This is a genomic window from Myxosarcina sp. GI1(2024) (assembly GCF_053543375.1).
Genome location: NZ_JBKGTY010000003.1, coordinates 547,158 through 604,828, shown reverse-complemented (window position 1 = coordinate 604,828; position 57,671 = coordinate 547,158). Strand labels below are relative to the sequence as shown.

The window sequence follows — 57,671 nt, the reverse complement described above, 5'->3', positions numbered from 1 at the left end:
TAAAAGCAAATAACGCCAGCGTACCGATAAAAGCAATTGCTACTTGAATGGCATCGGTGTAAGCAACGGCAAATAGTCCTCCACTAGCAGTATAAATAAAGACCACGATCGCCAAAAGCATTATACCTGCCGTATAAGTAGTACCGAGAAAAGCCTCGAATAAATATCCCCCCGCCACCAAGTTACCAGCTAAGAGAAAAGAAAAACTTAACACCATCAGAAATGATGCGACTACTTCGGTGGGGCGATTGTATTTAACCCGATAGAAATCTGGCAGGGTAATTAAACCCATGCGATTCATCGGTTTGGCAAAAAATAGTGCGGTTAAGAATAAACACAGCGCTAAGCCAATGGGTAAAGAGGCACCAGCCCAAAATCCAAATTCAGCGGTCAAATCGGTGTTGCCCAAAGTGGCGTTAGAATCTACCGACTGTGCCATCAAAGTTGCTGCTGCTAGAGGTAAAACCAAACCCCGTCCGGCAACTAAATAGTTTTCACTATCCCCTTTAACTTGTTTTGCCGCCCAGATTCCAATTCCCACAGTGGCGAACAAAAATATTAAAATACCCCAGAATAAAAGTTTTTCTGTCATCACATCTCCCAAGAAAAATTAAGTTTAAATCGTTTACTTTTTATGAAAAAGAGGCACAGTTCGTCTCTAATAGTTAAAATCTTGTTGTTAAACGCTTATTTCGGTCGAATGCGCCCCATATCGATTTTGTCTAATGCGATCGCTTACCCAATCAAACCATCGTTCTAGACCTTTGCCTGTCTTAGCTGATACAGAAATAATGGTTACATCGGGATTTATTTGTCGTACGTTACTAGCAATGCGCTCTAAATCGATATCTAAATAGGGTGCTAGATCGGTTTTAGTAATCAACAAGCAGTCTGCTTCTTGGAACATCACGGGGTATTTCAGGGGTTTATCTTCTCCTTCGGTAACGCTGAGTAAAGCAACCTTGGCGTGTTCTCCCACTTCAAATTCCGCTGGACATACCAAGTTACCTACGTTTTCCACCAACACCAAGTCAAAGTCTGTCGGATTGTAATCCCGTTCTAAAGTATGAATCCCTCCTGCAACCATGCGAGAATCTAAATGGCAGGAACGTCCAGTATTGATGGCAATTACGGGAACGTCATACTTACGCAGGCGCTCGGCATCCAGTTCTGTGGTCATATCTCCTTCAATAACCGCAATTGTGAACTTATCTCTGAATGCAGCTAGAGTTCGTTCCAAAAGGACCGTCTTTCCCGCCCCAGGACTGCTCATAATATTGAGACAGGTAATGCCCCAGCGATCGAAATGTTGGCGGTTGTGGTCTGCCCCTTCTTGATTGGCATGGAGTAAATTGATTTCTAGAGCAGCGTCAAATGTTTGGTGCATATATTATTCCTTGATGGTCGATTGTTGATGGTTAATTGCCGAATATTCCAGGCGATCAATTTTTAATTCACGCCCAGAACGAATATCTTCCATAGGTGAATTGCAATCGGGACAACTGTATTGCAGTCCAATTTCTGGTCGATATTCTCGTTGGCAAGCATGACAAAAAGCAATTAGAAAAGTTTCGGCAATCGCCAGCTCGACTCCTGCTAAAAAGGTATTGCGAATCTGCACTTCAAAAGCAAACTGTAAACTAACGGGTTCGACACAGGTAAATTGACCGACGATTAAATGAATTTTTTCAATTTGGAGTGGTTCTGGTTGGGAATGGTACCAATCTTTAATCGTCAAGATTAAAGCCTTGGTCATGTCTGTTTCATGCATAATTAGTCATTGGTTTAGGAGGATGAAGCGATCGCTAGTTGTCAAATATCGGTCGAAATTAAATTCTTCTCAGTTGTTTGAATCAATTCCAAGGTTCGTCGACCACTTGTGCCCGTTCATTGATATATGACGGTTTTGCGCTGCGGGGTAGCTGCCCCGAAATAACTAAATGAGCCATAGTGTCACAAATGACGCGAGTAGCCATTAATGCCGTCATATCGCTAACGTCATAGGGTGGAGATACCTCTACAACTTCAAGACCGCAAACCGTAGTGTTTTGGACAATTTTTTTGAGTAAATATAGAACTTCACGGGGCAATAGACCACCGGGTTCTGGCCAGCCAGTACCTGGTACGAATCCCGCATCGATGCAGTCAATATCAAAACTAATCCAAACGCAATCCGTACCGTCAGTAGCTCTCTGTATAGCAAAGTCTGCCGCCGCATTCAAACCCATTTCGGTAATATCGGTTACGGTTAAAATATTCGTCGCTCTCTCACGACAGACTTTTACTCCTTGTCGTGGTACTTGCCAACCTCCAATGCCCATTTGCACTAGATTCTTGGCAGGGGCATTTGCCATATTAGTGGCATGAAACCAAGGACAGGTATGCATTCTTTCGTCTAGATCGGTTTCTTGAGTATCGGCATGGCGATCGAAATGAATAATCCCAATTTTCTTATCTCCCAGATGGCGACAAACACCTCTAACGGTAGGAAAACCGATGGAATGATCGCCGCCTAAAATAATTGGAAACGCACCCGAACTGAAAACATGAGCTATGCCTTTAGAAATTTGATCGAAAGACTTTTCATTATTAGCCGGAATGGTAAAAATATCCCCCACATCACAGAGAGTAATCTGTTCTCGTAAATCTACTCCTAATTCAAAGTTATATGGCGTATAGAGGGCAGAAATTTTGCGAATACCTTGAGGTCCGAACCGCGTACCGGGACGGTAAGTCGTTCCAGAATCATGGGGAACGCCGATAATCGCTACGTCGTAATTGCTTACTTGTTTGACATTCTCTAAATATGGTGCCTTGAGGAAAGTATTAATTCCTGCATAGTGGGGTAACTCTCCCCGTGAAAAAGTGGAAATAGTCCGGTCTTTGATGCTTTCTGCTGCTTCTAAACCTGATTCTAAGCCCTGGTCTACTTCTTGTTGCCAACCTGTAAGAGGTAGCTGTCGTTCACGTTCTAATGCTCGTCTTGCTTCGCTACCATATCCATTGTCATTGTTATCTGGGGATTGAAATGGCGCTCGTTCGTTCATTAAAAATCGTTCCTCCGCAATCAATTTTCAATTAAAAAACCCAGGAAGTTTGACGCTTCAAACTGAGTAAGCATCAAATCCTCCCGGGCTTTTTTCCCGCCGTGTAACTACCTATTTATATGATTAGAATTTACTGGAAATATCAAAACTTTAGGTAGCTTGCTTCTCTCGGACCAGGCATTCAAGAGCTTAGCTATAAATCGGAACCCTAGAAGCTCTATTAATTTCTTTTCGACTGTCAGAATATCTGCTCGGTGTAGCAAAAAAAGTATATTTTGTTACTTAAATCTGAAATAAATGTTTTAGTTTACCGATTTAGAGCGACTCAAACTATCATTGGTTGCAGCAAATAGCGATTTCTTAGAACTAGTTTTCTCTATCGAGCCAAACTGCGATCACTACTCAGTAGGCTATCCCTTCCTACTTAGTCGGTTATAACCACCTTGGCTATTGGGAACAACTCGAGCTACTATAAAATCATAGATAAAATGTATATTTTGCTACAGAAAACTGAAAATATGTTTACTAATAATTGCAACTGGACTAAGCAAAAACTTATAGATTTTAGCCATAACTTGAGTCAAGCATACTGCCCGGGATTAGTTAATACTAAGTCTAATCAGAAAATCGATTTTTGGACTACGGAAAAATTGATTAACCTAAGTAAAAGTCTAAGTTCTGCCTATGGAGTAGATTTCTAGTTAAAACTGAGCAAGTAAATTAGCTACATAAAAGCGGAATCTCAGTTATGACCATTACCCATTACTTTCTTTTCTACTTTTATTTAACCGCGTGAGTATTGGTAGCGATCGATTGACTGGTAGATGCAAATGCTTTACGTTTGGCAATAACTTTAGCAGGAACTCCTGCAGCGATTGAATAGGGAGGGATATCTTTCATCACTACAGCACCGGAAGAAACGATGCTGCCCTTACCGATAGTTACGCCGTCTACTACCTGTACGGCACTACCAAGCCAGCAGTCATCCTCAATAGTAATTCCCTGTACGGTAAATCCTTGTTCTCTGATGGTTCGCATTGGGTCGCTAAAGGCATGGTTGTGAGCGGTAATTGCCACGTTAGAGGCAATTAAACAGTCTTTGCCGATAGCAATCTTGCCATAGCCAGAAATGCAGCTATAAGGACCGATAAAAGTGCGATCGCCGATTTCCATTTGTCCGCTTTGATGTACTTTGAGATCGACACCGCGATCTAAGCTAGCTAACTCTCCCAGGCAAATCCTACCACCTTCACCCGTACAGGCAATACGCACTTCTCGCTCTATCCGAACACGATCGCCGAGGATAATTTGATTGGCTCTACCTGGATCGAGGCAAGCTCTAACTCCAATGACCACGCCAAAGCCGATCTCGATTAATTTACCGTCAGTTATTTCAGTACCGGGATAGATTTTGACCGATTTTCCCATCTTGTGAAAAATAACAGGGTATAGAAGATATCTCAAACCCAAACCTACAATTGAAGGAACCCAGCCTAAAGCCAGCGTTATGACTTCGGTTTTCAGACGAGACCAAGGAGAGGTTACTTGATTTTTGGCTTGCATTGAGATTAAAACTTATTGAAGTAGTGGTTAAAGATTATCTCTATTGTCAGCTCACCGAGAAATGACAATTCAAGTTAAGCTGAGATATGAACGAATAATTCAGACAAAAGTATTATTTTCCTATCATGCGATCGCGTTTTTTGACAGTATTGTTAATTTCAGGTTTGTTGTGGCTAGCAAGTTGGGTTACTAGTCCCTCAGCAACAGCTTTAACCTCAATTGAACTCTCAGATCTTTCTTACGAACCCTGTACCGGAGCTATGGCAGAGGGGAATGTCAGTAGTGGCGATATGCGACCCGTTAACTGTTTTATGGTAAAGGGAAAAGCTAAAAATACCTCTGGTAAAACTGTAGTCGATGCAGACGTGTTTGGACGCATATATGACGCAAACGACAACCCAGTGATGGAAAATCGGGGTCGGGTCGGTACCATCGAAGAAGTTCCACCGGGAACCAGCGATTTTAGCATCAGAATCGATGTTGCTGCCAATCAACCCACCCCTTTAAAACTCAAGCAATTTAAAGCCTCTGGTTTTGCTGGCAGAGTCCGTCCCTACTATTACGACGATTTTGAATACTAGAAATATAATCCTGCAGTTCGGGTTAGGGGTTCTAAAGAGCTTTGGATAAACTGCAAAACTATCAATGCTAAAATCGCCGAAATATCAATTCCACCGATAGGCGGAATAATCGAGCGAAATATATTGAGATAGGGATCGGTTATCGGACTCAAAAAAGACATGATCTGATTTGCCCAAGACGCGGTTTGAAACCAAGAAAGTAGGATTCTGACGATTAGTAACACCCAGTAAATTTGTAGAAACTGAATTAGACTAGCGACTATTAGTTCCATAAATTAAAAATTCTCCACTATATAAAAACAATTGCAGTTGGTATGAGTGATTGTTTCAACCTTACATATTCTAAAGTATAAGTTATTAGTAGCGAGCAGTGAACGACAAGCAGAGATTAGATTTTTGAGCTCGATTCCGCTTCGTCGTTCTGGTAGCTCGATATTATGCTAAGATTACGCTTTCTGCAGGAAAAGTGACCGAGGAATATGAGGAATATGAGGAATAGAGTATTGACAGAATTTTTCCTACTAGCTAGCCAAAGCAGCAATCATATCTTCAGATTCCCTCTAAATGCGCTTTTCGTCAACCTAGATACAGCGGTGTGCAAACTAGTTAAGTACAGTAGCAGCAATGAGCAAACCAATTACGGACATCTTTTAACATAAGCTGTATTTCTAGACTTGGTTAAAGACAAACTTACCCTCAATCCTCGTTAAAAGGAACGGGATCGTAGCCACCAGGATAGAAAGGATTGCATCTTAAAATTCGTTTGAATGCTAACCAGCAACCTCTTACCAAACCAAACCGGTCGATTGCTTCTAAAGTATATTGAGAACAGCTAGGCTGAAAACGGCAACTCGGAGGAAATAGCGGCGAAATAAAGCGACGATAGCCAATAATCAATCTAATCAGTAAAATTTTCATTTAAATAAATTGGCAATCAAAATTAACTTTAAGTAATAGAACTAGTAGTTTTAAAAAATTGCTTTGAAAATAATGATGGTTAAGGCAATATATTCTATTCTAAATGAAGGAGCTTACTGGCAAACACAACCGTTATCTAAGCGACTAATTTCCCAGACTAAATCTGTAGTTTTGTAGGTTCAGAAGTTACAGTACACTTGGTATGAGTTAGATTTATTTTAAGCTCGGGCGCTCGCCAGCTTCGAAATCAGATAACAAAGCTTATTAAAACTTAATAACGCGCTTAGAGACACCTCTCTCTGATAGACTTTTGACTTGAGTAGGCATAGCTTTGCCAGCAAAAAATATGCAATTATAGAGGAAATAAAGCGTGGAAAACACTCTAGGTTTAGAAATAATTGAAGTAGTAGAACAAGCAGCGATCGCCTCAGCCAAATGGATGGGTAAAGGAGAAAAAGATACTGCCGACCAGGTGGCAGTAGAAGCCATGCGCGAGCGAATGAACAAGATATACATGCGTGGTAAAATCGTCATTGGGGAAGGAGAAAGAGACGATGCACCGATGCTCTATATAGGTGAGGAAGTAGGTATTTGTACTCGTGAGGATGCCAAATCCTTTTGTAACCCCGATGAATTAATTGAAATTGATATCGCTGTCGACCCTTGCGAAGGAACCAACTTAGTAGCCTACGGACAAAATGGTTCGATGGCAGTCTTGGCAATTTCTGAAAAAGGTGGTTTGTTTGCTGCCCCAGATTTTTATATGAGAAAACTTGCCGCCCCTGCTGTAGCCAGAGGACATGTAGATATCACTAAGTCAGCAACAGAAAATCTCAAAATCCTCTCGGAATGTATGAATCGTTCCGTCGAAGAATTAGTAGTAGTCGTTATGGATCGCTCTCGCCACAAAGACTTGATTCAAGAAATTCGTGAAGCTGGAGCTAGAGTGAGGTTAATCAGTGATGGTGATGTCTCTGCAGCTATATCCTGTGCTTTTGCCGGCACCAATATTCATGCTCTTATGGGAATCGGTGCTGCACCAGAAGGAGTAATTTCGGCAGCAGCAATGCGCTGTTTGGGTGGTCACTTTCAAGGACAATTAATTTACGATCCAGAAATAGTTAAAACAGGTTTAATTGGCGAAAGCAAAGAGAGTAATATTGCTAGATTAAAAGAAATGGGCATAGACGATCCCGATAAAGTCTATAATGCTGAAGAATTAGCAGGTGGTGAAACAGTTTTATTTGCTGCTTGTGGTATCACTCCAGGAACCTTGATGGAAGGAGTACGCTTTTTTAAAGGTGGTGCTAGAACTCAAAGCTTGGTTATTTCTTCTCAATCAAAAACCGCCCGTTTTGTAGATACCGTACATATGTTCGAGCAACCAAGAAGTTTGCAATTACGTTAGTAGTATTTTAAAAAGTGCTACCGTAAATTGTCATCTTTCTGGTGCTTGACACGAGCACGAGTTGCAGTTGTTGGTTTAATAATCTAAAAAGCTGGAAATCCTGGTTTTTAGATTCCTAATTGACCAAAGGTCACAGATTACTCCGTTGACTGAAGGCAGAGCGATCTGTGACCGTAATAAATAAATTTTTAATCTACTTTTAAGTTCTGATATTTAAAGCAAAATTCAACAAGAACACATGAATATTATTGTTGTTGGTTTAAGTCACAAAACTGCTTCTGTAGAAGTTCGCGAAAAATTAAGTATTCCTGAAGCACAAATTGAAGAGGCGATTGCTCGATTACAAAGCTATCCTCACATTGAAGAGGTAGCTATCATTAGTACCTGTAATCGTCTGGAAATTTATGCCGTAGCCAAAGGAACCGAACAAGGCGTTACAGAAATTTGTCAGTTCCTCGCTGAAAAAGCCCAAATTCCCCTTTGCAAACTGAGAAAAAATTTATTTACTCTACTAAGAGAGGACGCCCTACGCCATTTGATGCGTGTAGCGGCTGGTTTGGAAAGCTTAGTTTTGGGAGAAGGACAAATTCTAGCCCAGGTAAAAACCACTCATAAACTAGCGCAAAAATATCAAGGATTGGGACGATTGTTAGATCGCCTGTTCAAACAAGCGATTTCAGTAGGAAAAAGAGTTCGCAGCGAAACCAGTATCGGTACCGGAGCAGTTTCCATTAGTTCTGCAGCTGTAGAATTAGCTCAAACTCAAGTTGATAACTTGGGAGTTTACCGTATTACAGTTATAGGCGCGGGAAAAATGGCCTGCCTGTTAGTTCAGCACCTATTAGCTAAGGGAGCGACTAAAATTTCAATTGTTAATCGCTCTCATCGGCGAGCACAAGAATTGGTCAATAAATTTTCCCATGTCGAAATGGAAATTTATCCCATTGCGGAAATGATGAGCACGATTGTCAACAGCGATCTGATTTTTACCAGTACTGGTGCAACCGAACCGATACTCGATCGAGCCAAACTAGAAAGTTATCTGTTGCCCGAACGCTCTTTGATGCTGATTGATATTTCGGTTCCACGAAACATCGCCGCTAATGTCAGCGAACTGGAATCTGTCAGTTGTTTTAATGTAGACGATCTCAAAGCCGTAGTTGCTGCCAATCAAGAAAGTCGTCGTAGAATAGCTCGTGAAGCCGAGGAAATTATCGAACAGGAAGTAGCCAATTATGTTTTATGGTGGCGCTCCTTAGAGACTGTTCCCACCATTAGCTGTCTGCGGAGTAAAGTAGAAGACATTCGCGAACAAGAATTAGAAAAAGCTTTATCTCGTCTGGGTTCGGAATTCGCTGAGAAACACCAGGAGGTAATTGAAGCTCTCTCTAGAGGTATTGTCAATAAAATTCTTCATGAACCGATGGTACAGTTAAGGGCACAGCAAGATATTGAAGCTCGCCGCCATTGTCTTCAATCTCTGCAAATGTTATTTAATTTGGATACTGAAGAAAAGTATAGTTAGGCAATTTATTTATAGTTAGGCAATAAAAAATCGAGCAAAGAACTAAGTATTCTTTGCTCGATTTTTCTTTACATCTTGCCAAAAAGAGGGGTCTGAAGTATACCTGTTTATTGACACTAGCACGATGATTGCCAACGATGATAGCTAGAAAGTTTGAGTTTAAGAAATTTGGTTAATTAAAATACTTGACGAAATGCTTGCGATCGAATAGAACCTTGATGGAAATTAAGATTGATTCATTTCTAACCTTCATCATTATTGTATTGTCAATGATGCTCTAAGACTTGAATTACATCTGTTTTTTCTCTTACTCTATACTTTCTCGATGTATGAAATCAGTTCGCTCTTGTTTTAAGATTTTGGCAATGACGATCGCAGCTACTGCAACTCAGATCTGCACTGTCGCTACTGTTAATGCCAATACTGCTATTCGTTTAGATCGTCAACTCGATTCGATTGACATTTATGTTCCACCACCAGAACGAGATACTCCCGGAATATGCGCTGCTTATATCGAACCCATTGTCGATCGCATTATCGAACAACCTACTTTAGCTGGCGGCAAGTGGGCAATTTTGGTTCAATCTTCTGACGGCAGTACTCTTTACAGTCACAATCCCGACTCGTATATGATTCCGGCATCAAATATGAAATTGTTGGTTACTGCAGCAGCGTTGCAAAAGCTAGATATCAGTGGATATATACGTTCCAAATCGATTCGGGAATGGATTATGGTTACCAATCTTAGGAGTAACAACGCTTATGCCGATATTTTGTTGCGCTATCTAGGCGGTTCCCAATCTGTAGTAGATGCCTTATCTTCTCTAGGTATCGATACTAATGGTTATCGTCTTCGAGATGGCTCTGGTTTGTCTCGTAACAACTTGATTACTCCTAGAACTTTAGTTTCTACTTTAAGAGCTATGTCTGATGCTAGAGGGAAAGAAGTTTTTTTTGCTTCGCTGCCAGTAGCAGGAGTAAGTGGAACTCTCAAAAATCGTCTACGTGGTTCTACTGCTGAGGGAAGCGTCCACGCCAAAACCGGAACTTTGAGGGGTGTTAGAGCTTTATCTGGCTATATAGACCATCCAGAATATGGCAATCTCGTTTTTAGTATTATTACCAATCAGCCCCAAAATCAGTCTGGAGCTACTGTAGTAGCAGCTATCGATGAAATTGTTTTACGTTTGAGCACTATGAGTAGCTGTTCCTAAAACAGCTATTGTATGAAGTAATGTAACAATAATGCCGTCATAACGGCTTGCCATCTTGACAGAAATAAATTGAGCCGATAAATTGATTTACATACCCGGGTAATTATTAAATTTAGTGGTATGCAAAATAAGCAGAAAGTAACCTTATATATACCTCCAGAACTGCATAGAAAGCTTAAAATCAAAGCTGCTATAGATATAGAATCTATGTCGGCTTTAGTTGAAAAAGCAATCGCCTTTTATCTGCATCATCCAGAAAAGGTAGAGGAGATAGAATCAAGTTACGGTAAAACTCATCAAATACATTTCTGTCCCGAATGCGATAGTGCCTTGGTGATGCGCGATGGAGAAATTGCCTCCGTTAGCGACCGTAAAGGAGTAATTTCCGAAGAAATTTCCTTAGAGGTAAGAAGTGAAGTAAATACTTCTAGTGAAAGTGAGTCTAGATCGGATCGCTCCGATCGCTCCCATGGGGAAACATTAGTATCCTGTATTTAAGGAGCTAACCTCCCTCAGCAAAACAAGGGTCAACTGCAAAGTAACAAAGTAACGATCGAGGTCGGTATGTTATGAAAGAAGAGCTTAATATTTTAGTACAGGCTCAATACCCTTTAATTTATCTCGTCACACCAGAGGAAGAGAGGGCAGAGCAAGCAATATCCAAAATAGCCAAAAATAATACCGAACATCGGCGAGTCTTTGTCTGGACAGTAACCCACGGCATTGTTGAGTACGGGCAATCCCGTCAAATGACCCAACACAACACGGTTTCACCGGAGGCAGCGATAGAATGGGTTATTCGCCAAAAAGAACCTGCTATCTATATATTTAAAGATTTACATCCGTTTATAGATGGACCGGTAATTACCAGATGGTTGCGAGATGCGATTTCGAGTTTTAAGGGAACCGAAAAAGTAATTATTCTCATGTCTCCCTTACAACAGATACCAATCGAGCTAGAAAAAGAAGCAGTAGTTCTAGATTATCCCCTACCAAATTTATCAGAACTCGACCGAGTTCTTTCTGAAAGGTTGCAGAAAGGAAAAAATAGCCGATTGAATACGGAAACCAGAGAAAAGTTGCTTAAGGCAGCTTTGGGTTTGACTAAAGATGAAGCGGAAAAAGTATATCGTAAGGCTCAGGTTAAAGCAGGTCGCCTGACAGAAAATGAAGTAGAAATAGTTCTTTCTGAAAAGAAGCAATTAATTCGTCGCAACGGTATATTAGAATACATTGAAGAAGATGAAACTCTCAATTCCGTGGGTGGGTTAGAAGAATTAAAACGTTGGCTGAGGCAAAGGTCTAACGCCTTTACAGAAAGAGCGAGAGAATACGGACTGCCTCAACCCAAAGGAATGTTAATTTTGGGTGTACCGGGATGCGGCAAGTCCCTAATTGCTAAGACCACTTCTCGTCTTTGGGGGTTACCACTACTCCGCCTCGATATGGGTAGAGTCTATGACGGTTCTACTGTCGGTCGTTCAGAAGCTAATCTCCGCAATGCTCTCAAAACAGCCGAATCTATATCTCCAGCAATTTTGTTTATCGACGAGTTGGATAAAGCTTTCGCCGGTGGTAGTGGTTCTGGAGACTCTGACGGCGGTACCTCCAGTCGAATTTTTGGTTCGTTTCTTACCTGGATGCAGGAAAAAAAATCACCCGTATTTGTAATGGCTACGGCTAACCGCATTGAGAGATTGCCTGGAGAATTTCTCAGAAAAGGTAGGTTTGATGAAATTTTCTTTGTTGATTTGCCCAACACCGAAGAAAGACAGGATATTTATCGAATTCACCTTAGTAAAAGACGTTCTGATATTAGCCGCTTCGATTTAGAACAGCTAACCAAAATTTCAGAAGGTTATTCTGGCGCAGAGATCGAGCAAGCAATTATCGCTGCAATGTATGATGCTTTCGCTCAAGACAGGGAGTTTACCCAGCTAGATATAATAGCTGCGATCAAAGCAACCCTACCTCTGTCGCGTACGATGACCGAGCAGGTAGCTGCCCTCAGAGATTGGGCGAGGCAAAGAGCCAGACCTGCATCAGCCTCAGTTGCTGAATATCAGCGACTGGAGTTTTAACAGGCTTTCTTCTGTAACTTGTTTGCAGGAGCAAAGGCTAGCAAACGCTAGCAGTTAAATAAAATCCGTCCTTAAAGACGGTAATCGAGTTAAATGTTGTTGTTTACTTCTCTTTTCTACCGGAGGAAATCTTATGTCTCATTTTAGCACTCTACGCACCAAAATCAGCGACGCCGAAATCTTAACCAACTCTCTTAAAGATCTAGGTATTAACGTAAAAACCAATGCCGATGTTCGCGGCTACAACGGTCAAAGACTACGTGCTGATATCGTTGCAGTTCTCGATGGCGAATACGATCTTGGCTGGTCTGAAAATAGCGATGGTACTTTCGACCTAATCGCTGACCTTTGGGGTGTAGCTAAAAAGCATAACCAAACTGAATTGATCAATTCTATCAACCAAAAATATGCCGTTAATAAGACTTTATCCGAAGTCAAGCAACGCGGTTTACAAAACGCCAACGTCAAATTAGTTCTTCAGTAAGAGAATTTGATTTAAAACGCGTTCCCAAACAAAAGGGTTGACTTTCAGATAGTCAACCCTTTTTTACTTTTTTGGCTGCGAGAGCAACTATTTCGCTTTAGTAGTGATTGCCGACTTTACGATGATGGACTGCAGTTAAACCATCGAGGTCAGCAACTCGACCAGTGGTTACTTTGCTGTAGACGATCCAGTGATCGCTACATTCCATGCGGCTAACTACTTCGCATTCTAAATAAGCCAAAGCTTCGGTGATAATCGGCGAACCATTGCTAGCGGTTTGAGTTTTAACTCCGGCAAAACGATCTGCGCCTGGTTTGAAACGTCTGAGGAACTGTTTCATCAAACCTTGATACTTCCCCTCTTGAAGGACATTTAAAACGAAGCGATCGCCTACCTGCATTAAAGATTCGATCGCCCGATCTTTTGCCACTGCGATCGTCAAACCAGGAGGATTAAAGCTAGCTTGAGATACCCAAGATGCCAGCATCGCACTGCTAATATCACCTTTAGTAGCAGTAATAATATACAGTCCACCACTCAAACGTCCCATTGCCTTATCGAGGTCGCTATCGAGAGACTTCATCTGCTTGACTAGTTTATCCCGGGTTAATAGCTGTCCTAGATCGGTTCCCGACTCTTCACATAGCTGATATATGGCTTCATTGGGAGTATCTTTGACGCGAATTGAAGGAAAGGCTTGTTTTAAGCCAACATCGCGAAACTTAGTCAGCAAGGGATCGATCGGTTCGTCATCATCTCCATAGGATTCAAACATACCAATTGCCTGCTTTTCTTTGGCAGCCGCTAAAACCGTTCCTAAATTAGCAGTAATTTCTCGTTGGCTGTTGCTAGCCAGAGGAGGCATACCCAAAACTAGACCGGTGGCACGGGATACTAATTCGTGAACTTCATTGTTCTCTGCCGAGCGTAAATCGACCATTTCCACTGCCACGCCAGTTTTAGTGATTCCTCTAGCTATAGCTTGAGACAGGCGATCGCTATAACCATAATCGGAGACATAGAATACTGCCACCATTTTTTCAGCTTTGGTTTGAGCTTTACTCCAATTGCGATAGCGGTCTAATAGTTCTTGAAGATGATAAGAGAGCAGGGGACCGTGACCGTTAGCAACCAGCTCGATTGTTCCCAGTTTATCCATACGCTTCATCGCCGAGAGCACCGAACGAGCATTAGGAGCCATCAAACAGTCATAATAGAAGCGATAATCTGCTTCAATTGCCTCTAAATCTTCATCGAATACCGCATCGGAACAGTAGTGCATCCCAAAAGCATCGCAGGTAAACAAAATATTAGTAGCGCGATCGTAACTAAAAATCGTATCGGGCCAGTGTAAATTGGGTGCATTGACAAATTCAATAACGTGACCGCGACCCAAGTCGATCGTATCGCCGTTTTTAACTATTTGTTTGGTAAAAGGTCGATGGACTAAATCTTCTAAAAATTTAATCGCTACTTTAGCACCTACTACTGTCGCTTGGGGTGCTAACTCCAACAAGTCTTTGACCAAACCACTATGATCGGGTTCGGTATGACTGATAATTAGATAGTCAATTTGTTGGGGATCGATGAGACCTCTGAGAGTATCAAAATATAGCTGGCGAAACTTGGCGTGAGAAGTATCGACTAAAGCAATTTTATCGGCTCTAATTAAATAAGAATTGTAGGTCGTACCGTTTTGTAAACCAAATTCAATATCAAAGCGATCGCGATCCCAATCGAGCGAACGGATAGCTGTGGTATCTGGAGTTATCTCTGCGGTTTGCATAGTCAACCGCTTCTGGGTTTTTGTTGGTGTTGCTACCATCTCCCCTCTCCTATAATTTTATTAAAATTTCTTCATTCTTCATTCATTGTGACATGCCTCGTACGAGAGGACGTTAGCAATTACTGATGCCAGGTAGAAAGAAAATAAATTATTAAAAGTAGCAAACAGTGGCAGAGAAAGCTAACTTTTTAGCATCAACGGTTATTTGTCCCCTAGAAATTAATAGAAAATTACGGGTCAATAATCAAGCTGATGCAAAAAGCACAGCTATCACTCGGAAATCGCTAATTTAGGAAAAATGGTAGCAGAAGTAGCTTTAGAGGTAAAAATACTTGCGTTCATATGATTTTGTTGTTCCTGGCGAGCAATTACAGGTAACGCTCCCCGTACTTTAGTAGCAACTTCTACTGTTTTTAAATCGTAAGTGTTGGTTGCTAATTTGGGATACAAACCAATACCGATTATTGGAATTAACAGACAAACGGTAATAAATATTTCGCGAGGTTGCGCGTCTGCTTGCCAATCAAGCTGGAAACTGGGATTGGTTTCTCCGTAAAAGACTTGACGCAGCATTGATAGGAGATAAATTGGAGTCAAGATTAATCCAACGGCAGTTAGGAAAGTTACGACAACTTTAAAAGTCATACTATAGACATCACTGGTAGCAATCCCTAAGAAGACGGTTAGTTCACCTACAAACCCACTCATTCCAGGTAAAGCAAGGGAAGCCATCGCACCTGAAGTAAACAAGGCGAAAGTTTTAGGCATTGCTTTTGCCATACCGCCCATTTCGTCCATCATTAAAGTATGGGTGCGGTCGTAGGTAGCACCAGAGAGGAAAAACAAAGCGGCTGCAATTAAACCATGAGAAATCATTTGAAGAACTGCGCCATTTAAACCCAAGCTGGTAAAGGAACCAATACCAATTAAGACAAAACCCATATGGGAAATAGAAGAAGCTGCCAGACGGCGTTTGAGGTTGGTTTGTCCGAAAGCGACAAATGCACCGTAGACTATGTTGACTACGCCTAGAATGACTAACAAAGGAGCAAATTTGATATGAGCGTGAGGTAAAACCTCTACATTTAGGCGAATTAGCCCGTAGCCGCCCATTTTCAGCAGTACGCCTGCTAAAATCATCGAAATTGGCGCTGAAGCTTGGCTGTGAGCATCGGGAAGCCAGGTATGTAAAGGAAAAATTGGTAGTTTAACGCCAAAAGCAATCAGAAAACCAGCATAAGCGAGTAATTCTAGGGTTAGGGGATAGTTTTTTAATCCCAATTCGGCAATATCGAAGGTGACGCGATCGCCATATAAAGCTAATGCTAAACCAGCAACTAAAATAAATATTGAGGCTAGTGCCGTGTAGAGAATAAATTTAGTTGCGGCATATAGACGTTTCTTACCGCCCCAAATTGAAATGAGCAGGTACACCGGCACGAGCTCGATTTCCCACATAATAAAAAATAACAATAAGTCTTTGGCGACAAATACGCCAATTTGTGCGCTGTAGAGAATTAAAACGAGAGAATAATATAATTTGGCTTTATGCTCGACTTTCCAAGAAGCCAAAATTGCTAGGGTAGTTACCAAACCCGATAAGACTACTAGGGGCATTGATAGTCCATCAACTGCCACCGACCAGTTCAAACCTAACAAAGGAATCCAAGAATAAGTTTCAGTTAATTGGAACTCTGTAATTTGAAAGCTGTAACCGTGCCACAAGGCACTTACTATTAAAGTCAGATTAGCTAAACCTACGCCAAGAGCGTACCATCTTACAGTTTTACCATCTTTGTCAGGAATTAAAGGAATCGCAAAAGCAGCAATTAAAGGAAATAAAATTGCTGTTGTTAACCAAGGAAGTTGAATGCTATCCATTTCACTAAGCATATATACTCAAAATATTTCGTCTTCAATTGTATTAAGTTTTGTAAAAAAAAGCTACATTTGCGGTCGATTTTTTTTTGGCGATCGCCGCAACTAAAATAGCCGAAGCTCGTCAGCAATAGTGATTAGTTGCCATTAATAAAATTTCAACCAGGGTAGATCGAGGCGTTATACTACGGAACGGAGTTGTTGATGGCTAACATCTATCTTTATTCAAATTATCGTGGTGTTTTTCGGGCATGATGGCATTATTTTATCCAGTCGAACTTCCTCCTATAGTTGCGCGATCGCAAAGGAAAGCCTCACTGGAGATGTTTGCTTTCAAGCAAGCACCAAAATTCGAGCCTAAAGTAGCAAGAAAGAATAAAGAAGAGATAAGAGGAGAGAGAGCGAGAAATAGTGAACGCGCCACCTTATTGTTTAAAAAACCTACTTATCTAGTCACCCAAGAACGTCAGGGGCAAACAAGAGAATTTGAGCTTCCCACATCCAAACCGTCAACCACAGAGGTTCCTATCGGTGAGATCGAGGTGGTTGAAGTTATTGCCGATCGCCAAGAATACGATACTCAGCAGCAAGTAATTATCGCCGAAGGTAACGTGGTGATGCGTTTTGCCGATTCAGTCATGACAGGCGATCGCCTCCAGATTAATCTAGCCGATCGCATTGCCGTTGCCCAAGGCAATGTAATTCTGACTAGAGGGGAACAAACCCTACGAGGCGAAAAATTTGAATACTATTTAGTTCAAGATCGGGGTGTAATTATCGACGGAGGAGGAGAAATCGATCGCGCTCGCTTGAACCGAGATCTTCAAGCAGAACTACCTCCAAATCCTATTATTCCCGATAACAGTTTGAGCGATCGCCTTTATAATAACCAACCGCTCAGTCAAGTAACTTCTACAGAAGGAGTGGGGTTGACGATTGGTAGCTCCAGAAATTCCAATGTTTTTGGTGAAGACACTACCAGCCCAGGAACTATCAATCGTCTGAGATTTGAAGCCGAACGGATTGAATTTGAACCCAACAGCTGGCAAGCTAGTAATTTTCGCTTGACCAACGATCCCTTTTCACCTCCTGAATTAGAGTTAAGAGCCGATACTGCTACCTACGAGCAAATAGATCCTTTAGTTGGCGAACTGACTACTACTAGGTCTAGAGTCGTTATTGATGACAGTTTTACCCTACCTCTTTTAGCCAATCGCTTTACCTTCGATAATCGTCCTCGCCGACCTGGACTATTTAGCCTGGGTTTTGACGGTGACGATCGCGGTGGGTTGTATGTCGAAAAAGATTTCGGCATTATTACCACCGAGAAGATCGACTGGACGATTACCCCTCAGTATTTTGTACAACGTGCTTTATTTCCCGATGCTTTTGAGTTTAATGACGAAGAAGATGGAGGCGTATTTAATTCTTCTTCTTTTGGAGTGGAAAGTGAATTTAATACGCTACTGAGTGCGAGAACTAGTTTAGCTGCCGAGGGTTCGTTAACTAGTCTCGATCTCTCCGATTTAGAAGACGATTTACGAGCCAGATTAGCTGCCAGACAGTTAGTTGGCAATTTGAATAACCCCTATATTTTCGGTCTAGAATACAATTTTCGCGAACGTTTATTTAATGGTTCTCTGGGTTTTCAAACCGTTTATAGTAGTTTCGGTGGTGTAGTTACTTCGCCCGATCTTGCTGTAGGTCAAACTGGGATTAATATACGCTATCAAGGCTCGATTCAAAATATTACTGCCAACACCGATCGCCAAGATTTATTATCAGCAGACCGCGATAACGATCGCATCAATCTCACTCGCTATCAAGCAGCGGTTTTTCTCAACAAAGGTTTTTCTCTCTGGCAAGGTGAACCCCTTCCTGCCACTCCCCGAGCAGGACTGCGCTATACTCCCGTTCCAGTGGTTCCCTATTTACAGCTAATTACTGGGGTTACGGGGGTGAGTAGTTTCTATAGCAACGACGATACCCAACTATCTTTACGAGGTGAAATTGGGATTCAAGGACAATTAGGACACTTTTCTCGCTCTTGGTTCGACTACACGGGATTTAGATTGGTCTATTCTCAAAGTATTCGCGGTGATGAATCTCCTTTTTTATTCGATCGCGATGTAGATCGACAGGTTCTTTCTTTGGGAATTAGCCAGCAAATTTACGGTCCGATTAGATTTGGCGTTCAAACTGCGATCGAACTCGAAGATAGCGATGAAATTAGTACCGACTACACTTTAGAATACAGTCGCCGCACTCATAATATCGTTCTGCGCTACAATCCCGTACTGGAAATTGGCTCTCTTAGTTTGCAAATTAATGATTTTAACTGGCGCGGTAACCCTCAACCTTTCGAGCAAAATAATATTTCGCCAGTAATTCAAGGAGTAGAACGATAGTCGAGCGAGTAAACCTCAAGGCAGCGATCGTATCTAACTTGAATACCGATCAGACTCTCATTACCTTTCGTGCTAGAGACAATGCTATTTTTGTCCGAATCGATATTTTCTTTTCTGCGTGAATACCAACATTTTTAACCTCAGCAATATTTTCTGACTGCCGCTTGAATTTGGGAAATAAGCTTAAGGCGTTATCTCGGGCGATCGCTTGAAGACTTGGAGCTTGGAAAAAACCCAGGGTTTGCAAATCGTCAATTTCTTTAGCTACTAGAGGCTTTGGCGCAAAAGGAAAATCACTACCAAAGAGAATTTGCGATGGTTCGACGAGTTCTAGCAAAGACTTCATGGCGTGAGGAGAAGTAGAAAGAGCTGTATCGTAATAGAAAGACTTTAAATAGGCGAGCATGCCTCGAGGGGCTTTTTCCAGAAATTTCGGCTCGAAGTTCGCCAGGGAAAGTCGCCAAGCAATATAGGGAACTGTACCACCAGCATGTGACAAAATCCATCGCAGATTGGGATAACGCTCCAAAGTTCCTGTATAAATTAAATTAATAACGGCACGAGTAGTGTCAAATAAAAATTCAATCAGAAACCCCGGCATATCCAAATTTAATGTTTCACTAGATGGATGCATATTGGGATGTAAAAAGATAATCGTCTGGCGACGATTGAGTTCATCCATTAGTTCTTCAAAATCGGGATCGCCGAGAAATTTTCCGCCAGTGCTTGCTAACAGAATGACTCCATCAGCATTTAATGTGTCTAGCGCATATTGGGCTTCTTTAATAGCAGCTTCAGTATCGGGCAGGGGTAAAATCGCGAAAAAGCCAAATCTGTCGGGATGGTCACTAACCAATCGAGCGGACAATTCATTGCACCGCCGTGCCAAATCCTTAGCGAAATTGGCATCTCCAAAGTATACCCCTGGTGAAGAAATCGAGGTAATAGCTGCAGCAATACCGTTGCGAGCCATCATCTCGAGTGTCATGTCTGGCGACCACTTAGGAAAACCAGCTCCATGAGCGGCTTCGATACCTATGCCTTTTAATGCCGCAACATATTGAGTCGGAACGATATGATGGTGTACGTCAATACGATGGGGGGTTATGAGATCTCGCTCGGTTGTTTTCATCTTTTTTTAACGGTGGAAATTTTAGTTTCGTTTTATAGGTTAATTATTGGACTCAGGTCTTGAGAGATAACGGTTAACAGCGCATCACGATATTGTTTCAGAAAAAAGTGATCGCCCGGAAACATGAATAAAGTAAATTTTTTGGTAGTCTGTTCGCGCCATGCCTCAAGTTCCTCCATGTTGACTTCTGGATCGCATAAGCCTCCAAGAGCCGAAATCGAACAATCTAGAGGTGCTTGGGGTAAATAAACATAAGTTTCGTCAACAGCTAAGTCGGCGCGCAAAATAGGTAGAAACAAAGATCTTAGTTCGGGATCTTGCAGTACTTGCTGGGGTGTACCACTGTAACGACGCACACTTTCGACAAAAGCTGGATCGGGTAATTGGTGAACTGGAGACTTTGGCTTAGGGATTTGAGGAGCGCGGCGAGCCGAGACAAATAGGTGCAGGGGTGTAGGAAGTTGTCGCTCGCGGAGTTTACGAGCCAACTCAAAACTAATTAAAGCTCCTACGCTGTGACCGAAAAAGGCGAAAGGTAGCTCTAGATGGTCCAGAAAAATCTCTGCTAGAGCTTCACTCAGAGGCTCGACTCTACTAAAAGGAGATTCTCTCATCCTAGTTTCTCGTCCGGGAAGTTGTACGGCGCAAACGTCGATATTGGGTGATAATTTATTCGACCACGAGCGAAATACAGAAGCACCAGCACCAGCGTAGGGAAAACAGAACAAGCGCAGTCGAGCTTGGGGATTAGATCTGGGACAGAGAAGCCAAGAATTGCTAGTAGCCATTTCAATCTAAGAAAGCTGTTGCTAAGTTAATCGAGCACTTGGAATTAAAATTTGGTTCTAATTTGCTTCGCGCTTATCGATCTACATGGGAATAAATGAGAATAAACAAATTGACGAGATTTCTGCTTGAGGGTTATCGTCACCTGTGGCGATCGCGCCGAGCTTGCCAATATGACTAGGTTATAGCCGATACTGAGATTGGATTACCTTGTTCTTCTTCGGTTTGTGACCCTACTCGAGAATCTAAATCCAGTAATTCTAGGAGGGAAGCTGCTAATCCGGCGATGCTATTGGTCTCGAAAAATTTTGTGGTTGGCAGGTCAACTTGTAAATCGACCTCGATTTGTTGTTTCAGCTCGAGGATAATTAAGGAGTCTACCAATGATGTTAGGGATTGCTGGGGTTTCAGCTTGGACTTGGAAAGCTGTAGTATTTTTGCCAGTTCTTCGATCAAATATACTTCTAGCATCGCTTGATGCTTTTCTGAGGCAGCAGCTATAAGTTGTTCTCGCGACAAACTACCTTTGGCTCTCGAGCGAGCCTGAGTTGATTTGCCTTGACGAGAATTTAATAACGCCTCTCGCTCTATATGTCTTAACTGGGCATTGTTAAACTCTGCTACTAGTTTTCCTGCTGCGTCAAAGATACGGATGTCGGCAGTATAGGTCTGGTTGTGGCGATCTATCCGTAGGCAGGCATCGCTCCACAGTTGCTTGGAAGAAGAGCCATAAAATCTGAAGCTTTCGATCCCTACCATAACGATAGGCTCGTCAATTAAGTCGAACAAGATAGCAATTAATAACTGAGTTCCAGCGTCAACAGCACCCAGGGGCAGATGCTCGCCACGATCGCTTGCTCTGACTGTTTGAGGAGCGCAAATTTTACCGAATGCTTTTTGTTCTGGTTCGTCCAGCCAAATATGTTCTAGCCACTGGCAGTTAGGTCCTAAGTAACCTCCTTTTTCTTGAATGCGTTGGTAAAACTCAGAATTGGTAATTTCTTGCTGATAGTTTGCTTTGACGGTTTCTAAAGCAACTGATTCTTCAATCTTAGGCTGGCTCTCTAGGTCTTGCAAATCAATTTTTCCCGAGGCATGACGTGTCCAAACCGGTCCCTCCGTTTCCTTCTCGCTCAGACTGAAGATTTGGAAAGAAACTTTGTTGGAGTCTAAAGGCTCTAGAACTAACTGAACCGGTCGCTGTTCTGCCTCGGATAGAGTGAGTGGGTGAGAAATGAAGACATTTTCGATACGATGAACTGCTTTGCCGAATTCTTCCCTAGCAGCAGCTAATACCATTTCTAAGTAAATTACAGCATTCAAAAATGAGATGCCGCCGAGACGATGATCTTGAACCAGTGGGAGTAAGTCCAAACTCAACTGAGTTTCAAACTGAATTTGCCGCAACGGCGAAGGCAAACGTTGACCCAGAAAAGGATGGGTTTTCGCTCGAGGGGCAAAAGTTCTGAGAGGCTGACGCTCGAGCGCCTCTATCCAATATCTTTGACGTTGGAAAGGATAAGTGGGCAGACAAACTCGCTGTCGCCGATAGTCTCGGTCGAATCCACTCCAGTCTATTTCTAGCCCCCGCTCGTAGCAAGTTTTCAGACTTGGAAGCAGTTGCTGCCAATCGGACTGTCCCCTTCTCAAAGAAGGTAGCCAAACTATCGATTCTTCTGGCAAACACTGTCTTCCCATGCCCAGGGAGACTGGATGGGGTCCAATTTCGATAAAGATTTCATAGCCGCGATCACGTAGTGTTTCGATGCCACTAGCAAATCTGACTGGTGCTTGAATGTGGCGACACCAATAGGCAGCAGTAATTTCTGGTTCGGCTAAGGAACCCGTCACGTTAGCAATCAGTTCTAGTTGAGGCGTGCAATATTTAACTTCGGAGGCTACAGTCTCGAATTCGGTCAAGATTGGCTCCATCAAAGGAGAATGAAAGGGATGAGAGACATTCAAACGACGGAAATCGAGTCCTCGCTTTTCTAGTTGCTGGAGTAGGACTTCGACAGCATCGTACTCTCCTGAAATTACGGTATTCTGAGGACTGTTGATTGCTGCGATCGCGACTTTATCTCGATAGGGTTCGATTGCCGCCGCGATCGTGGCTTCATCGGTAAATACGGCCGCCATTTGTCCGTTGGGCGGTAATTCCTGCATCAGTCTTCCTCGGTGGGCGATCAGCTTTAGTCCCTCTTCTAGAGTGAATACTCCGGCGATACAAGCTGCTACATATTCTCCCACACTGTGACCCATGACGGCATCTGGTTCTATACCCCACGATTGCCATAACTTAGCCAGGGCATATTCGAGGGCGAATAAAGCCGGCTGAGTATAGGAGGTCTGGTTTAATAATTCACCATCAGATGAGTCGGTATCGGAATATAAAATTTCTAGTAAAGGTTTATCTAAATAAGAACCCAAAATGGCATCGCAATCTTCTAAGGCTTGGCGGAAAGTGGGTTGAGTTTCGTAAAGCTGCCGTCCCATTCCCAGGTACTGAGAACCTTGACCGGTAAATAAAAACGCTACTTTGGGCTGGCTCGATGCTGACTGGTCTGGTTCTGCTGGAATTGTAACTGCAGCTAACTGTTGGCGTAACTCGGCTACGGAATCGGCGATCGCTGCTAGTCTGTAGTTAAAATGCGATCGTCCGGTATTGGCTGTAAAGCAAAGGTCTGCTAGAGATATTTCTGGATGACGTTCTAGATAATTCCTCATGCTAGCTGCCATGGTTTGGAGCGCGGTTTCGCTCTTAGCCGATAGAGCCAGGAGGTGGAGCGGACGTTCGAGTTTAGTGGGTGCTGACTCGGTGACTGGAGCTTCTTCGAGCACCAGATGGGCATTAGTGCCAGTAAAAGCAAAAGAACTGATGCTAGCCAGACGCTGACGGTCTGAGTTTTTCTGCCAGGGAACTGGCTCGGTAGGAATTACTACGGAATTTTGTTGAGCGACGATATGGGGATTTAGTTCTTTTAAATGTAAATGAGGCGGAATTTCTTCGTGCTGCAACGCTAATACGACTTTAATCAAGCCAGCAATTCCCGCTCCTGCTTCTAAGTGACCGATGTTGGTCTTAACCGAACCGACCATCAGAGATTGCTCTGGCGAACGACCTTTACCCAAGACAGCATTTAAAGTTTTTAGCTCCACGGGGTCTCCCAAAGGAGTTCCCGTACCGTGAGCTTCGACGTAGTTAATTTGAGCTGGCTCTACTCTACCATTAGCCAGGGCAGCGCGAATTACTTGCTGTTGGGCCAATCCATTGGGAACAGTCAGTCCACTGCTGCGACCATCTTGATTGACAGCGGAGCCGCGAATTACGGCTAAAATGCGATCGCCATCGGCGAGTGCCTGACTCAGACCCTTGAGAACCACCATACCGCAGCCTTCTCCTCGCCCATAGCCATCGGCAGTAGCATCAAAAGTTTTGCAGCGACCGTCGGGTGCTAGGGCGCGTAACTTGGACATGGCGATAGTAACTTGAGGAGAGAGAATGAGATTTACCCCTCCGGCGATCGCCAGTTGACACTCTCGAGCTCGAAGACTCTGACAGGCTAGATGAACTGCAACTAAAGAAGACGAGCAGGCGGTATCGATCGCCATACTCGGACCTTGCAAACCCAAAATATAGGATAGACGACCGGCAGCAGCATTTAAAGCATTGCCGGTAGCTGTATAGACATCAATAGCATTGGGAGCCTCAAACATAGTCCGTTGGGCATAGTCGTTAGCCGACATGCCGACAAATACTCCCGTCGGGCTGCCCGCTAGTTTGTGGGGTGCGATTGCTGCCCGTTCCAAGGCTTCCCAGCTAACTTCTAGTAACAATCTCTGCTGGGGATCCATACTCACCGCTTCACGGGGAGTCAGACCGAAAAATTCCGCATCAAACTCTTCGATCGCAGCTTCTAAAAAACCCCCCTGGCGAGCGTACATTTTTCCAGGAGTATCGGGATTGGAGTCGTAGTAAGCGGCAGCATCCCAGCGAGATGCCGGCACTTCGGTAATGGTATCGATGCCCTGGTGAAGTATCTGCCAAAACGACTCTGGGTCATGAGCTCCTCCAGGAAAGCGGCAACCCATACCGATAATGGCAATTGGTTCTGTTTGCGCTCGCTCGAGTCGTTCGAGTTTGCCGCGCGTTTCTTTCAAGGCATAGACGGCACGCTGTAAGGGGGAAAGTCGGTCTAGTTTTTCAGAAATGCTGCTCATCTTAATTTCCGTTGGCTAATGCGGTCAATTCTTCATCTAGCAGAGCTTCTAACTCGTCATTAGAAAGCTGTTCTATTTGGCTGAGAACCTCAACACTTTCGTCACCATCGCTTTCAGACTCGTCTACGGAGACCGAATCTAAGGAAAGTACTTCGTCGATTAGATATCCAACTAAGGCTGCGATTGTAGGATATTCAAAAAGTAAGGTCGAGGGTAGGGTATGCCCCAAACTACCCTGAAGCCGGTTTTTCAGCTCTAGGGTCATCAAAGAGTCCATACCCATGTCAAAAAAGCCTAACTGTGGGTCTGGCAACTGGGAGCGCTCGCGACCCAAAACAGTTGCTACATCCTGTTGAATGCGAGTAGTAAGAATTACTCGACGGCGTTTTACAGGTGCTGCGATTAACTCCTCTAACAGTTGGGATTGTTGAGATTTCCACTCAGGCTCGATGTCTATTTCGCTGGCGATTTGAGACAAAAAGGTTGGTTCTACTTCACTAGCAAAGTGCTGAAAAAACTTAGGCCAATTAACTGGTAGTACTCCAGTCTGTGCTGCCGAACCTTGGAGCAATCGTCCGAATACTTCCATTCCCTGCTGTGGGGCGATCGCGCTTACTCCTGCTGCTGCCCAGCGCTGCTCCCCAAGGCTGCCTAAATCTGCCGCCATACCAGTCTCGCCCCAAGGACTCCAGTTGATACTCGAACCAGAAAGCCCTTGCCAGCGTCGATAGTAAGCTAGAGAATCTAAAAAAGCATTGGCAGCTGAGTAGTTGCCCTGACCGGGAGATCCTAGTAGAGAGGCAATTGAAGAAAAAGAAACCAAAAAGTCTAATGATAAGTTTTGAGTGAGCAGATGAAGATTCCACGCCCCGATCATCTTCGGGGCCATAACTTTGACAAAGCGTTGCCAATTTTGTCTGAGCAATACGCCATCATCTAGAACGCCAGCCAAGTGAACGATTCCTCGCAGCGGTGGCAAAGATTCGGCAATTTCAGCCAGAACATTTTCTACCTCAGTCTGCTGGGTAATGTCTGCCTTAGCCACGACGATTTGGGCTCCCGCTTCTTGCAGTAGAGCAATCTGCTCGCAGGCAGCTTCAGAAGCCCCCCTACGCCCGACTAGCACCAAATGTCGGGCTCCTGCCTCGACCATCCAGCGAGCTAGTTTCAAACCCAAACCACCAAGACCACCGGTAATTAAGTAAGCACCATCAGCTTGTAACTCGATATTTTCAGTCGCTGCTCGCTCAGCTTGTTGGCGTACCAAGCGAGGCACGTATCGCTGTCCTTGGCGAAAGGCAACTTCCGATTCTGTATCTGGTTGCCAAATTTCCTCCAAACAGAAGGCCCCTGTCTCAGCAACATTGCCAGAAATCAGATCGATTTGTCCTCCCCAAAGTTCGGGATGTTCGATCGCTACTACTCGGCTTAAACCTAACAGAGGGGACTGAGTGACCGACAGAGGAGTAGCTTGAGATACCGGTTGGGCATTTTGGGTAACTAACCAGAGGCGAGGTTGAGTAGCTAGTTGAGCCGCGCTGAGTGCTTGGACTAAATGTAGTACGCTTCCACAACTGAGAAGTTGGTCCTGTGTCCAAGAATCGACAAAATTTTCTGTAGAAGTCAGATCGATACTCCAAAGATGAACTATTCCTCGCAAAGGACGTTCGTCAATGGCAGCAATTTCTGTTAACAATCTTTGAAAATCTTCTGGCTGGGCTGGATCGATCTGCCAGCGTAGGTTGTCATCAGTTTGATAAACTTCACCAGGAAAAACCAGAGCGTAGCTCTCACCACGAGCTACTAACAGTTCCGCTAGAGTATTGCCAAGCTCTTGATGTCGGTCGGCAAAAATCAACCAGCGACCAGGTGTAGTACTGGGCACTGCTGCCGCGAGCGTTGCAGTACTCTCGCGAGTTTGGGGCTGCCATTCAACTTGATAAAACCAGTCATCAAACTCTCCCTCAGGCTGAGCTGAAGATGGCGATCTAGTAGATTCGAGCCAATATCGTTGGCGTTGAAAAGGGTAAGTTGGCAACGGTAGACGACGGCGCGTATAGTCGCGGTCAAATCCGCACCAATCTACGTTAACCCCGCGAACGTAAAGTTCTGCTAAGCTGTGGAGCATTTGCTGCCAGTCGCTCTGACCTCGGCGTAGTGAAGGTAACCAAGCTCCAAAGCCTTCTGGCAAACACTGTCGTCCCATTCCAGTCAAAACTGGGTGGGGTCCAATCTCGACAAAGATCTCACAACCGCAGTCGTGGAGTGCTTGCATTCCGTCTGAAAATCTTACTGATTCTCGAATGTGGCGACACCAGTATTCAGCTCGGGCAATCTCTTCGCCCTTGATCGATCTTCCGGTTAAATTAGAGATAATTCTAATCTGGGGCGCAGAGTACTCTACCGATCTGGCTATCTGCTCGAAGGCAGCTAGCATCGGCTCCATTAAAGCAGAGTGAAAAGCATGGGAAACTTTTAGGGGACGAAAATCTATTTTGAGAGCTTCCAGTTTTTCAAGAACTGCTCGAATTGACTGGCGATCGCCAGAAATGACCGTATTCTGAGGACCGTTAACGGCGGCAATGGAAATCTCTCCGGGTGATGAGTCGAGCGACGATTTGACTAGCTCTTCATCGGCAAATACTGCCACCATCTCTCCCTCTAACGGTAGCGCCTGCATCAACTCACCGCGATAAGCAATCAGTCTCAGTGCGTCTTCTAAATTAAATACTCCAGTGACACAAGCGGCAACATATTCTCCGACACTATGACCCATAACTGCACTGGGTTCTATACCCCAAGACCGCCATAACTGGCACAGAGCATACTCGAGGGCGAACAAAGCTGGTTGAGTATAAGCGGTTAAATCTAATTGTGGATTTTGCGCCGCTCGAACTACATCATCGGGGTAGAGCAGTTCTAGTAGGGGAACGTCCAAATAAAGACGTAAAATTTCGTCGCAAAGCTGCAAAGCTTTTTTAAACGTCGGTTGAGTTTCATAAAGCTCACGTCCCATCCCCAAATACTGGGAGCCTTGACCCGTAAATAAAAACGCTACCTTAGGCTTATTCGTCCGAGGCACTATACCTCTAAAACCCCCTGCTACTTCTCGACCTGCTGCCAAAGCAGTTAGTCGTTCGGTAGACTGGGAAAACCGTTGAGTGACGATCGCATGACGATGTTCGAAATGCGATCGCCCGGTATTAGCAGTAAAGCAGATATCGCTCAGAGATTGGGAATCGTTTGTTTTTAAATAGTTGCTAACTCGCTCTGTCAATTCTGTTAATGCTCCTTGATTTTTAGCCGACAGAACGAGCAAATGTAGCGGTCGCTCTACTTTAGAAGGTGCTAGTTTGGCTTTGGGTGCCTCCTCTAATACCAAATGAGCATTGGTGCCACTCATGCCAAAGGAACTGAGCCCAGCCAAGCGTCTTTGCTCTGCTTCGGTTTGCCAGGCAGTTAGTTCGGTGGGAATCGTTACGGGCAGATCTTGCCAGGAAATCGCAGGATTGGGTGTTTTAAGATGTAAATGTGGTGGAATCTGGCGATGCTGCATTGCTAAAACGACTTTGACTAACCCCGCCACTCCCGCTGCTGCTTCTAAATGACCGATATTGGTTTTGACCGAACCGAGCATTAGAGATCTTTCTGGGGACCGTCCTTCCCTCAGGAGATTGGCTAGTGCTTCAACCTCTATGGGGTCTCCTAAAGCCGTTCCGGTGCCGTGGACTTCTACGTAATCTATCTGGTTGGGTTCTACTCCAGCGTTAGCTAGAGCAGCACGAATTACTTTTTGCTGAGCCAACCCATTGGGAACTGTAAGTCCGCTGCTACGACCATCGTGATTGACGGCCGAACCTCGAATCAAACCTAAAATATTGTCATTATCGGCAATGGCATCAGATAATCTTTTGAGTACCACCAAAGCGCATCCTTCTCCTCTTCCGTAGCCGTCTGCTGCCGCATCAAAAGTTTTACAGCGTCCATCGACAGCCAAAGCCCGCATTCTAGAGAGGATAATCGGTCCCTCCTCAGACAGCATGAGGTTAACGCCACCAGCTAAAGCCATGCGGCACTCTCCCGCACGTAGACTTTGGCAAGCAAGATGCACGCCCACCAGTGAAGAGGAACAAGCGGTATCTAGGGCAATACTCGGTCCTTCAAAGCCTAACAGGTAGGATAGGCGACCGGCAGCAACACTAGCAGTGTTGCCGGTAAAGAAATAGGCATTGAGATTATTACTATCTCGCTCCCTCATTTGGAGCTGGGAGTAATCGGCAGTATTAATCCCGACAAACACACCAGTTTGGCTGCCAGCTAGCTTGTCTGATGCTACCCCGGCATTTTCTAACGCTTCCCAGCTAACTTCCAGTAACAATCGCTGCTGGGGATCCATACTCAACACTTCACGGGGGGCAAGACCGAAAAAATCCGCATCGAATTCATCTACGCCAACCTCCAAAAATCCCCCCTGCCGCACGTACATTTTACCCACAGTTTCGGGATTGGGGTCATAGTAAGCATCGATGTCCCACCGCGAAGCAGGAACTTCTGTAATCGTATCGATGCCATTATGAAGTAGCTGCCAGAAAGATTCGGGGTCATTGGCTCCTCCAGGAAAGCGACAACCCATACCGACGATCGCAATTGGCTCTGTTTTCGCTCGCTCTAAACGCTCGAGCTTAGCACTCATTTTCTCTAGTGCTAAAAGTGCTTGTTTTAAAGGCGACATTTGTCCAAAACGTTCCGAAATTCTACTCATCTGCAATTTCCGTTCAAAGATTGGCTAATTTTTGAACCAATAAGGCTTCAACTTCTGCCTCCGATAAATTTTCTACCTGCTCGGCAGTCAAATCCAGCTCGTTGGTGTCGTCCCGAACTAGCTCGCTCTTCTCAGTACCCTCGAAATCGAATACCTCATAGAGTACATACCGAGCTAAACTTTCAATGTTGGGATGATTGAAGGCTACAGTTGAAGAAATACTAGTTCCCAAGCTGTTTTCCAGTCGATTTTTTAACTCGACCGCCAACAGAGAATCCATTCCCATGTCAAAAAATCCCAGAGTGGGATTGGGAAGTTCGGAGGAACTGAAACGCAAGACAGTAGCAACTTCACGCTGAATTTGGGCGATCAAGAAAGCCAAACGTTCATTCTGAGGTGTGGCTTTTAAGCTTTGTAACAGCCAAGGTTCTTGGGGCGGGGACGTTGGCTCGACCTCCAGAGACAAATCCGAGGGCAATTCCTTGCTGGCTTTATAGTGTTGGTGCTGGTGTAATAATTCCAGTAACTGAGGCAGTAATTTGACTGTTTGTTGTAACCAAGCTTCTATTTCTTCTGAATGAACATTTTGATTTTGGATTGAAATATTATCGTCAGACCGGTCTATCCAATAGCGTTGACGCTGGAAAGGATAAGTAGGCAACTGGATTAGACGACGGGAATAGTCTCGGTGAAAGCCAGACCAGTCAATTGATATGCCACCTATGTATAATTCAGCTAAACTTGCTAAAAGTTGTTGCCAATCGTCAGACCTGGGATGCAAACTAGGTAGAAACGCTACCTGCTGCAGTGCTGTATCCGTCAGACAGCGACTACCCATGCCCAAAAGTATTGGCTTGGCTCCTATTTCAATAAATATTTCATAACCTCGGTCGGTGAGACAATCCATACTTCGAGCAAATCTTACTGGCTGTAAAATGTGACGGCACCAGTATTCAGGAGTAGCAATTTCGGATGTAGCTGGTTGTCCCGTGAGATTGGAAATTAAATCTATCTGTGGGCTAGAATAAGCGATCTGTGTAGCAACCCGCTTAAAATCTGCTAGCATCGGCTCCATCAAAGGAGAGTGAAAAGCATGGGAAACTTTCAAGATCCTACTGTCAATCCCTTTAGCTGCTAGAATGGCGACTGCTTTCTCAACACCTTCACGCCGACCAGAAATCACCACATTCTTCGGACCGTTAATAGCGGCAATTGTTACTCCCTCGACATCAGGCTCGAGCGCCGTTTGCACCAGCTTTTCATTGGCTAAAACCGCTACCATATTACCAGTTTGAGGTAGGGTTTGCATCAAACGCCCCCGTTCGGCAACCAGTTTCAGTCCATCTTCAAGGCTAAAAACTCCAGCGATACAAGCTGCGACATATTCGCCAAGACTATGACCCATGACAGCAGTAGGTCGTACCCCCCAAGAGAACCACAGTTGATAGAGAGCATATTCGAGAGCAAATAAGGCGGGTTGAGTGTAGGCGGTTTGGTCTAATCTGGGATTTTCATGTGGCGATTTTTCAGGGGCAGAATCGAGAGCCGGATAGAGAATCTCTAGCAGGGGAACATCTAGATAGGGACGCAAGATTTCATTGCAGCGCTCGAGAGTGGCTCGAAAGGTAGGTTGTGTTTCGTAGAGTTGTCTCCCCATACCTAAGTACTGCGAACCCTGACCCGTAAATAAAAATGCTATTTTAGGGCGCTTAGGGCTAGTTAATTTTCCCCTATGGATTCGGTCTGTCTGGTTGCCGTTATTGAAAGCCTCTAGCTGTTGGCATAGCTGTAAGCTAGTTTCAGCCGCGATCGCCAAACGGCAATCGAACTGTTTTCGCCCAGTGTTGGTGGTAAAGCACAAATTAGCTAGGGGGGTATCGGGATAGGTTTTTAAGAATGTTTCATAACGTTCTGCTAATTGTCGCAAAGCGCCCTCGTTTTTTGCCGAAAGAGTCAGAAGATGGCAAGGAAGATCGCGATCGTTAGCTACTGGTGCCGGTATTGGTGCTTCTTCGAGGATGACATGGCAATTAGTACCACCGAAACCAAATGAGCTAACACCTGCCAAGCGAGTGTCTTGACTCTTCCAAGCTTGGCACTGAGTCGGAATTGAAAAGGGCGTTTTCTGGAAACGAATATAGCGATTGAGCTGTTTCAAATGTAGGTGCGCAACAATCTCTTTGTGTTGCAGCTGTAGGACTGCTTTGATTAAACCCGCTATTCCTGCAGCCGCTTCTAAATGACCGATATTGGTTTTGACCGAGCCAATCCAACAAATCTGGTTGGGATCGCGTCCCTCCTTCAATACGGCTTGGAGAGATTTGACCTCAATCGGATCTCCTAAAGGAGTGCCAGTACCATGAGCTTCTACATAACCGATCTGAGATGGAGCGATGCCAGCATTTTTTAGAGCTTGACGAATGACAGATTGTTGGGAAGGACCGTTAGGAGCAGTCAATCCATTGCTGGTACCATCTTGGTTGATTGCTGAACCTCGAATAATTGCTCGAACATTGTCGCCATCAGCTAAAGCATCGTGCAAACGTTTGAGTATGACTATGCCGCAGCCTTCTCCTCGCACGTATCCGTTGGCAGCAGCATCAAAAGTTTTACAGCGACCGTCAGGCGAGAGCATTTGAGCTTTAGCGAAGGTAATCGAGGGACCAGGCCACAACATTAAGTTTACTCCTCCTACCAAGCACAAGTCAGATTCGTCACTACGCAAACTCTGACAGGCTAAATGGACTGCCACCAAAGACGATGAACAGGCAGTATCGATCCCGATACTAGGTCCTCGCAGATTCAAACAATAAGAAATGCGATTAGCAGTAATACAGGGAGAAGTTCCAGTGCCGCTGTAAGCACACAAGCGCTCGAAATCGCGACACCCTAGGCGATCGTAGTCACTACCGCTAATGCCGACAAATACTCCCGTTTTACTTCCAGCAAGCTGTTGGGGTACTAACCCAGCATTTTCGAGAGCTTCCCAAGAAACTTCTAACATCAATCTTTGTTGGGGGTCGATATATTCGGCTTCGCGGGGTGAAATACCAAAAAACTTGGGGTCGAACCAGTCTACTCGCTCTAAAAAGCCACCCCAGCGACTGTTGATTTTACCTGGTTTAGCTGGCTCTGGATCGTAGAAGCTTTCTATATCCCATCGCTCTGGCGGGACTTCAGTAATTGCATCTACACCTTGACGCAAGAGCCTCCAGAAAGATTCAATATCTTGAGCACCAGGAAAACGACAACCAGTTCCGATAATAGCTATGGGTTCCAATGTTTAAAATCTCTCAATCAAACTGTAAGTATTTGCTTGTGTGCCAGCTTTTAACTCTGTCTCTGTCAATCAGACCGATTAGGCAACAAATTATGTTCGACCACTGAAGGATCGTCGCCACTGCTAGTAGTCTACTTTAGGCAACAGCTCGGGCAAACTCCTTGAAAGTTTTCTGGTTGCTTTGAATCGCTTTGTCAATCGTTCCTTCTGAAGCCATTAACCGCATCTCCCGATTGACTGGCCAGAGATGCTCGAAGCTTTGGTAAAATCGGCAAAAATCCGCTCTGAGACGTTGGTGATACTTAGCTGTCATTTGGAAACCCTCGTGTTCGTGACAAAAACATTGCTCGACCCAGTGAAGTGCTTCTGAAGGAGACATTTCAAACAGAGGAGACTGTAAGATTTTGTAGACAAAGTACATCATCGAGCAGTCATCTGCATAATAGCGATCTGGTACCACAGCCGAAAGTCCGCTTAAAATTCCCCGCTGCATCATGTATAGTGCTAGATTGATCGCGAATTTTTCGTATGCTGTTGGCTTGGGAAAGTCTTTATATAAGTCCCTGGCAATCAACATCGAAGTGGTAGTGTGAAAGGCTTCATCTAAGAAATGGTAGTGGGAAACAGCTGTTGGTGCTGGGATAAAATCACCTTGTTTGGCTAACTTCTTAAAATATTTAGACGTACTGTGCTCGGTATTTTTTAGTACCATGTTCGCCATAATGCGCAATCCATAGTATTGGCTTGCTAGAAAAGGTGACCCCCCCCAGTTAAAGGCAAAAAATCTTTGTAACACTCGGGGGGAAAGTCCTCGTCCGATCAATCCCGTCGTCGATACGGGAATGAATTCATAAGTTTTTTCCAACTCACTTAGATACTGCGAAGAGAATTTTTTGTGTTTGGCAAGCATCGATTTGGCGATAAAACGTAAGCCATAATACTGCCAATCTTCGAGTTTATTGCTCTGTTTCTGAGGTAGACGCGATTGAGACGATTGTCCCGATCCTCCTTTATTAGATCGTCGATATAATTTATTTTTAAAAGAAGCTTTAAAGGCATCTTTGCCTAATAAAGCTTTCATCGTTTTGTGTCCGATATTGTGAAAGGCATGAATGTGCGAGCGTTCTTGAGAAGTTTCTAAAGTCAGCATTTGGGATAGAGTTTCGTACCCACAGGCAGCAAAAACACTCGCAGTAATCTGATTGTAAGTAATCGTTTCAGTTTCGCTGGCAGCAACCACATTGTACATTCCAAACCAATGGAGATGATTGAGCGCCATCTTTTGACTGGAGGAAGCGGCTTCATAGAGTGGAGTGCCGTAAAGCATTGACTGTTCTGGGTCGCTCCAATAATAATTGCTATTAGTACTATAATTAAAGTTTTTATCGAGTTCTTGTATTTTTTCGGTATAGTCTGAGTCGTTATTGCTGCTGAAAGTATTGTTAATTAGTTTGATATATTTCTTTTTGGCTGCTTCTGTTACAGTCCAAGACTGTTGTTGCTCCAGTGGTTTAATGGTATTGACCATGATATTCTCCGTAGAGTGTCGATATCGAGCTTGTTTTGAACTTGCAATTACTTGCTTTTAGGCTTAGATTTCTTCTGCTAGATGTTGGGCTAAACCTTCAATAGTAGGATAATCGTACAGTAGGGTGGGGTCGAGTTCTCTTTCTAACCAATCCTCTAGGTCACCTGTCATCCCAACTGCAACCGAAGAATCGAGACCGTAGCGATCGAAAGGAATCGCCAGATCGATTTCATCGGGAGCTATTTCCAATTGTTCGGCTAAATAAGAGACGATCCAGACTTGAATTTCTGCTGCCGACTGCGGGTGTTGAGCTTTTTCTTGAGAGTTGGATTGGTTACTCGCTAGAACTGAAGACATATCAGTCAATTGAGAATTTTGTCTTTCCATGCTCTAAACTTCATATATTTTTGTACTTGTAGCTGGTAATTGTCGCCTAATTGCTAGTTTTGGGTTACTGGCAACGAGGATCTAATTTGGATTTATTGAAGTTGCTTCGAAGTTGAAGAAGATTATTCATGATTGTTGAATTGATGCCCGGGACTTATCTTATTTAGCAAGGAGTGACCATAGTAATTAATCGCAGCCAAATTTATTTATATTTATAATAGTTGGATTTTGCTGAGCAACTCCTAATCTAAATATATTATTGGGGTAAGCTTTATCGGTTTATGCAGGATGTGGTTGCTAATTTTTTTTTCGACGAGCAATTTTCCTTCTTCTACCAAGCGTTGTCTCACTCTTTCAATGGTCGCGACGCTGATTTTAAGAGCCTGACTGATATCTCGATCGCTCCAGTCTCCTCCTGACTGATTCGTATCAGCATACTTAGATAAGATCGATACCAACAATCTTTTTACTATTTTTTTCGCAGATGGTAGATTTTTTCGACCGACAAAACCAAATAACTATGCTTCAATTACCTTAGACAGTAAAATAAAAAATGAAGCATAACTAATATGGATTTTGGCACTATATTGACGAGCAGACAAGCAGTTCCTGAAGATACTAATTCGTTAGCTACAGGAACTGGTACGCTGGGTCTCGATGAAGAAGGAAATGCTTTAAACTACAGTCTTACTTTTGTCCTACACTAGATTAAAGCGAGCTTTATGAAACTAAATTTGACAATTCACCATTGGTTTAACTGTTTTCTGTTAATTTTGTCCTTAGCCGGTCAGTTTTACATAGCCGAAAAATCTGGTGACTGGGCGGCAAAAAAGAGATTGTCTGGCATGGACTCAATATCAGTGTTGAGCTCGATAATGTCTGAAAGACTAAGCTCTCTTAGCCAGTCTATAGCCTTTCCCCTACTACCTGACTCTGGTGCTTCCCAAGAAGCAAAATCCGAATCATTTTGATACCAAAATCGATCGCCATCCCGCAAACGTTCGAACTGATCTTCTAAAATTGCTTCGTTTAATTCGCCGATACTGGCATTAGCTAAACGATCTTCAGCAAGCATTCCGATTAGAGGATCGATGCGATCGACGCTGCCGTAAAGGTTTTTTAAAGATGCTGCTACTTCCGAGCTACTGGTGATTTCTGCAAAGCTAGTCGCTCTTTCCAATCCATAGGCTTCTCTGGTATCGTTATAGGTCGATATGCCATGGTCGCGACCGCGTTGAATGTCTAAAGCGGCAAGATCGGTCCCGTTGACAACGGGTCCATCATCGGGGTTACTACCAAATAGTAGATTGCGCAGGCTATCCACTACTTTGAGATCGGTCGCTTGTTGTACTTCTGTGGCTAAGCCACGCAGAATCGGTTCTATGCCATCTGCTTTAATCAGATTGGGATTAAAAGATGCTCGAGCTAAGTCGAAGGCTTCAGCGTCACTCGAGCTACCATCTTCTTTTAGACGAGTAATAGTTTCGCCGTTTTGGCTGTGACCCATGCGAAAGCCTACAGTGGCAAACTCATTAGTTATGGACCCATCTACTCTAGAGTCATAACCAGTATAAGAATCGAGGGTAACTCCTAGCGCTGGTAGAAACTCATTGTAGGTAATTGATTGAATTTGGGCGCCCACGAGCTTGCGAGCTCGTTGATAAATTTCCTCATCGCGCTCGGCAGAGTCACTCGGCAAGTCGGTATGAGTAGCATCGATTAGCTCGGCTAAACGGTTATGCTCGCGAACGAACACGGTATTTAAAGAAGTAAAGGCCACATTTTCGTTGGCACGAAAGTCTCCTGCCACGAATACTGCAGCATCGTCACCTATGCTATCCATATCGGGCGCATTGCGATCGCCTCGTGATATTGGCAGTAAATCTCCTGTTTCGTGCGAACTGACTTTGAGTTTGCCTTCTTCAAAGGTTCGTAACCAATCAGCACGTTGTCGATCGCTTCCGTAGATCATACTACCATCGAGCCAGGCAGTAACGTGATTGATTTGCTGACGAGGATTATCGGGAGAAGTACCCGTACTGGGATCGAAAATCGAGCGCGTGACGGGAATAACCGTTCCTGGTTGGTAAACTGGGTCTCCTTGAGGTATTGGAATATCAATGGTTTCAGCTTCTCGCTCTCGTCCTAGGAGCAGAGCAAGTCCTGAAGCAAATCCTGAATTGGAATAAATAGACTGGAGATCTAGATCTTGCTGACGCTCGGTAGAGACGAGATCGTGGTCGATAAATTGTCCCCACGCCCAGATATAGTCACTGAGGTTTCTCCGATCTGGTATGGATTCTGTTTGGTTGGATAATGTATTACTAATTAAACGAGGATTGGGTAAGTCTGGATGTGCCGGTGTTGAAATTCCATCTGCATAGGCAGGTGGTGCTTGGCGAATTAGATTTTCCCCTGCTCGACCTAGATTCGAGTAAATTGGGTTATTGTTTTTGCTGCCGTCAATCGAACGATATTTATCTTTTTGGCGAAATTTCATAATTGAAAAATAATTAGCATTGAACTCAAGGCTAGTCTCGACACAATTGAGTGAGCGAGTTTTTGCTCAAACGACAATCTTGCAAGGCTATCAATTTCGTTTACAATTTCTTGTGGCGATTGCAATCGAGCCATTTAAAAATTGCCAAACGACTTCATTTTATAGACATTGCATTAGGGTCTATCCCTGCCAATATTTTTGATGTTACTCAAGCAGATAAGCTGGTTTGCATTATTGAATTTGGAGACAAAATATGCACTGGGGTCTTCTTTTATAGATATTGGGTTGATTTTTGCTGTTTTATGCACTCTAGTGGCATTTTATAACTAAATAGCAACTTAAAAATATAGCAGCTTTTTTGATTTTGTAACCTAATATTTTTTATTTTTTACCGCTTTTACACAATAGTTTATATGTGTTTTTAATAGTATTAATAGAATTGTTGTTAATAATTTAACTAGCAAACAAATCGATATAAAGTTTATTTGTTGGAGATATTTATCAGTGAACATCAAAAAAAATATTCAATTTTGTAGATTTTTTCCACAGACAAAATTACACAATTATATTTCAATAGAGATCGAGCAGATAGCAATTTTTAAGGTTAAAAATTATTGACCACTAATTTTTTTTGGCGGAAGACACAAAAACCCGAATTTAATTTTTAACCAAAGCAGGCATAACATCATACCAACCAACAATAAGGAGAATTAAAAATGTTCTTGGGGTCTTCGAGGCATCAGGCGCGATCGCATCTAATCTCGCTTGGTGCGATGAATAAGTTTCAGTAAAAATACAAACAATAGCATGAACACTGCTGAGAATAATAATTTTACCTCTATAGACCCGAATGTAGTAAGGCTCAGACAGCAATTAGCAGACCCTGTTTTAACTTTTTTAAAATTCTTGACACCCAACAGCGAACCGAACTATTTTGCCGATAGAGAATTTGAAATTATTTGGGGTCGCGACGGCAATGACTACCTCTTGGGTTTCGATCCTGCTGCTGATAATGCTGAAGAGAGGCAAATAGATATTTTCTTGGGTGATAGCGAGGATTTAGTTGCAGCAGCTCTCGGTACTTCCAATTTACCCGATATAATTTTGGGCGTTGCCGAGATACTTGGGATTACAGATACGAATATAGTTGAGTCAGTCAGCAGGCAGTTTAACGACACCTTAATTGCCGGAGAACGTGATTGGCAAGATACATATATTCTAGGTGATTGGCAACAGCCTTACTATGTCGGGGATCCAGAACTTAGTCTCAAACAATTTGCCTCAGTTGCTGATTTTAGTCCCAGTAAAGATGTCATTCAGCTGCATGGCACTCCCGAAGATTATCGGCTTGAAGAAAGATATAACTCTACATGGATATATTGGCAACAAGAAAACGGCTCCGATCTCGTCGCTTTTTTGCCCTGGGTTACCGATCTGAGTTTAGAGGAAGACTACTTTAAATTTGTAGGAGACACTCCACCAGTAGGACCTGTTATTGAATCAGCTCGACAAATCGGTACCAATGGAATTGACTTCGTCTTTAATTCGACTACCGATTCCCAAGGTAATCTGTTAATCGGTGGAGGTACTAGTGGAGATTTAGGAGGAGCCGCCAGAGGTATTAGGGATGCTTGGGTAACGAAGTTTGATGGCGAGGGCAACCAACTGTGGACTCAACAGTTTGGTACTGAAGGACAAGAAAATGCCTGGGCTTTGGCTAGCGACGATGATAGCAATATTTATGTGGCGGGTAACACCTCCGAGGACTTAGGAAGAGAGAATTTAGGAGGAGAAGATGTCTACTTGACAAAGTTCGATCGCAATGGCAAACAGCAGTGGACGAAACAATTTGGCAGTGAGACTTTCGATCAAAGTTTTGCTGTTGAAACCGACAGTCAAGGCAATATCTACCAGTCTGGCTACACCATAGGTAATGTAGGAGGACAGAACAAGAATGAAGCAGACATTCAGCCATCGACAGATCCCTGGCTGACTAAGTTCGATAGCGAGGGTAACCAACTATGGACTAGACAATTTGGCACCTTTTCCAATGATGATACCTATGGTCTGGCTATCGATCGAGATGACAATATCATTCTCGGAGGATGGACGTTTGAGGATTTGGCTGGAGAAAATCAAGGGTTTTATGATGCTTGGATAACTAAGTTTGATGGCGAGGGCAACCAACTGTGGAGTCAGCAGTTTGGTAGCCTCGATTATGAATTTCTCTGGGATCTCGATACTGATAGTAATGGCAATATCTATGCTATGGGCTGGACTTTAGGAGACTTAGGGGGAGAGAATGCTGGCTCTTACGATCCTTGGCTGGCTAAATACGATAGCGAGGGCAACCAATTGTGGCTCGAACAATTTGGCTCTAGTGGCGATGATAGCTCTTCTTTTGGTGGGATCGAAGTTGACTCCAACGACGATATTTTCCTGACTGGATTTACTGATGGGAACTTGGGAGGAGAGAATGCCGGCTCTTATGACTCCTGGGTGGCTAAATACGATTCGGAGGGCAACCAGGTATGGCTGGAACAGTTTGGCACTCCTGATTATGACTATGGGGGCAGTATCAGTGTTGACGATCGCGGTAGTCTCTACATTACGGGGGTGACAGATGGCTCTTTAGGAGATCTTAATGCCGGAACTTTCGATCCCTGGGTAGCAAAGCTAGATACTCAGTCGGGCAGCCTACAAGATTTTTCTGGTGATGCTTTTGGATCTTGAAGTAGGTTGAAACGAATTAGGTTGCTTATCCCGCGAGTTAAAGCCTCATAAGCAATCTCGTAACCTTTGAGACAATAATGAATTCATTTAACGATAATTATTTAGAGCCATTTATCTCAAATGCTATACCGATATTTTACAGTACTATAGCACCAATATTTTTTCAAGATAATCTGGCTAACACAGTTCAAGATACCATTCAAATCATTACACCTTCAAGCGATTACAATTCGCTGCTCGCTGAGCGAGGAAGTCAAGTGATTTGGGGTCGTCATGGAAACGATAGCCTTGTGGCTTACGATCCTGGTGCGGTTCGTCCCAATCAATGGCAAATCGATATTTTTTTAGGTGATTTTGTTGACGAAAACTTTATCGATTCGTTAGGTTTAGTCGGTCAAGATGCCAGTCGCACTCTCCGTAAGTGGCAAGACAGGTTTATTCTGGGGGACTGGCGGCAACCTTACTATACCGAGAATCAGCCCCATATTTTCGGTCTAAACCAATTTGCTGTAATTATTGACTTTAGCCCAAGTCAAGATCTCATTCAGCTACATGGCACTCCAGAAGACTATCGACTGGTAAGTTCTCCCCTGGGAACGGCGATATTTTGGCAGCAGGAAACTAGCTCTGACCTCATCGCCTTGTTGCCTGGAGTCCCTCGGTTGCATTTGAACGATCGCTCTTTGCAGTTCGAGGGCAATACCCCACCGTCAGGACCAATTCTAGATAAGGTCAAGCAAGTTGGAACTGCCGGATTTGACTTCATCTTTGATTCAACAGTAGATGACACTGGCAATGTTTATGTAGGAGGTGGCACTACCGGAGCTTTAGCAGGAACTCTTTCAGGATCTAGAGATGCCTGGCTAGCCAAATTTGACCGCAATGGGGATCTGCAATGGAGCCAACAGTTTGGTACTTCTGGAGTTGAAAGTGCCTGGGCTTTAGCTAACGATGGTAGCAATATCTACGTTGTAGGTGATACCTCGGGCGATTTAGCCAATACCAATCAAGGAGGAAGAGATGCCTATTTAGCCAAGTTTGACAGTGACGGTAACGTACTATGGAGCGAACAGTTGGGAAGTTCCGCCTTAGAACAAACATTTGGTGTTATCACTGACAAACAAGGTAATGTCTACGTCAGCGGACAAAGTGTAGGTGACTTGGGAGGAACCAACTTCAATGTAGGTCAAAATTTAGGTTCTACAGAAGCAAATCAATCAACAATTTTACGAACCACTGATTCCTTTATGACCAAGTTCGACAGCGATGGTAACCAGCTCTGGCTTGAAAAATTTGGCACTCCCGAACTGGACGATTTTTATAACATTGCCATTGACGAAGATGGCAATGTCTTTGCTGGAGGGCCTACTACCAGCGACTTTGAAGGAGAGGATGCCGAACTTTATGACAGCTGGCTAGTCAAGCTCGACAACAATGGTGAGTTGCAGTGGCTCGAACAATTCGGTAGTCCCGATTACGAATTTCTCTGGGATATTGACACCGATCTTGAAGGCAATGTCTATGCTACGGGCTGGACTTTAGGCGACTTAGAGGGAGAAAATGCTGGTTCTTATGATACTTGGGTGGTCAAGTATGACACCAACGGCAACCAACTATGGATTCGACAGTTCGGTACTAGTGGTGATGATGGCAGTGGTTTCGTTTTTGGTGGCATAGACGTAGATTCAAATAACGATATTTTCGTGACAGGGGCGACTGACGGTAACTTAGGTGGAGAAAATGCTGGTTCTTATGATGCCTGGGTGGCTAAATATGACAGTGCCGGTAACCAACTGTGGTTGGAACAGTTTGGCACTCCCGATTATGATGTCGGCGGTAGTGTTACTACAGACAATGCTGGAAGTCTTTACGTGACCGGATTTACAGAAGGTTCTTTAGGCAATATCAATGCTGGAGCTGTCGATGGCTGGATAGCTAAATTTGATAGCGACTCGGGAAGCTTACAAGATTTTACTGGCAATATCGACCGTAATGTCAATCTGATTGAGTCCCAGGAAAAATTCTTAGAAGCAGCAGCGAATCAGTTGCCAATTGACGATACTTTTCCTTTTTCAACCACAGAGTTGACTTCCTCGGTAGATAGTCTCGAGAGTTTAGCTGAAATTGATGTTTTATGAAAGGCTCGAGCTGAAAACTCGTTCAGATTGCCAATCCTGTCGAGGAAAAATTGGCAAGAGAAACTAATATGAAAAATTTTATTTCTAACCTTCTTGGCAATATAGTTATTCCAGGTTCCCCTGGCAGTGACTTACTTTTTTCCAACGGAAAAAGTTCGGTCTATTGGGGACGCGATGGTAATGATACTTTTTATATCGCTCCCGAAGCTAATAATCCCCTACAAATCGATTTGCTCTTTGGCGATCTGGTTGATGGAAAATTATTTCCCGGACTAGAAGAAACACCGAGAGATTGGCAAGATCGTTTTATTCTCGGTGATTGGCACCGTCCCTACTATGTCAGTAGTTTACCGTTTCCTTTGGGTTTGAATCAATTTGCTGTTATCGCCGATCTAAACCCCGAGTTGGATCGAATTGAGCTACATGGTACCCCTGAAGATTATCAATTAGTAAGCACACCAGTAGGAACTGCACTTGTCTGGCAACAGCTTCCTACACCAGATTTGATTGCCCTGTTTCCTTTAGCTGAGGATTTGAGTTTAGAAAGTGACTACTTTCAATTTGAGGGTGACACCCCGCCAGAAGGTTCGCAACTAGAAACAGTACAACAATTAGGAACTGAGGGAGTTGATGGTTGGGCTAGTACTACTACAGATTCTTTAGGAAATGTCTATGTAGCTGGAGGTTCTAATATTGATGTTCGGGTGGCTAAGTACGATCGCGATGGCGTTCGGCATTGGCTTCGCGACTTTGGTAGTTCTGGTTCGGAGTCGGTCACTGAAATTGTCAGCGACCCGGAAGGAAATTTATACGTAGTCGGAGTGACCAATGGCGATTTGGCAGCAGACAATGCTGGCTCTTTTGATGTTTGGCTCGCTAAATACGATAGCGAGGGCAACCAATTGTGGCTCGAACAATTTGGCGATGAGCTAGTCGATCTTTCCTATAGCATCAATCTCGATGATGATGGCAATGTTTATTTAACGGGACATTCTGGCAAGATAGACAACGAGTCCCCCTTAGGGCAAACACTCGAACCATGGGTAACTAAATATGACAGCGATGGCAATCAGCTCTGGTTTCAGCAGCTAGAGGGGATGAAAACTAGTGAGGCTTACGGTATTACTTTCGACGATCGCGAGCGAATTTATCTCACTGGCTGGACTTTAGGCGATCCAGGCGAGGACGGTGGAGGACTCTATGATATCTGGTTAACTCAGCTCGATAGTGATGGTAAACTAGTCTGGCGCGAACAGTTTGGCAGTGAAGATTACGAATTTCCCTGGGGAATGGATAGCGATAGTCAGGGCAATACCTATGTATCGGGTTGGACTTTGGGGGATTTGGGAGGAGTCAATGCCGGTTCTTACGATCCTTGGATAGCTAAATACGACAGCGAAGGCAACCAACTTTGGGTCGAACAGTTTGGTACTAGTGGTGATGATGGCTCATTTTTAGGAGACATAGAGGTCGATTCCGATGACAATATTTTTCTGACTGGATATACAGACAGCAACTTAGGTGGAACCAATGCTGGTTCTTACGATCCTTGGGTGGCTAAATATGACAGCAAAGGAAATCAACTGTGGATTCAACAATTTGGTACTCCTGAATTCGACCACCCCACCGATATTACTACGGACGATGCAGATAATCTCTACGTAACCGGATTGACCGAAGGCTCATTAAGTAATCTCAATACTGGATCGGTCGATGGCTGGATTGCCAAGCTCGATGCCGAATCGGGAGCTTTAAAAGACTTTGGCAACGACAACTTTAACAGTATCGGTTCCCAGGCAAATCCTTTAGAAGGTCAACTGAACCAGTTACCAACTACCGATACTTTAACTTCTTTGACTACAGGACTTGACTCCACAGGCATGGGTTTCTAATTGTTGTCTGAAATTAATACTGATGTTTGAAAAGTTTGAACTCAAAACTCGCTGTTAGAACTTTAAACTACTTTAGCTCCAAAGATCGAAACAATATTTTACTGGTAAAAGTTTTATGAATGATTTTACATTTGGTCCTTTTGGCAATTCATTGGGGATTGGACCCTTTTTATTTCCTGCTTCACCGGGCAGCGATTTAGTATCTTCAATACATGAAAGTGCAGTGTATTGGGGGCGCGATGGTAATGATACGATTATTAGTTTCGATCCTGGAGCTAACGATCTTCTGCAAATCGATCTTTTGATTGGCGACTTAGTTGATGGAGCAATTTTTCCCGATGAAATTCAAATCTCGCCACGGGATTGGCAAAATCGATTTGTCCTCGGCGATTGGCAAAAACCCTATTATTCAAGTGGCTTGGTGTTTCCCTTCGGATTAAACCAATTTGCTGTTGTCTCTGATTTCAATCCTAGCTTAGATCGGATTCAGCTACATGGATCCTCAGAAGACTATCAACTGTTTACAACTTCAGTGGGAACAGCTCTTTTCAAACAGCAGTTCCCCACACCAGATCTTATCGCCTTATTTCCGTTAACTGAAGATTTGACTCTAGAAAGTGACTACTTTCAGTTTGAGGGAGACACCCCACCACCAGGTCCAATACTAGAGCAAACTGAGCAATTAGGAACCGATGGCATTGACTCTTTTACTAGTTCGACTACGGATTCTTTAGGAAATATCTATCTTACTGGAGTAACTAGGAGTGATATCTGGATCGCTAAATACGATCGCGATGGTAACCAACTATGGCTCGAACAACTGAGTACTTCTGGATCGGAATCTGCGACAGAGATCGTTACTGACCGAGAAGGCAACTTATATTTGGTAGGGGTGACTAATGGCGATTTGGCACCAGACAATGCTGGCTCTTTTGATGTCTGGGTAGCTAAATACGACAGCGAAGGCAACCAACTTTGGGTCGAACAGTTTGGCAATGAGTTAGTCGATCTCTCCTATAGTATTGACATCGATGGAGATGGCAATGTCTATTTAACGGGACATTCTGGCGAGATAGTTTCAGAAGAAGGGGAACCAGGACTGCTAGGACAAACACTCCAGCCATGGATAACCAAGTACGATACTAATGGCAATCGACTGTGGTTTCAAGAGTTTGAGTCCAGCGATTTGACTGAAGCTTACGGGGTTGTCGTGGGTAGTGACAATCAGATTTATGCTACCGGATGGACTTTAGGGGATTTAGCAGAAGATAACGCAGGTGCCTACGATATTTGGCTAGCTCAGCTTGACAGCGAGGGAAATATCTTGTGGAGCGAAAAGTTCGGTAGTGAAGACTACGAGTTTCCCTGGGGTATTGATACTGATAGTCGGGGTAATGTCTATATAACTGGATGGACTTTAGGGGAGCTGGGAGGAGATAATGCTGGTGCTTATGATGTTTGGCTCGCTAAATACGATCGTGACGGCGATCGACAATGGATTCAACAGTTTGGCACTAGTGGAGATGATGGTACTGGTACCTTTTTTGGAGATCTAGAAATAGACTCAAATGACAACATTTATCTAACTGGCTATACTGACAGCGATCTAGGCGGAGCTAATGCTGGTTCTTACGATCCTTGGGTAGCTAAATATGACAGTAACGGTAAGCAACATTGGATCCGACAATTTGGTAGCCCAAATTTTGATTATGGAGGCAGTATCAGTTCTGATAATAATGGCAATCTCTACGTGACCGGAGCAACAGAAGGATCGTTAGGTGCACTGAATGCTGGAGCAATAGACGGTTGGATAGCTAAGCTCGATGCCGAATCGGGAGCTTTAAAAGACTTTAGCGACGACAATTTCAACAGCATCGGTGCACAAACCAACACTTTAACAGGGGAACAAAATCCGTGGTTAACTGCCGATGCTTTAAATTCAATTTATACAGGACTCGCTCCTCCGAGTGGCACTTCCGATTTATGGACTGAAAACTTAATTGGTATCTAAATTCTAAATTAAAGTTTATTTTGTTACTGCCTTAATTTTAGTGAGCCAAAACTCTAGAAAAAAAATCCGGCTATCAAGTGCATAAATTAGCTAACACTACCCCAATAAGTAAATTAAGAAGGTTTAAAAATATTTTTAGTAAGCCGATGCATCACCCAATCGCTTCTTCGAAAAAAGAAAGGACAGAGAAAAAGCGTCAAAGAGGGACAATAGTAGAACAGTTAAGAGACAAAGCCCAAAGAGAGGCAGAAAAAACCATTTATACCTATCTCCGCCACGGAGAAAGGGAATCAGGAACACTCAGCTATGGAGAATTAGACCGGCAAGCAAGAGCCGTAGCCAGTCAGCTACAACAGCTCGAACTAGAAGGAAGTCGCGCCCTACTACTCTATCCACCAGGACTAGAATTCATCATCGGCTTATTCGGATGTTGGTACGCCGGAGTAATCGCCGTACCAGCCTACCCCCCCAGACGCAATCAAAACCTCTCGCGACTAGAGGCCATCGTTAGTAATGCCCAAGCCTCAGTAGTACTGAGTATCAGCCTTCTGGTCGCCAACCTCAGAGAGCGCATCGTCGACAATCGAGAACTCGGAGCAATCCCCTGGTTAGCAACCGACAGCATCGCCAGCCAAGGTAACGATTGGCAACCCAGACCAAGCGAGCCAGAGAACCTAGCCCTACTACAATACACCTCCGGCTCCACCGGAACCCCCAAAGGAGTAATGGTCACTCACGGCAACCTCTGGCACAATCTCGGCGCCATCTATCAATGCTTCGGACATCGACCCGACAGCCAAGGAGTAATCTGGCTGCCACCCTATCACGACATGGGCTTGATTGGAGGAGTACTGCAACCACTCTACGGCGGATTCGAAGTCACCCTGATGTCCTCAGTGGACTTTCTGCAAAAACCCTGGCGCTGGCTCCAAGCAATCAGCCGCTATCGGGCCACCACCAGTGGCGGACCCAACTTCGCCTACGAACTGTGCCTGCGCAAAATCAACGACAGCCAACTAGCCCAACTAGACCTGAGCAGTTGGGAAGTAGCCTTTAGCGGAGCCGAACCAGTGCGAGCCGAAACCATCGAAGAATTCAGTCGGGTCTTCGCCCCCTGCGGATTTCGCCGAGAAGCCTTTTACCCCTGCTACGGCATGGCCGAAGCCACCTTAATTGTCTCGGGAGGTAGCAAAGACCAGCCACCAGTAACCTGCTCGGTAGCAGCAACGGCCTTGGAACAAAATCGAGTGGTAGTCAGCCAAAACCCAAGAGAAGGATACCGCACCTTAGTGGGTTGCGGACAGAGCTTGCCCGACCAACAAGTAATCATCGTCGACCCCGAAACTAGTACTCAATGCCCCGAAGAGCGAGTAGGAGAAATCTGGGTAGCCGGAGCCTCGGTAGCCCAAGGATATTGGCAGCGAGCCGCAGAAAGCGAACGGCTCTTTAGAGCCTACCTCGCCGATAGCGGTGCCGGACCGTATTTGCGCACCGAAGATTTAGGATTTATCCGAGAGGGAGAATTGTACGTCACCGGCAGAATCAAAGATGCGATTATCATTCGGGGACAAAACCACTATCCCACGGACATCGAACGGACGGTGGAAAACAGTCATCCAGCACTGCGACCGGGTTGTGGCGCGGCCTTTGGAGTCGAAATTAAAGGGAGAGAGCGCTTGGTAGTGGTGCAGGAGGTGAAACGTTCTTACCTGCGGCGGCTCAATGCCAACGAGGTGGTGGGACAACTGCGACAGGCAGTGGCAGCGCAACACGGACTACAGGTGTATGCGGCAGTGTTAGTCAAGACGGGGAGTATTCCCAAGACTTCCAGTGGCAAAATCCGGCGTTATGCCTGTCGCTCGGGATTTGAGGAGGGCAGTTTGAAGGTAGTGTCTGATTGGAGCGAGAATCCTCAAAGTAAAGCCGAGTTTTTACAGTTGTGGACTGACACTGAGTCTTTATTGGCTAAATTACAACCAAGTAAAAATGGAGGACTAAAAAGCAGTGAGTAAACAATTCGAACTTTTAGAAGGTTCGCAACAAAAGCCTCTAACTTCCTTGGAGGTTCAAGACTGGATAGTCTTTCATCTTGCCGAACTGTTAGAGGTAAATCCCAATGAAATTGATGTTACTACTCCCTTCGGTCGCTATGGACTTGATTCTTCAGAGGCAATCGGTATGACTGGTGAATTAGAAGATTGGCTGGGCAAAGAACTTCATCCTACTCTACTGTATGATTACCCTACTATTGAAAAACTTGCTGAGTATGTAGTTTCGTCGAATTAAATTTACTGTGATTCTCAAAAGTTCATCAGTCGTGTCGTCAGGCAAAAAGCAGGCTAAATTTTATGCAACTTTCAAGTATTAAAAGCAACTCTTCAAAAAAATGGCATGCGAGTAGGATAAAACAGCGTAAATCAATCGAACTAACTTATCGTAGCAACTCTGACTCTGACTATACAGAGAAAATACAAGAGTTAGACAGAAATTTTGATTATGATGACAACCTAAATTATTACTGGACCGATCCCGAACAGTCTCTGCTTTACGGTACACCTTTATACGAAGTTGCTTCTTCTACACAAAAAAAAGCTCTCAATCATCTTTATTGGGTTATTCAGAATAATAATACTGCCGCTAGTGAAGTTAATACTATTATTTATAATCAGGTTACAGCCGGGGTTTTTCAAGCTCTTGGGGGTTATGAAAAACTTTGCCGAGAGCTAGAGCTAGAAACTTCTCAGGAATACCATCACATTCATGCCTTTCAAAAGATTGGATACAAAACGAAGGTAGCTTTACTAGGAAAACAATGGTTTCGCAAGCTTCGTGATGATAAGTCAACTCAAGCAAATCAGGAAAAACTCCGATTATTGCCCGATTTAAACTTTGCTTTGCGCTTTGTTGCCAAAACAATGCTTAAAAAACAAGAATATTGTTCTTCTGAGTACCTAAAAGAGCTAGAAAAGAAAGGTGAGTTTTTTCCAACTCCAACTCAGGGATCGGGAGGAAGATTTGCTTCCCCAGCTTTGCTTAAGTTTTTCACTTTAAATTGGGGGAGTTCGCCTTTTTTAGCCTGCCACTACTATACATTGAGGTACGTATCTAATGCTCTACTCAAAAATCAAGAACATCCTCGCTCTCGATATTTCACTAAGTTAAAGAAGAAAGGAGAGTTTATTCCTGCTCCAACAGCTGTTTCTCATTACCATTTTTTAGATGAGTCTTTTCATACTACAATTTCTCAGATTATCGGTCGAGAATTGTATCGAGATTTTCCTCAGCCAACGGGATATGAAAAATTTGTGGCTAATGTAGCAGTTTTCTTAGCGCAGCGCAACGTAATTGACTATCATGGCGGTCTCTGTTTCGGTCTACCGGCTCGCTGTTTCCGTGACGACTCTTATTTTATGAATTTTATTTATAAATTATTACAAAGTCCTCTATTCGATCTGTCTAGTGAAGAAGCACTCTATTGGATGGAAAAATGCTTTTGTCACGAACACCAAGGCTTTCATGTAGCCCAAAAGTATCACCGAGGTTTTGTTTCAGATTTTCGTCGATTTTTCGGTGGGATCGATTATTTATGGTCTTTCAATCGTGAAATGCGCCTGATCGATTCGGGAATTTCAGTTGCTGGCAGTCTTCAGAAAAGCACTAAAATTTTTCAACAATTTCGCCACACTCTCGGCAAAAAATAAATTTTATCTTTAATTTTAGTAAATTGGCAAGCTTCCTCCTTAGCGATCTAGTTAGTAAAAAACTATGCAGTTAGCAGGTTAAACATGGAACCAATAGCAATCATTGGCATCGGCTGTCGTTTTCCCCGTGCTAGAGGACCAGAAGAATTTTGGCAGATACTACGAGATGGTGTAGACACGATCTCCGAAGTTCCGCCAGAAAGATGGAATATCGATGCGGTTTACGATGTGGAATCAGGTAAACCAGGAAAAATGAATACTCGCTGGGGGGGATTTCTGGAGCAGGTGGATTGGTTTGATTCGGGCTTCTTCGGGATTTCACCTCGTGAAGCAGAACGAATCGATCCCCAGCAAAGATTAGTCTTAGAGGTAGCCTGGGAAGCTTTAGAAAACGCTGGCATAACCTCAGAGCGAGTGGCTGGTAGCCAGACTGGAGTTTTTATCGGGATTGGCAATTATGATTATGCTAGAGCCCTATCTAAAGATTGGAGTAAAATTACTGCTTACGATGGTACTGGCTGTGCCTTTAGTGTTGCGGCTCATCGCTTATCATATTTCTTAGACCTGCAGGGACCGAGTATGGCGATCGATACTGCTTGTTCTTCAGCCTTGGTTGCTCTCCACTTAGCTTGTCAGAGTTTACGGCAAAAAGAGTCAAATCTCTCTCTAGTGGGAGGAGTCAATCTCATGCTTTCTCCCGAAGGAACTATTAGTTATTCCCATGCCCAAATGATGGCAGCCGACGGTCGCTGCAAGACTTTTGACACTAATGCTGATGGTTTCGTACGAGGAGAAGGTTGTGGCATAGTCGTGCTCAAGCGTCTCTCCGAGGCTCTTCAGGATGGAGACAACATTCAAGCCATTATTAGAGGTTCCGCAGTTAACCAAGATGGTACTAGCCACGGGCTGACCGCTCCCAATGGACCAGCTCAAGAAAAGGTTATTCGTCAAGCTCTTAAAAATGCTGGTGTAGCGCCAGCACAAATTAGTTACATCGAAGCCCATGGTACGGGTACTCCTTTAGGAGACCCAATTGAAGTCAGAGCACTTAAGTCCGTACTGATGAAAGAACGTGAGCCAGATCAGCCCTGTTGGCTGGGCTCGGTCAAGACAAATATCGGACATTTAGAAGCAGCAGCAGGCATCGCAGGTTTGATTAAGGTGGTTTTACAGCTACAACATCGAGAGATTGCTCCTCACCTACACTTAAAACAGCTCAATCCTTATATTTCTCTTGAAGGAACTCCCCTCTCAATCCCTCTCGAACCTCAATCTTGGAATGTTACCACACAAACCCGCTTAGCTGGAGTGAGTGCTTTTAGCTTTGGCGGCACTAATTGTCACGTAATCATCGAAGAAGCTCCCGTGGCTACTTTGATAGCTCCCGAGTTTGAACGCCCCAAGCATATGTTTACCTTCTCAGCTAAAAGTGAGACAGCTTTAGTAGAATTGGCACAAAAGTATCAAGATTTCTTAGAGTCCCATCAGGAAATAGCGCTCGCCGATATCTGCTTCAGTGCCAATACGGGAAGAGAGCATTTCGAACATCGCCTGAGCATAGTGTCCGAATCTAGCTTAGAGTTGGGTAAGCAACTAACAGCTTTGATGGCTGGGAAAGAAACACCCCAATTAGTCCAAGGTAGAGTACGCAGCCGTAAACCCCCAAAAATCGCCTTGATGTTTAGCGGACAGGGGTCGCAATACGTAGGTATGGGAAGACAACTCTACGAGACCCAACCCACCTTTCGAGCCAGTCTCGAGCGCTGCGAGGAAATTCTGCGTCCCTATCTCGATGTCTCCCTACTAGAAATACTCTACTCCAACAGCGACAATTCCCGATTAGACCAAACCGCCTACACCCAACCCGCCCTATTTGCCCTCGAATATGCCCTCTACCAGTTATGGCAATCTTGGGGGATTGAAGCCGATGTAGTCATGGGTCACAGTGTCGGAGAATATGTCGCCGCCACAGTCGCAGGAGTGTTTAGTTTAGAAGAGGGCTTAACACTAATCGCCCATCGGGGAAGATTGATGCAACAATTACCCTCTGGGGGGATGATGCTAGCAGTGATGGCCTCAGAAGCCCAAATCGAGCCACTGATACCCCCCTACCAAGATAAAGTAGCCATCGCCGCAGTTAACGGACCTCAAAGCGTAGTAATTTCCGGTGCGGCAGCAGCGATTGAGACGCTGAGGGACAAGTTAGAAGCAGCAGGCATCAAGACCAAACAACTACAAGTATCCCATGGCTTCCACTCTCCACTGATGGAACCAATGTTAGCGGAGTTCGCAGCCCTAGCCAATCGAGTAACCTACCAGCAACCTCGGATTCCATTGCTCTCAAATGTAACGGGAATTAGAGAAGACGAGCGTCTGACCAGAGCAAGCTACTGGGTAAATCATGTCAGACAACCGGTGCAGTTTGCCCGCAGTATGGAGACTTTGCACCAAGAAGGTTACCAAGTCTTCCTCGAAATTGGACCCAAGCCAATTTTATTATCTATGGGGCAACAGTGCATCGAGTCAGAGCGATCGCTCTGGCTGCCTTCGTTGCGTTCTGGTGGCTCGGACTGGCAACAACTGCTGTCTAGTTTAGCTCAGTTATACCGGCGAGGGGTGAAAGTTGACTGGAGAGGATTCGACCGAGATTATCCCCGGCGCCAGCTAGCATTGCCTACTTATCCCTTCCAACGTCAGCGTTACTGGGTAGAAACCGCCGAACCACAGTCTCATCAAACCCAATCTAGCTCGACTAACGGAGCTCGAAGTAGTGCTGTTCATCCCCTGCTCGGTCGACGGCTGTATTTAGCCGACTCGAACCAAATCCAATTCGAGAGCCAGCTGAGTAGAGAGCAGACTGGATATTTAGCCGACCATCAGCTCTACCAAACCGCCATCGTCCCAGCCAGCGCCTATCTCGAAATTGCCTTAGCCGCAGGAAAACAGATTTGGGGAACTGAAAACTTAGTTCTCGAACGGGTCAACCTTCAACAGGCATTGGCACTACCAGAATCATCAGTCACCACCATCCAGACGATTCTCACTCCCAAAACTGCCACCAGTTATTCATTCGGGATCTACAGCCTCGACCTCAAGTCGGGTAACTCAGAGCCTAGTTGGATAACTCACGCCTCGGGCAAAATTGCCGTAGCTGAAGAAGAAGAAACTCCCCAAATCGATTTAGAGAGTGTACCACTAGAGTATGCCGAATCCATCTCTCCAGAGAGCTACTACCAAAAATTGCGAGCACGAGGCATGGAATATGGCACCAGTTTCCAAGCCATTAGCCGGTTGTCCCAGCAGCCTGGTACTGCCGCCCTGGGACAAATTCAGTTACCGCCCCACCTAGAATTAGACTCAGCAGCATACCAACTGCACCCAGTCTTACTCGATGCCAGCTTTCAGGTACTAGGAGCACTCTTCTTAGATAAGCCAGGAGAAGATGCTTATCTGCCAGTGAAGCTCAAACGATTGAGACGATACCGTTCTCAGAGTTCCCGCCTCTGGAGTCAAGTATCCCTCAGCCCGATTAATGGTCACCAGCAGCAGCATTTAACTGCCCAAGTGCGACTACTAGACGCAACGGGAAATCTCGTCGTCTCAATCGAAGGTTTGTCTCTGCGACGGGTCAGTCGAGCTGCCCTCAAGCGAATCCTGCCACCAGCAGAGTCCAAAGCACAAGACGCGAACGATTGGCTCTATGAAATTGCCTGGCAACCCCAAACTCACCACTCCCAGCCAGCAGCAACAACCCAACCAAGTACCTGGCTGTTGTTTGCCGATGGGGGAGGAATCGCCGCTCGAGTTGCTCGACAACTCCAAGAACGAGGAGATTACCCCCTCTTAGTTACTCGAGGCACTAATTATCAGCAGCAAGACGAAACCAATTATCAACTCAATCCCGAGCGACCAGAAGATATTCGACAGCTACTAGACCAATGCCGCCAACAGCGACCGCCCCTCAAGGGGATCGTTCACCTGTGGAGCTTAGACCACCCCAGCAGCACCGAGTTATCCCTCGCCGACTTACAACCAGCGCAAAACAACAGCTGTGGCAGCATCTTACATCTGGTGCAAGCCCTAACTAACACCAACTGGTCTCAGTTACCTCGTCTGTGGCTAGTCACTGCCGGAGCGCAACTGCTCGACACCGACCGAGTGCCAGTTGGGCTCTCACAAACACCATTGTGGGGCTTGGGACGCACCATTAGTTTAGAGCATCCCGAGCTTAACTGTACCTGCCTCGACCTCGACCCAGCAGAGCCGAGCGGTCAGCTTCAAGCTTTAGTTGAGGAGTTGTATTCGAGGGATGCTGAAAACCAAATTGCCTATCGTCAGCAGGTGCGTCATGTCGCCCGACTAGTCAGAACCCAGTTTCGAGAACATCCCCAGCAGGGAGAAGCGGTGCGAGTCAAGATATCTCCCCCGGGAATCTTGGAAAACTTGAGACTCGAGCCGCTACAACGACGTCCACCAGCACCAGGAGAAGTGGAAATTCAAGTACGGGCTACCGGACTTAACTTTAGAGATGTACTCAACGCTTTAGGGATGCTCCAAGAATATAGCTCCGAATTGGGTCTCGACTCGACTACCGATTTACCCTTCGGCGGAGAATGTGCCGGAGTCATCGTAGCAGTAGGAGAAGGAGTCAGCCACTTGAGCATTGGTGATGAAGTCATCGCCGCCCTGGCGATTGGTAGTCTTAGCAGCTTTGTCACCGTCAAGGCCGACATGGTGGTACCCAAGCCAGCGCAATTGAGCTTTGAAGCGGCAGCTACGATCCCCACTACCTTTTTAACGGCATACTACGGATTACACCATCGGGCAAAAATTCAGTCGGGAGAGCGAGTCTTAATTCATGCCGCTGCCGGCGGTGTCGGACAGGCAGCAGTACAACTGGCACGACAAGCAGGAGCGGAAGTTTTCGCCACCGCCAGTCCAGCTAAATGGGACTACCTCAAGTCTCTGGGCATCACCCGGGTGATGAACTCCCGCAGCTTAGATTTCGCCGACGAAGTGATGACGATGACCGAAGGGCAGGGTGTGGACATCGTACTCAACAGTTTCAATGGCGAATTTATCCCCAAAAGCTTGCAAGCTTTAGCTCGGGAAGGGCGATTGATTGAAATTGGTAAAATCGGCATTTGGTCTGAAGGTCAAGTAAGCGCCACTAGACCCGATGTTGACTACATTCCCTTCGATCTCTTAGAAATTGCCCAGCAAGACCCCGGCTTAATCAGACAAATGTTGAGGGAGCTGATGTCACAATTGCGGTCAGGAAGCTTGCAACCACTGCCCCATCGAGTCTTTCCTCTGGGGCGAGTGGTGGATGCTTTCCGCTATCTGGCCGGAGCCAAACACATTGGCAAAGTGATAGTTTCACTGCCCGCTGCTACCAGCTCGGAGCCGCCTCAGTTACTGCCCGAGAACAGCTATCTGATTACTGGTGGACTGGGAGCTTTAGGATTGACCGTCGCTCGCTGGATGGTCGAGCGAGGAGCGCGGCATTTAGTCCTGAGCGGACGGAGCGAACCCTCCACCGCAGCGCGGCAAACACTCACAGAATTAGAAGCCTTGGGCGCTAAGCTCCTCACCGTCCCCGCCGATGTTTCACAGCCAGAAGATGTCACCAGACTGCTAGCTCGGGTTGATAGTTGGGGTCCACCCCTGCGAGGGCTAGTTCACGCCGCCGGAGTCCTCGATGATGGAGTACTGCAGCAACTCGATTGGCAACGCTTTACCCGAGTGATGGCGCCCAAGGTGGCCGGAGCCTGGAATTTACATCAGTTGACCCGCTCGTTACCCTTAGACTTTTTTGTCTGTTTCTCTTCAGTAGCTTCCCTGCTGGGTTCCCCGGGTCAGGGTAACTATGGGGCGGCCAATGCTTTCCTCGATGGTTTAGCTGGTTATCGTCACCGCTTGGGGTTGCCAGGTTTGACGATTAACTGGGGACCTTGGGCTCATTTGGGTATGGCCGCTCGCGGTCAGTCCGGTCGCTTCTCTGCTAGCGGGCTCGAGCCGATAGCTGCTGCGGGGGGTCTAAAGATTTTAGACAAATTATTAAAACGCGATATCAATAAAATTCAGGTAGCAGTTTTATCGGTTGACTGGTGGAAGTTTTTGAGGCAATTTCCTCCTGGTGGTGAGCCTCCTATATTTAGTACTTTATCATCGACTTCCGAGCAACCAAGACTAGAACAGCGATCTGAGTTTCTCCAACAATTAGAAGTGGCTCCAGTTAATGAGCATCGGAGTATGTTGACGGTTCATGTTCGCACTCAATTGGCTAAGGTTCTGGGTTTGAGTTCTCCCGAGCAAATAGAGCTTCAGCAAGGTTTGTCTGACTTAGGAATGGATTCGCTCATGGCTGTGGAATTTAGAAATCGTCTGCAATCGAGTCTAGAATGCTCCATTCCTTCAACCTTGGCCTTTGATTATCCGACGGTAAAAACGCTCGTGGATTATTTAGCCGAACGAGTACTAAAAATTGAATTTTCCTCAAAATCTGCTGAAAAGTCACAGAAAAATAATGGAGAGAAATTTGTGGCTCGGTCAAACCTAGAAAATTTATCAGATAGCGAGGCTGAAGCCTTGTTGATTAGCAAATTGGAGAGCATGAAGTACTAAAATTATGAGTATGAGTTCAGAACCAGTAAAACCTATATCTCCGATTAAGCGGGCTGTTTGGGCTTTAGAAAACATGCAAGCCCAACTTGATTTCATAGAATATTCCAAGAGAGAACCAATTGCGATTGTTGGAGTGGGCTGTAGATTTCCAGGAGGAGCCGATAATCCAGAGGCTTTCTGGCAGTTGTTGCACGATGGAGTAAATACAATCGCGGAAGTTCCTTCAGACCGATGGGACATTGATATGTATTATGACCCCAATCCAGATACTCCAGGAAAAATGCATACCCGCTACGGCGGATTTGTCAATCAGTTGCGGGAGTTCGATGCTCAGTTCTTTGGGCTCTCTCCTCGAGAAGCTATCAGTCTCGATCCTCAGCAGCGTTTATTGTTAGAAGTTAGTTGGGAAGCTCTAGAAAATGCCGGGCTAGCGAGCGAGCGACTAGCAGGCAGTTCCACGGGAGTATTCATCGGCATTTGTAGCAATGATTACTCCCAACGCTTGCTGACTAGAAAGCCAACTGAGATTGATGCTTATGTAGGTACTGGTAATTGTCATAGTGTGGCGGCAGGACGTTTGTCTTACCTCTTAGGGTTCACTGGTCCGAGCCTAGCAGTAGATACAGCCTGTTCCTCATCATTGGTAGCAGTTCATTTAGCGATCGCCAGTTTGCGTAATGGAGAGAGTGACTTAGCTTTGGCTGGAGGGGTAAACCTGCTTCTCGCCCCAGAAGTGTCGATTAATTTCTCGAAAGCCCGGATGCTATCATCAGATGGTCGCTGCAAGACTTTTGATGCCAGAGCAGACGGCTATGTGCGAGGAGAAGGTTGTGGTGTCGTAGTTCTCAAACGTTTGTCAGATGCTGTAAACGACGGCGATAATATCTTAGCTCTGATTCGCGGCTCGGCAGTCAATCAGGATGGTCGTAGCAGTGGTTTGACCGTACCTAATGGACCCTCTCAGCAAGTGGTGATTCGTCAAGCTTTGAAAAATGCTGGAGTAGAACCAGCCGAAGTCAGCTATATCGAAGCTCACGGCACCGGCACAGCTCTAGGCGATCCCATTGAAGTCGGAGCTTT

The 57,671-nt window shown here is 44.7% G+C and carries 36 protein-coding genes and 1 riboswitch (1 of these 37 only partly in view); of the genes, 18 read left to right on the top strand and 18 right to left on the bottom strand.

Annotation, left to right across the window (positions count from 1 at the left end; genetic code table 11):
- From ACLFKQ_RS16370 to ACLFKQ_RS16350, 5 genes are all read right to left on the bottom strand, one after another.
- Positions 1-592, bottom strand: the start of a protein-coding gene (locus ACLFKQ_RS16370) for a sodium:solute symporter family protein (protein WP_449000841.1). 911 nt of this gene lie to the left of the window's left edge; the window shows 592 of its 1,503 coding nt (coding positions 1-592); it begins with the start codon at positions 590-592; its stop codon lies beyond the left edge, outside the window.
- A gap of 87 nt (positions 593-679) precedes the next feature.
- Positions 680-1,387 carry a hydrogenase nickel incorporation protein HypB gene (gene hypB, locus ACLFKQ_RS16365; RefSeq protein ID WP_449000840.1) on the bottom strand — a complete coding sequence of 236 codons (708 nt, stop codon included), beginning with the start codon at positions 1,385-1,387 and terminating at the stop codon, positions 680-682.
- Between the two features lie 3 nt (positions 1,388-1,390).
- Complete coding sequence (gene hypA / locus ACLFKQ_RS16360) at positions 1,391-1,771, bottom strand: hydrogenase maturation nickel metallochaperone HypA (RefSeq protein ID WP_449000839.1); 381 nt, start codon at positions 1,769-1,771, stop codon at positions 1,391-1,393.
- Between the two features lie 82 nt (positions 1,772-1,853).
- Positions 1,854-3,047, bottom strand: a complete 1,194-nt coding sequence (locus tag ACLFKQ_RS16355) for an agmatinase family protein (protein ID WP_449000838.1) — start codon at positions 3,045-3,047, stop codon at positions 1,854-1,856.
- Positions 3,048-3,125: 78 nt separating this feature from the next.
- Positions 3,126-3,270: riboswitch (guanidine-I (ykkC/yxkD leader) on the bottom strand.
- A gap of 557 nt (positions 3,271-3,827) precedes the next feature.
- Complete coding sequence (locus tag ACLFKQ_RS16350; protein WP_449000837.1) at positions 3,828-4,610, bottom strand: acyltransferase; 783 nt, start codon at positions 4,608-4,610, stop codon at positions 3,828-3,830.
- A 125-nt stretch (positions 4,611-4,735) separates the two neighbouring features.
- On the opposite strand from ACLFKQ_RS16350, the gene ACLFKQ_RS16345 reads away from it, so the two are divergent.
- Positions 4,736-5,191 carry a hypothetical protein gene (locus tag ACLFKQ_RS16345; RefSeq protein ID WP_449000836.1) on the top strand — a complete coding sequence of 152 codons (456 nt, stop codon included), beginning with the start codon at positions 4,736-4,738 and terminating at the stop codon, positions 5,189-5,191.
- Here the strand turns inward: ACLFKQ_RS16345 and ACLFKQ_RS16340 are convergent.
- Both ACLFKQ_RS16340 and yidD read right to left on the bottom strand, forming a co-directional pair.
- The gene (locus ACLFKQ_RS16340) at positions 5,188-5,463 is read right to left on the bottom strand and encodes a YggT family protein (protein ID WP_449000835.1); all 276 of its coding nucleotides are present in this window, start codon (positions 5,461-5,463) and stop codon (positions 5,188-5,190) included. The two genes, ACLFKQ_RS16345 and ACLFKQ_RS16340, sit on opposite strands and share 4 nt — an antisense overlap.
- A 424-nt stretch (positions 5,464-5,887) precedes the next feature.
- Positions 5,888-6,109 carry a membrane protein insertion efficiency factor YidD gene (gene yidD / locus ACLFKQ_RS16335; protein WP_449000834.1) on the bottom strand — a complete coding sequence of 74 codons (222 nt, stop codon included), beginning with the start codon at positions 6,107-6,109 and terminating at the stop codon, positions 5,888-5,890.
- A gap of 370 nt (positions 6,110-6,479) precedes the next feature.
- Between yidD and glpX the strand changes: the two genes are divergently transcribed.
- From glpX to ACLFKQ_RS16305, 6 genes are all read left to right on the top strand, one after another.
- Entirely contained in the window at positions 6,480-7,517 is a 1,038-nt protein-coding gene (gene glpX / locus ACLFKQ_RS16330) for a class II fructose-bisphosphatase (protein ID WP_449000833.1), read from the top strand.
- 238 nt (positions 7,518-7,755) lie between these two features.
- A complete protein-coding gene (locus tag ACLFKQ_RS16325) occupies positions 7,756-9,042 on the top strand; it encodes a glutamyl-tRNA reductase (protein ID WP_449000832.1) in 1,287 nt (428 codons plus the stop codon).
- 329 nt (positions 9,043-9,371) lie between these two features.
- Positions 9,372-10,256 carry a D-alanyl-D-alanine carboxypeptidase/D-alanyl-D-alanine endopeptidase gene (gene dacB, locus ACLFKQ_RS16320; protein ID WP_449000831.1) on the top strand — a complete coding sequence of 295 codons (885 nt, stop codon included), beginning with the start codon at positions 9,372-9,374 and terminating at the stop codon, positions 10,254-10,256.
- A 120-nt stretch (positions 10,257-10,376) separates the two neighbouring features.
- Positions 10,377-10,754: a hypothetical protein gene (locus ACLFKQ_RS16315; RefSeq protein WP_449000830.1), complete on the top strand. Its 378-nt coding sequence runs from the start codon at positions 10,377-10,379 to the stop codon at positions 10,752-10,754.
- A 71-nt stretch (positions 10,755-10,825) separates the two neighbouring features.
- Positions 10,826-12,337: a stress-responsive protein Ycf46 gene (gene ycf46, locus ACLFKQ_RS16310; RefSeq protein WP_449000829.1), complete on the top strand. Its 1,512-nt coding sequence runs from the start codon at positions 10,826-10,828 to the stop codon at positions 12,335-12,337.
- A 133-nt stretch (positions 12,338-12,470) separates the two neighbouring features.
- A complete protein-coding gene (locus ACLFKQ_RS16305; RefSeq protein ID WP_449000828.1) occupies positions 12,471-12,821 on the top strand; it encodes a DUF1257 domain-containing protein in 351 nt (116 codons plus the stop codon).
- Positions 12,822-12,918: 97 nt separating this feature from the next.
- Here the strand turns inward: ACLFKQ_RS16305 and ACLFKQ_RS16300 are convergent, their stop codons facing one another.
- On the bottom strand, positions 12,919-14,646 hold the full coding sequence (locus tag ACLFKQ_RS16300; RefSeq protein ID WP_449000827.1) for a diflavin flavoprotein: 1,728 nt from the start codon (positions 14,644-14,646) through the stop codon (positions 12,919-12,921).
- 231 nt (positions 14,647-14,877) lie between these two features.
- Complete coding sequence (locus ACLFKQ_RS16295) at positions 14,878-16,488, bottom strand: NAD(P)H-quinone oxidoreductase subunit 4 (protein WP_449000826.1); 1,611 nt, start codon at positions 16,486-16,488, stop codon at positions 14,878-14,880.
- Between the two features lie 248 nt (positions 16,489-16,736).
- Between ACLFKQ_RS16295 and ACLFKQ_RS16290 the strand changes: the two genes are divergently transcribed.
- Positions 16,737-18,893: a DUF3769 domain-containing protein gene (locus tag ACLFKQ_RS16290; RefSeq protein ID WP_449000825.1), complete on the top strand. Its 2,157-nt coding sequence runs from the start codon at positions 16,737-16,739 to the stop codon at positions 18,891-18,893.
- Positions 18,894-18,942: 49 nt separating this feature from the next.
- Here the strand turns inward: ACLFKQ_RS16290 and ACLFKQ_RS16285 are convergent, their stop codons facing one another.
- The 8 genes from ACLFKQ_RS16285 to ACLFKQ_RS16250 all read right to left on the bottom strand — a co-directional run bounded on the left by ACLFKQ_RS16285 (position 18,943) and on the right by ACLFKQ_RS16250 (position 35,447).
- On the bottom strand, positions 18,943-20,025 hold the full coding sequence (locus tag ACLFKQ_RS16285; protein WP_449000824.1) for an amidohydrolase family protein: 1,083 nt from the start codon (positions 20,023-20,025) through the stop codon (positions 18,943-18,945).
- 32 nt (positions 20,026-20,057) lie between these two features.
- Complete coding sequence (locus ACLFKQ_RS16280) at positions 20,058-20,813, bottom strand: thioesterase II family protein (protein WP_449000823.1); 756 nt, start codon at positions 20,811-20,813, stop codon at positions 20,058-20,060.
- Between the two features lie 175 nt (positions 20,814-20,988).
- On the bottom strand, positions 20,989-25,032 hold the full coding sequence (locus ACLFKQ_RS16275; protein WP_449000822.1) for a beta-ketoacyl synthase N-terminal-like domain-containing protein: 4,044 nt from the start codon (positions 25,030-25,032) through the stop codon (positions 20,989-20,991).
- A 1-nt stretch (position 25,033) separates the two neighbouring features.
- Positions 25,034-29,794: a type I polyketide synthase gene (locus tag ACLFKQ_RS16270; RefSeq protein ID WP_449000821.1), complete on the bottom strand. Its 4,761-nt coding sequence runs from the start codon at positions 29,792-29,794 to the stop codon at positions 25,034-25,036.
- Between the two features lie 13 nt (positions 29,795-29,807).
- Positions 29,808-33,074, bottom strand: a complete 3,267-nt coding sequence (locus ACLFKQ_RS16265; protein WP_449000820.1) for a type I polyketide synthase — start codon at positions 33,072-33,074, stop codon at positions 29,808-29,810.
- A gap of 136 nt (positions 33,075-33,210) precedes the next feature.
- Positions 33,211-34,602, bottom strand: coding sequence for a hypothetical protein (locus tag ACLFKQ_RS16260; protein ID WP_449000819.1), 1,392 nt, complete (start codon positions 34,600-34,602; stop codon positions 33,211-33,213).
- Positions 34,603-34,665: 63 nt separating this feature from the next.
- The gene (locus ACLFKQ_RS16255) at positions 34,666-34,959 is read right to left on the bottom strand and encodes an acyl carrier protein (protein ID WP_449000818.1); all 294 of its coding nucleotides are present in this window, start codon (positions 34,957-34,959) and stop codon (positions 34,666-34,668) included.
- A 272-nt stretch (positions 34,960-35,231) separates the two neighbouring features.
- A complete protein-coding gene (locus ACLFKQ_RS16250; protein ID WP_449001064.1) occupies positions 35,232-35,447 on the bottom strand; it encodes a helix-turn-helix domain-containing protein in 216 nt (71 codons plus the stop codon).
- 111 nt (positions 35,448-35,558) lie between these two features.
- On the opposite strand from ACLFKQ_RS16250, the gene ACLFKQ_RS16245 reads away from it, so the two are divergent.
- Positions 35,559-35,696 carry a CHRD domain-containing protein gene (locus ACLFKQ_RS16245; RefSeq protein WP_449000817.1) on the top strand — a complete coding sequence of 46 codons (138 nt, stop codon included), beginning with the start codon at positions 35,559-35,561 and terminating at the stop codon, positions 35,694-35,696.
- A gap of 86 nt (positions 35,697-35,782) precedes the next feature.
- Here the strand turns inward: ACLFKQ_RS16245 and ACLFKQ_RS16240 are convergent, their stop codons facing one another.
- The gene (locus ACLFKQ_RS16240) at positions 35,783-37,489 is read right to left on the bottom strand and encodes a peroxidase family protein (protein ID WP_449000816.1); all 1,707 of its coding nucleotides are present in this window, start codon (positions 37,487-37,489) and stop codon (positions 35,783-35,785) included.
- A gap of 807 nt (positions 37,490-38,296) precedes the next feature.
- Here ACLFKQ_RS16240 and ACLFKQ_RS16235 point away from each other — a divergent pair.
- The 9 genes from ACLFKQ_RS16235 to ACLFKQ_RS16195 all read left to right on the top strand — a co-directional run.
- Positions 38,297-40,222 (top strand): SBBP repeat-containing protein, encoded by a 1,926-nt coding sequence (locus ACLFKQ_RS16235; RefSeq protein ID WP_449000815.1) that lies wholly within the window; start codon positions 38,297-38,299, stop codon positions 40,220-40,222.
- Between the two features lie 77 nt (positions 40,223-40,299).
- Positions 40,300-42,360, top strand: coding sequence for an SBBP repeat-containing protein (locus ACLFKQ_RS16230; protein WP_449000814.1), 2,061 nt, complete (start codon positions 40,300-40,302; stop codon positions 42,358-42,360).
- Positions 42,361-42,428: 68 nt separating this feature from the next.
- Positions 42,429-44,252 (top strand): SBBP repeat-containing protein, encoded by a 1,824-nt coding sequence (locus ACLFKQ_RS16225; protein ID WP_449000813.1) that lies wholly within the window; start codon positions 42,429-42,431, stop codon positions 44,250-44,252.
- 115 nt (positions 44,253-44,367) lie between these two features.
- Complete coding sequence (locus tag ACLFKQ_RS16220; RefSeq protein ID WP_449000812.1) at positions 44,368-46,263, top strand: SBBP repeat-containing protein; 1,896 nt, start codon at positions 44,368-44,370, stop codon at positions 46,261-46,263.
- A 146-nt stretch (positions 46,264-46,409) separates the two neighbouring features.
- Entirely contained in the window at positions 46,410-48,275 is a 1,866-nt protein-coding gene (locus ACLFKQ_RS16215) for a fatty acyl-AMP ligase (protein ID WP_449000811.1), read from the top strand.
- Positions 48,268-48,549 carry an acyl carrier protein gene (locus ACLFKQ_RS16210; protein WP_449000810.1) on the top strand — a complete coding sequence of 94 codons (282 nt, stop codon included), beginning with the start codon at positions 48,268-48,270 and terminating at the stop codon, positions 48,547-48,549. Before ACLFKQ_RS16215 ends, ACLFKQ_RS16210 begins: the two co-directional genes overlap by 8 nt.
- Positions 48,550-48,611: 62 nt before the next feature.
- Positions 48,612-49,964, top strand: a complete 1,353-nt coding sequence (locus tag ACLFKQ_RS16205) for a hypothetical protein (RefSeq protein ID WP_449000809.1) — start codon at positions 48,612-48,614, stop codon at positions 49,962-49,964.
- An 84-nt stretch (positions 49,965-50,048) separates the two neighbouring features.
- The gene (locus ACLFKQ_RS16200) at positions 50,049-56,591 is read left to right on the top strand and encodes a type I polyketide synthase (RefSeq protein WP_449000808.1); all 6,543 of its coding nucleotides are present in this window, start codon (positions 50,049-50,051) and stop codon (positions 56,589-56,591) included.
- A 10-nt stretch (positions 56,592-56,601) separates the two neighbouring features.
- On the top strand, positions 56,602-57,671 hold a 1,070-nt coding region (locus ACLFKQ_RS16195), incomplete at its 3' end, for a beta-ketoacyl synthase N-terminal-like domain-containing protein (protein WP_449000807.1).

Coding starts and splice junctions, on each gene's coding strand:
- ACLFKQ_RS16230 (WP_449000814.1), top strand. CDS start 40,300: ATGAATTCATTTAACGATAATTATTTAGAGCCATTTATCTCAAATGCT.
- ACLFKQ_RS16200 (WP_449000808.1), top strand. CDS start 50,049: ATGGAACCAATAGCAATCATTGGCATCGGCTGTCGTTTTCCCCGTGCT.
- ACLFKQ_RS16215 (WP_449000811.1), top strand. CDS start 46,410: ATGCATCACCCAATCGCTTCTTCGAAAAAAGAAAGGACAGAGAAAAAG.
- ACLFKQ_RS16315 (WP_449000830.1), top strand. CDS start 10,377: ATGCAAAATAAGCAGAAAGTAACCTTATATATACCTCCAGAACTGCAT.
- ACLFKQ_RS16280 (WP_449000823.1), bottom strand. CDS start 20,813: ATGGCTACTAGCAATTCTTGGCTTCTCTGTCCCAGATCTAATCCCCAA.
- hypA (WP_449000839.1), bottom strand. CDS start 1,771: ATGCATGAAACAGACATGACCAAGGCTTTAATCTTGACGATTAAAGAT.
- ACLFKQ_RS16235 (WP_449000815.1), top strand. CDS start 38,297: ATGAACACTGCTGAGAATAATAATTTTACCTCTATAGACCCGAATGTA.
- ACLFKQ_RS16295 (WP_449000826.1), bottom strand. CDS start 16,488: ATGGATAGCATTCAACTTCCTTGGTTAACAACAGCAATTTTATTTCCT.
- yidD (WP_449000834.1), bottom strand. CDS start 6,109: ATGAAAATTTTACTGATTAGATTGATTATTGGCTATCGTCGCTTTATT.
- ACLFKQ_RS16240 (WP_449000816.1), bottom strand. CDS start 37,489: ATGAAATTTCGCCAAAAAGATAAATATCGTTCGATTGACGGCAGCAAA.
- ACLFKQ_RS16275 (WP_449000822.1), bottom strand. CDS start 25,032: ATGAGCAGCATTTCTGAAAAACTAGACCGACTTTCCCCCTTACAGCGT.
- ACLFKQ_RS16305 (WP_449000828.1), top strand. CDS start 12,471: ATGTCTCATTTTAGCACTCTACGCACCAAAATCAGCGACGCCGAAATC.
- ACLFKQ_RS16290 (WP_449000825.1), top strand. CDS start 16,737: ATGATGGCATTATTTTATCCAGTCGAACTTCCTCCTATAGTTGCGCGA.
- ACLFKQ_RS16260 (WP_449000819.1), bottom strand. CDS start 34,602: ATGGTCAATACCATTAAACCACTGGAGCAACAACAGTCTTGGACTGTA.
- ACLFKQ_RS16205 (WP_449000809.1), top strand. CDS start 48,612: ATGCAACTTTCAAGTATTAAAAGCAACTCTTCAAAAAAATGGCATGCG.
- ACLFKQ_RS16255 (WP_449000818.1), bottom strand. CDS start 34,959: ATGTCTTCAGTTCTAGCGAGTAACCAATCCAACTCTCAAGAAAAAGCT.
- ACLFKQ_RS16350 (WP_449000837.1), bottom strand. CDS start 4,610: ATGCAAGCCAAAAATCAAGTAACCTCTCCTTGGTCTCGTCTGAAAACC.
- hypB (WP_449000840.1), bottom strand. CDS start 1,387: ATGCACCAAACATTTGACGCTGCTCTAGAAATCAATTTACTCCATGCC.
- ACLFKQ_RS16225 (WP_449000813.1), top strand. CDS start 42,429: ATGAAAAATTTTATTTCTAACCTTCTTGGCAATATAGTTATTCCAGGT.
- ACLFKQ_RS16285 (WP_449000824.1), bottom strand. CDS start 20,025: ATGAAAACAACCGAGCGAGATCTCATAACCCCCCATCGTATTGACGTA.
- ACLFKQ_RS16325 (WP_449000832.1), top strand. CDS start 7,756: ATGAATATTATTGTTGTTGGTTTAAGTCACAAAACTGCTTCTGTAGAA.
- ACLFKQ_RS16300 (WP_449000827.1), bottom strand. CDS start 14,646: ATGGTAGCAACACCAACAAAAACCCAGAAGCGGTTGACTATGCAAACC.
- ACLFKQ_RS16355 (WP_449000838.1), bottom strand. CDS start 3,047: ATGAACGAACGAGCGCCATTTCAATCCCCAGATAACAATGACAATGGA.
- ACLFKQ_RS16245 (WP_449000817.1), top strand. CDS start 35,559: ATGGATTTTGGCACTATATTGACGAGCAGACAAGCAGTTCCTGAAGAT.
- dacB (WP_449000831.1), top strand. CDS start 9,372: ATGAAATCAGTTCGCTCTTGTTTTAAGATTTTGGCAATGACGATCGCA.
- ACLFKQ_RS16220 (WP_449000812.1), top strand. CDS start 44,368: ATGAATGATTTTACATTTGGTCCTTTTGGCAATTCATTGGGGATTGGA.
- ACLFKQ_RS16340 (WP_449000835.1), bottom strand. CDS start 5,463: ATGGAACTAATAGTCGCTAGTCTAATTCAGTTTCTACAAATTTACTGG.
- ACLFKQ_RS16345 (WP_449000836.1), top strand. CDS start 4,736: ATGCGATCGCGTTTTTTGACAGTATTGTTAATTTCAGGTTTGTTGTGG.
- ycf46 (WP_449000829.1), top strand. CDS start 10,826: ATGAAAGAAGAGCTTAATATTTTAGTACAGGCTCAATACCCTTTAATT.
- ACLFKQ_RS16270 (WP_449000821.1), bottom strand. CDS start 29,794: ATGAGTAGAATTTCGGAACGTTTTGGACAAATGTCGCCTTTAAAACAA.